This window comes from Pseudomonas sp. RW409, from assembly GCF_003184125.1.
Taxonomy (GTDB): domain Bacteria; phylum Pseudomonadota; class Gammaproteobacteria; order Pseudomonadales; family Pseudomonadaceae; genus Aquipseudomonas; species Aquipseudomonas chlororaphis_I.
In genome coordinates, this window is sequence record NZ_QHHP01000002.1 from 476,272 (window position 1) to 524,053 (window position 47,782).

Consider the following 47,782-nt stretch of genomic DNA (forward strand, 5'->3'; position numbering starts at 1 on the left):
GGCCCAGCGACAGAAGGCGGTCGGCTCCTTGCCATACATCATGTCGTAGCACACCGTCTTGCCCGGCTCGATCAGGCTGGCGGCAATCGGCGGCACGTCGCCGGTGAGGCTGGCCGAGGTAGCGTTGATGATCAGGTCCACCGGCTCGCGCAACCAGTCGAAACCGCTGGCGGACACCGGCCCCAGGTCGCTGAACAGCTCGGCCAGCAGTTCGGCCTTTTCCACCGTGCGGTTGGCGATGATCACCGACGCCGGCTGCTCCGCCAGCAGCGGCTCCAGCGCGCCACGCACCGCGCCACCGGCCCCCAGCAGCAGAATGCGCTTGCCCTTGAGGCTGAAGCCGGCGTTGACCGTCAGGTCGCGCACCAGGCCGGCGCCGTCGGTGTTGTCGCCCAGCAGGCTGCCATCGGCGAGTTTGCTCAAGGTGTTCACCGCGCCGGCGCGCTGGGCGCGGGCGGTCAGGCTGTCGGCCAGGCGGTAGGCGTCTTCCTTGAACGGCACCGTGACGTTGGCGCCACGCCCGTCCACGAAGAACCCGCGGGCACAGCCGGCGAAATCGTCGAGGGGCGCCAGCAGAGTGGTGTAGACCAGCCGCTGCGCCGTCTGCTCGGCGAACAGCCGATGAATCAGCGGCGACTTGCTGTGGCCGATCGGGTTACCAAAAACGACGTACTGATCCATCCAATAAAACCCTCATGCACATCCCTGTAAGGAACCAGCTTGCTGGCGACAGGGACGCTGCGCTGTTCTGTTCAATCGCATTATCGTCCAGCGCCGGCCAGCCGGCTGCAACGCTTTACGCAGAGCCCGCCAGCCAGTCGCGGTCCTGCAGGAAATATTCGGTCAGGCGCGCTTCTTCGCTGCCCGGCTCGGCTTTCCAGTCATAGCCCCAGCGCACCTGCGGCGGCAGGGACATGAGGATCGACTCGGTACGCCCGCCCGATTGCAGGCCGAACAGGGTGCCGCGGTCGTAGACCAGGTTGAACTCGACATAGCGGCCGCGACGGTACTCCTGGAACTCGCGCTGCTTCTCGGTATAGCCCAGGGCCTTGCGGCGCTGGACGATCGGCAGGTAGGCCTCGAGGTAGGCGTCGCCGATGGCGCGCATGAAGGCGAAGCTGGTGTCGAAGTCCCACTCGTTGAGGTCGTCGAAGAACAGGCCGCCGATGCCACGTGGTTCATTGCGATGCTTGATGTGGAAGTAGCTGTCGCACCAGGCCTTGTAGCGCGGGTAGACGTCCGGGCCGAACGGAGCACAGGCCTTTTCGGCGACGCGGTGCCAGTGCACACAGTCCTCTTCGTTGGCGTAGTAGGGGGTCAGGTCGAAACCGCCGCCGAACCACCAGACCGGCTCTTCGCCTGCTTTTTCGGCGATGAAGAACCTTACGTTGGCGTGGGAAGTCGGCACATGGGGGTTGTGCGGGTGGATCACCAGCGACACGCCCAGCGCCTCGAATCCACGGCCGGCCAGTTCGGGCCGGTGGGCGCTGGCGGACGGCGGCAAGCCGCTGCCGAACACGTGGGAAAAGTTGACGCCGCCTTTCTCGATCACCGTACCGTCGGCAATCACCCGGGTGCGCCCGCCACCGCCGGCCGGTCGGGTCCAGGCGTCTTCGACGAAGCGCGTACCGCCGTCTTCGGCTTCCAGGGCAGCGCAAATGCGGTCTTGCAGGTCGAGCAGGTAGGCTTTTACGGCCTCGGTGCGGGTAGTCATGGCATCACCTTGAATCGGGCAAAGCTACGCGGCGCCAGGGATACAGCAGGGGGCCTGCGCAAATGGGCGCGTAGCATAACACTGCGTGGGGGCCGGTCGCAGTTGACGGCGGTCAAGCATAGGAGTCCGATAAGGCACTTTCGCGACACGACCGAGGAGAGAGTGCAGATGGCCAAACGTATCCAGTTCCGGGCCCATGGCGGCCCGGAAGTACTCGAGTATGTGGATTACCAACCCGCAGAACCGGGCCCGCAACAGGTCCGCGTGAGCAACAAGGCCATCGGCCTGAATTTCATCGACACCTACTACCGCAGCGGTCTCTACGCGCCACCGGCCTTGCCATCGGGCCTGGGTGCCGAAGGGGCCGGGGTGGTCGAGGCGGTGGGCAGCGCCGTGACCCGCTTCAAGGTCGGCGATCGCGTGGCTTATGGCAGCGGTCCGCTGGGTGCCTACAGCGAGCTGCATGTACTGCCCGCGGACAATCTGGTGCACCTGCCGGACAGCATCAGCTTCGAACAGGCGGCCGGGGTGATGCTCAAGGGCCTGACCGTGCAGTACCTGCTGCGCCAGACCTACGAGCTCAAGGGCGGTGAAACCGTGCTGTTCCACGCGGCCGCCGGCGGTGTCGGGCTGCTCGCCTGCCAGTGGGCCAAGGCCCTGGGGGTGAAGCTGATCGGTACTGTCAGCTCGCCGGAAAAAGCCGCGCTGGCGAAATCCCTCGGCGCCTGGGAAACCATCGACTACAGCCATGAAGACGTGGCCAAGCGCGTACTGGAGCTGACCGACGGCAAGAAATGCCCGGTGGTCTACGACGGCGTGGGCAAGGACACCTGGCTGACCTCGCTGGACTGCCTGCAGCCACGGGGCCTGATGGTCAGCTTCGGCAACGCCTCGGGCGCGGTGGAGGGGGTCAACCTGGGCATCCTGGCGGCCAAGGGCTCGCTGTATGTCACCCGTCCGACCCTGGGCACCTACGCCAACAATGCCGAGAACCTGCAGGCCATGGCCGACGATCTGTTCGGCATGATTACCAGCGGCAAGCTGAAGATCGAGATCGGCCAGCGTTATCCACTGGCGGACGCGGCGAAGGCGCAGACCGAACTGTCGGCGCGGCGCACCACGGGTTCGACCATTCTGCTGCCTTGAAATGCATCGCGATCCGACTTGCCCGCGATAAACGATGACGCGGTGTCAGGCCGGACGCACGATCTTGCCGGTCACCAGGTCGCGGATCAGGCTCGGGTTCTTGCGCCCGCCCAGGCTGCCGCCCAGGACCATGTCCAGCTGCCCGCGGAAATACTGCTCGACGCGAATCCGCGTGCGGGCGGCCGGGCGCCCCTGGGGATTGGCCGAGGTGGAAATCAGCGGCCCCACCAGCGCACATAACTCGCGCACCAGTGGATGATCGCTGACCCGCAAGGCCACGGTGTCGTGGACCCCGGTGACCCATTCCGGCAACAGATTCTGATGGGGTACCAGCCAGGTGTTCGGGCCTGGCCAGGTGCTGGCCATGCGATCGAGCCATTCCTGGGGGAAATCCTCGAAGAGGAAATCGAACTGGCGGATGTTGTCGGCGATCAGGATCAGGCCCTTGTCCACGGAGCGCGACTTGATGGCCAGCAACCGGTCCACCGCCTCTTCGTTCCACGGGTCGCACCCCAACCCCCAGACTGCTTCGGTTGGGTAGGCAATCACCGCCCCTGCGCGAATTTCTCGTGCGGCTTGTTGCACACGCCAACTGCTGACCATTGCTGACTCTCCGGATTAAGGCTGTGCGCAGTTTACCGATCCTGCTTATAAAGCCTAGCCTTTTGCCCGGGCATACCAGCAGCCTGCTTCACATACCGCATGGCCCTCCAGCTCCAGCTCCGTAAGCGCCGCCAGCACCCTGGACAGGCTCCAGCCACTGGCCTGCACCAGGCCCTCGCTGGTCTGCGGCGCAGCATGCAACAGCGCCAGCAATGGGTGCGTGGGCGCGACTGGTGGCGGGGCTGGGGATAACGACAGCCGTTGCCAGCCACGCAGGGCTTCGAGGATATGTTCGATGGTTTCCACCAGCACCGCGCCATCACGAATCAGCTGATGACAGCCCCGGGCCCCGGGGTGATGGATCGACCCGGGTATCGCATACACCTCGCGGCCTTGTTCGGCGGCGAGCCGGGCGGTGATCAGCGAACCGCTGGCGACGCTGGCCTCCACCACCAGCACGCCAAGGGACAGGCCGCTGATGATCCGGTTGCGCCGGGGAAAGTGGCTGGCGTGGGGTCCGGTCTCCAACGGGAACTCGGAAACCACTGCGCTGCCCTGGGCGATCATGGCGTCGGCCAGGCGTCGATTGCGCTGTGGATAAAATTTTTCCAGGCCGGTGCCGAGCACGCCGACGGTCTGCCCGCCGACCTCCAGGGCAGCCTGGTGCGCCGCGCCATCGATCCCCAGCGCCAGGCCGCTGGTGATGACAAAACCGGCCGCGGCCAGGCTGCGGGAAAAGGCCGCGGCGGTGTCCATTCCAGGCCTCGAAGCGCGACGACTGCCAACCACCGCCAACTGCGGTTTTTCCAGGATCCGCGGATCGCCGGCGACAAACAGCAGCGGCGGCGCATCGGCAATTTCATTCAACAACGGCGGGTAGTCAGGCTGGTCCCACATCAGTAAATGCTGGCCCGGACGCTCCAGCCAGGCCAATGCACGGCTGGCGCCATCACGCACCTCGGCGTTGCGCCGGGCCTCGGCCGCACTCGCCGGCAGGCCCAACGCACGCCAGGCACTGGCCGGCGCGCTGATGGCCTTGGAGGCCGAACCGAAGGCTTCGAGCAACAGCTGAAAACGCTTCGGGCCAAGGTCCGGCAAGCGATGCAAACGCAGACGGGCTTCCAGTTCCGCGGGGGAAACCGGAGCCTGGGCAGGCAGTGACATGGGATCATCCTTGATCGTTATAAGCCCGGCTGAAGCAGGAATAAACTGTGGATAACTCTGTTGGTAACTTGTTGAGGGTTTACGGGTTACGCACCTTGTCCATGATCGCCAGGGAGCGGGAAGCGTTGAGCACCAGGCCGTAGCTGAGCTTGTCGTAGGTGCGGAAAACCATCAGCAGGCCGGCCCGCTCATCCGGCATCTTCACCTGGCCGCCGGCCACCCGATCGCGCACGGTTTCACCGGTTTTCAGCACCGCCAGCACATTGCCTTCAGCCAGGCCATCGCGCCGCCCCTTGTTCAGCGTCACCACGTCCAGCGCACCGATCTGGGTGACGCCCCGTGGCACGTCGATGATCAGGCCCTCGACCGCCCGGCTCGGCGGGCTGGGGACAAAGGTCGAGTTGATGGTCCGCGGCTCGCCGCTGAACAAACGGTCGCCCAGGCGCACTTCCTGGGTGGTGCGCTGCAATTGCAGGGTGGCGATATCGCCCTCGACCGCGACCACCTCGCCGCCGCCGATCTCGTCGGCGTTGATCCCCAGCACTTCGCCGCTCTGCGGGTCGGTGTAGGTCTTGCCCTGGCGGAAGATGCCGTAGGCCGATTGTTCCGGGTCGAAGCGGCCGCGCGCGAAGATCCGGTCGCCGGTGCCGCTGAGCACCCGTTCGGCATCGCCGGCGACTATGTAGGGCGCACTGTCGAAGGTCTCGGCCCGGTCGAGGATGCGGTTGCTCAGCAGAAAGCTGTCGATGGCCTGCAGTGGAATGGTCGGGATCGCCTCGGCCAGCGGCGTGCGGCGCACCTGGGGCGACAGCTTGAGGGTGCCCCGGGAAGCGCCGCGCTCCAGGGTCAGGCGTGGTTCGCCATTGACCTGTACCAGCGCCAGGGAGTCGCCGGGGTAGATCAGGTCGGGGTCGGCGAGGCTGGAATTGGCCTGCCAGAGCGCCGGCCATTGCCAGGGATCGCGCAGAAAGCGGTTGGCGATGCTCCACAAGGTATCGCCCGCCACCACGGTGTAGCGCTGTGGGTAACCCTCCCGGAGCGGCACCTGCGCCTGGCCGAAACCGGCCCAGCCCACGAGCAGCAAGGCGAGTAGTGATTTCCTCATGCGGTGAATCCCTTTATTATGTGTACTCGCGTGAAACGCCAGCGCCTGTGCGCTCCCTGCTCCTGATCGAGCACGTTTTACAACGGTTGCCCTTCCAGAACCCGCAAGGCCTCCGACTCCGAACTTACTTCACACGTGTAGCAATTACGCTTATGGCCATTTTAAACATCCTCGAATTCCCCGACTCGCGCCTGCGCACTATCGCCAAACCAGTGGCCGTAGTGGACGACGAAGTGCGTCAGTTGGTCGACGACATGTTTGAAACAATGTATGAGGCGCCCGGCATCGGCCTGGCCGCTACCCAGGTCAACGTGCACAAGCGCATCGTGGTCATGGACCTGTCCGAAGACCGCAGCGAGCCACGGGTGTTCATCAACCCAGAGTTCGAACCGCTCACCGACGAAATGGGCCAGTATCAGGAAGGCTGCCTGTCGGTACCGGGCTTCTACGAGAACGTCGATCGTCCGCAACGCGTGAAAATCAAGGCCCTGGACCGTGACGGCCAGCCTTACGAACTGATCGCCGAAGGCCTGCTCGCGGTGTGCATCCAGCACGAATGCGACCACCTCAACGGCAAATTGTTCGTCGATTACCTGTCCACGCTCAAACGCGACCGGATCAAGAAGAAGCTGGAAAAGCAGCATCGTCAGCAGGCTTGATCCCCTTCTTCCAAAGGCTTGCAGCGGCAAGCCTTTTTCTTTTCTGCGTATTTATTAGCGAGAATTCCCATGACTGAGCCACTGCGCATCGTCTTTGCCGGTACCCCGGAATTTGCCGCCGAACACCTCAAGGCCCTGCTCGACAGCCCCTACGAGATCGTCGCGGTCTACACCCAGCCGGACCGGCCGGCCGGACGCGGGCAAAAGCTGATGCCGAGCCCGGTCAAGCAACTGGCGCTGGAGCACGATATCCCCGTGCTGCAGCCGCCAACCCTGCGCAACGCGGAGGCCCAGGCCGAACTGGCGGCCCTCGCGCCGGACCTGATGGTGGTGGTCGCCTACGGCCTGATCCTGCCGCAGGCGGTGCTGGATATTCCGCGCCTGGGCTGCATCAACAGCCACGCTTCGCTGCTGCCACGCTGGCGCGGGGCGGCGCCGATCCAGCGCGCCGTGGAAGCCGGTGACGCCGAGAGCGGCGTGACCGTGATGCGCATGGAAGCCGGCCTGGACACCGGGCCGATGCTGCTCAAGGTCCGCACCCCGATCAGCGCCACCGACACCGGCGGCAGCCTGCATGATCGACTCGCCGAAATGGGCCCGCCGGCCGTGGTGCAGGCCATCGCCGGCCTCGCTGCCGGAACCCTGCAAGGCGAAGTGCAGGACGACAGCCTGGCCACCTACGCCCACAAGCTGAACAAGGACGAAGCACGGATCGACTGGAGCCGCCCGGCGCTGGAACTGGAGCGCCTGGTACGGGCCTTCAACCCCTGGCCGATCTGCCACAGCACGCTCAATGGCGAAGCCCTGAAAGTGCTGGCCGCCAGTCTCGCCGAAGGCAAGGGCGCCCCGGGAACCATCCTCGGCGCCAGCAAGGACGGCCTGCTCGTCGCCTGCGGCGAGCAGGCGCTGTGCCTGACTCGCCTGCAATTGCCCGGCGGCAAGGCGCTGAACTTCAGCGACCTGTTCAACAGCCGGCGTGAGAAATTCGCCACCGGCACCGTGCTCGGACAAGCGGTGGACGCCCAATGAACCCGCGTCTGGCCGCCGCCAAGGCCCTGACCTCGGTTCTCAATGGCAAGGCCTCGCTCAACAGCTCGCTGCCAACCCTGCTGGACAAGGTCGAAGTGCGCGATCGCGGCTTCACCCAGGACCTGGCGTTCGGCACCGCGCGCTGGCAGCCACGGCTGGCGGCGCTGGCGGCCAAGCTGTTGCAGAAGCCGTTCAAGGCGGCCGATGCCGATGTCGAGGCGCTGCTGCTGGTGGGCCTTTATCAATTGCTCTACACCCGCGTCCCGGCGCATGCCGCCATCGGCGAAACCGTGGGCTGCGCCGACAAACTGAAAAAGCCCTGGGCCAAGGCGCTGATCAATGCCGTGCTGCGCCGCGCCCAACGTGAGAGCGAAGCGCTGTTCGCCGAGCTGGAGCGCGACCCGGTGGTGCGTACCGCCCATCCGCGCTGGCTGCAAAAATCCCTCAAGGCGTTCTGGCCCGAGCAATGGGAAGCCATCTGCGCCGCCAACAACGCCCATCCGCCGATGATCCTGCGGGTCAACCGTCGCCATCATTCCCGCGCGGCCTACCTCCAGCTGTTGAGCGAGGCCGGCGTCGCCGCCAAGCCTTGCGTCTACAGCCAGGACGGCATCGTCCTCGATGAAGCCGCCGACGTGCGCAGCCTGCCGGGCTTCGCCGAAGGCTGGATCAGCGTGCAGGACGAGGCCGCGCAACTGGCCGCCGAGCTGCTGGAGCTGGCGCCGGGACAACGGGTGCTGGACGCCTGCTGCGCGCCTGGCGGCAAGACCTGCCACATCCTCGAAGTCGAGCCCGCGCTGGCCGGCGTGGTCGCGGTGGACCTGGAAGCCAAGCGCCTGGTGCGTGTCCAGGAGAACCTCGACCGCCTGGGCCTCCACGCCGAGCTGATCGCCGCCGACGGCCGTGACACCGCTGCCTGGTGGGACGGCAAGCCGTTCCAGCGCATCCTGCTGGACGCGCCGTGTTCGGCCACCGGGGTGATCCGTCGCCACCCGGATATCAAGCTCACCCGTCAGGCCGACGACATCGCCGCCCTGGCCACCTTGCAAGGCGAACTGCTGGACACCATGTGGTCGACCCTGGAAGTCGGCGGCATCCTGCTGTACGCCACCTGCTCGACCTTGCCGACCGAAAACACCGAGGTGATCGAGGCGTTCCTGGCCCGGACCCCGGGCGCTCGCGAACTGGACATCGGCGGGCAACTGGGCCAGCCTCCGGCCGGCCTGAAGCAGCCCCACGGTCGCCAGTTGCTGGCGCAAGAGGGCGGCCATGACGGGTTCTACTACGCCAAGCTGATCAAGATTGCCGCCGCGCGCGGTTAAGAAAGGTTCTAAGGGAGTGACTGGATGAAGATCATCATCCTCGGAGCAGGGCAGGTGGGCGGCACGCTGGCAGAGCATCTGGCCAGCGAAGCCAACGACATTACAGTGGTCGACACCGATGGCGAACGCCTGCGCGATCTCGGCGACCGCCTGGACATCCGCACCGTACAGGGCCGCGGTTCGTTCCCGACGGTGCTGCGCCAGGCCGGCGCCGACGATGCCGACATGCTGGTCGCGGTGACCAACAGCGACGAAACCAACATGGTCGCCTGCCAGGTCGCCCATACCCTGTTCCACACCCCGACCAAGATCGCCCGGGTCCGCGAGGCGGCCTACCTGACTCGCGCCGGCCTGTTCGACAACGAGGCGATTCCGGTCGACGTGCTGATCAGCCCGGAACAGGTGGTGACCAACTACATCAAGCGCCTGATCGAACACCCCGGCGCCCTGCAGGTGATCGACTTCGCCGAAGGCAAGGCCCAGCTGGTGGCGGTCAGGGCCTATTACGGCGGGCCGTTGGTGGGGCAGCAACTGCGTCAGCTGCGCGAGCACATGCCCAACGTCGACACCCGCGTCGCGGCGATCTTCCGCCGTGACCGGCCGATCCTGCCCCAGGGCGATACGGTGATCGAAGCCGACGACGAAGTGTTCTTCATCGCCGCCAAGGCCAACATCCGCGCGGTGATGAGCGAGATGCGCCGCCTCGACGAATCCTACAAGCGCATTGTCATCGCCGGCGGCGGGCAGATCGGCGAACGCCTGGCCGAAGCCATCGAGAGCCGTTACCAGGTGAAGATCATCGAGATGAACCCGGCGCGTTGCCGCTACCTCTCGGACAACCTCGACAGCACCGTGGTCCTGCAAGGCAGCGCCTCGGACCGCGACCTGCTGATGGAAGAGAATATCGCCGACGCCGATATCTTCCTGGCCCTGACCAACGACGACGAGGCCAACATCATGTCCTCGCTCCTGGCCAAGCGCCTGGGGGCCAAGAAGGTGATGACCATCATCAACAACCCGGCCTATGTCGACCTGATCCAGGGCGGCGATATCGACATCGCCATCAGCCCGCAGCTGGCCACCATCGGCACCCTGCTGGCCCACGTGCGCCGTGGCGACATCGTCAGCGTGCACTCGCTGCGCCGTGGCGCGGCGGAAGCCATCGAGGCGATTGCCCATGGCGATGCCAAATCGAGCAAGGTGATCGGCCGCGCCATCGAGGACATCGCACTGCCGCCAGGCACCACCATCGGTGCGATCATCCGCGACGAGGAAGTGCTGATCGCCCACGACGACACGGTGATCGAGGCCGGCGACCATGTGATTCTGTTCCTTGTGGATAAAAAACATATCCGCGATGTGGAGAAGCTGTTCCATGTGGGGTTGAGCTTCTTCTGATCCGGGACCTGCGCTGTCAGGACCGGTCAATCGCGAGCAAGCTCGCTCCTACAATGGAAGGCGTACATCCCTGTAGGAGCGAGCTTGCTCGCGATAGCTGTCTCGAATACGCCACCTAACCGTCGAAGGAGCCCTCCCATGCTCGAATCCCTGGAAAAAATGCTCGCCAAGGGTATGGATAACTCGCTGCTGCGCTTCGGCCTGGGCAAGGGTTATCTGGATCTGCACGAATACGCCAAGGCCGCCGAGCACCTGCAACGCTGCGTCGGTTTCGACCCCAAGTATTCGGCGGCGTGGAAGCTGCTGGGCAAGGCCTACCAGGGGCTGGAGGATTATCCGGCGGCGCGCCAGGCCTGGGAGCAGGGCCTGGAAGCGGCCCGCGGTCATGGCGACAAGCAGGCGGAAAAGGAAATGACGGTGTTCCTCAAGAAACTCGAGCGCCAGACCAAAGGCTGACTGTAGCCGCTGCCGAGTGAGCGAGGCTGCGATCGACCGCGAAGCGGTCGTAGAACCAGACGCCGCGATCTGCCAGACACTCCTGCTGCGCAGGTTTAGCGAGGACTGCGTCCTCGTACGCAGCCTCGCAAGCTCGGCAGCGGCTACAGGCGATGTCCGAACGCTTCAGAGATAACGCAGGCCGATGCCCTCGGCGTCCACCAGCACCACTTCCATTTTCACCCGCGGAGCGTTCATCGGCAGGCCTTGCACCTGGCCGTAGACCACCGCGCCCTTGGGTAGCGCCGCCAATGCCGGGTGCTTGACGTAGACCCCGCTGGCAGACAGGTTGAGCGTCTGGCCCAGGCATTCGCCGAAGCTTTCGTGCTGGATCTTGATCCTCAGGGATTTGCGCGAATCGGGCATATGCTGTGCTCTGCTTCAACCTTTGTGGATAACCTTGGGCGAAAGGTTATCCACAGATCGTGCCAGGCGGTCAGTACCAGCGTTCTTCGCCGGCCGGACGTTTCTTGAAACGCTTCATGCTCCACATGTACTGGCTCGGATAAGCCCGCACATAGCGCTCGACCACCTGGCTCATCGCCGCGCAGGAGGTTTCGGTATCGGTGCTGTACATCGCATCCGGCGCGGCTTCGAGGATCACCTTGTAGCCGGAACCGTCGGGCAGGCGCAGCGCATGCAGGAACACCCCGACCGCCTTGCCGCCGGCCAGCATGTTCGGCACGAACTTGCTGGTCAGCGCCTTGGTGGCGAAGAAGGGCACGAAGATCCCGGCGGATTCGGCCGGTTCCGGGTCGGCGGGAATGCCCACCGCACCACCTTTGCGCACTTCCTTGATGACGCTGAGGATGCCTTCCTTGGTGGACGGCGCCACGCGGTTGCCCAGTTGTACCCGCTGTTTCTGCAGCAGGTCGTCCACCGCCTTGAGCTTCGGCGGGCGGTAGAAAATGATCGGTTTGCACTGGCTGCAATAGAAGTGGTTGAGCACTTCCCAGTTGCCCAGGTGGCTGGTGATGCCGACCACACCCTTGCCCGACGCCAGCGCCTCTTGCAGCACCTCGAGGCCCTCGACTTCACGCACCAGGGCGATCGAGCGCTCGGCCGGCCAGATCCAGGCGCAGGCGCTTTCGGTCAGGGATTTGCCGATGTCTTTCAGGCTCTGTCCCACTAAACGCTCGCGCTCGGCGGCGTCCATCTGCGGAAAGCACTTGGCCAGGTTGATCCGCACCACATCGCGGGAACGGTTGGGGGTCTTCCACATGATCCAGCCGATGGCCGAACCGACCGCCTGCACCGCGCGCCAGGGCAGCAGGGCAAACAATCGCAGAGCGCCCACCAGCAGGGCGCCTTTAAACTTATCCACAGGTGACTCCTGATATCCGGGTCATGAACCTTGTCGCAAGCCGGTTATTCTAACCGCCCGTTTGCCAGGATGGCGTAGCGATCGCAGTCGCGGGTGTGATCCATCACCATGCCCGAAGCCTGCATCAGCGCATAACAGATGGTCGGCCCGACAAAGGTGAAGCCGGCCTTTTTCAGACCCTTGCTCATCGCCTCGGCCTCTGGGGTCACCGCCGGGACCTCGCTGCGGTCCTTGAAATGATTGACCCTGGGCACCCCGCCGACGAACGACCAGAGGAATGCCACCGGGTCCTCCAGCGCCATCCAGGCCTGGGCGTTTCGCCGGGCGGCAGCGAGTTTCAGGCGGTTGCGGATGATCCCGGGATCGAGCATCAACTCGTCGATTTGTGCATCGCTCATCTGTGCCACGCGCTGCACATCGAAGCCGAACAGCACCTGGCGATAGCGCTCGCGCTTCTTCAAGACGGTGATCCAGGACAGGCCGGCCTGGAACCCTTCGAGCAATAACAACTCGAACAAACGCTGCGCATCGCGTAGCGGCACGCCCCACTCCTGATCGTGGTACGCCATGTACAGGGGATCTTCGTTGCACCAAAAGCAGCGTGGCATAAGGCTCCAGTGGGCGTGCGCACAACTGAATCGGGTATACTCCCGCTCTTTAAATCGCAGCCCAAGTAACAGGTGAATTTCGTGAGCCAGCCTACGCCAGCCGTGCGTACCTTCCAAGACTTGATCCTCGCCCTCCAGCAATACTGGGCCGAGCAAGGTTGTGTGGTACTTCAGCCCTACGATATGGAAGTAGGCGCCGGCACTTTCCATACCGCCACGTTCCTGCGCGCCATCGGCCCGGAAACCTGGAACGCCGCTTATGTGCAGCCCAGTCGTCGCCCGACTGACGGCCGCTACGGCGAAAACCCGAACCGTCTGCAGCACTACTACCAGTTCCAGGTGGTCTTGAAGCCGAACCCGGAAAACTTCCAGGAGCTGTACCTGGGCTCGCTCAAGCACGTCGGGCTCGACCCGCTGGTGCACGACATCCGTTTCGTCGAAGACAACTGGGAGTCGCCGACCCTCGGCGCCTGGGGCCTGGGCTGGGAAGTCTGGCTCAACGGCATGGAAGTGACTCAGTTCACCTACTTCCAGCAAGCCGGTGGCATCGAGTGCTACCCGGTGACCGGCGAGATCACCTACGGCCTGGAACGCCTGGCCATGTACCTGCAGGGCGTGGATTCGGTCTACGACCTGGTTTGGGCCGACGGCCCGTTCGGCAAGGTGACCTACGGCGACGTGTTCCACCAGAACGAAGTGGAGCAGTCGACCTACAACTTCGAACACGCCAACGTCGAGAAGCTGTTCGAACTGTTCGATTTCTACGAAAGCGAAGCCAAGCGCCTGATCGAGCTGGATCAGCCGCTGCCGCTGCCGAGCTATGAAATGGTCCTCAAGGCCTCGCACACCTTCAACCTGCTGGATGCCCGTCGCGCGATTTCCGTGACCGCGCGTCAGCAGTACATCCTGCGTGTGCGCACCCTGGCGCGTTCCGTCGCGCAAGCCTACCTGCTGGCCCGCGCCAAGCTGGGCTTCCCGATGGCAACCCCGGACCTGCGTGATGAAGTGTTGGCTAAGTTGGAGGCGGCACAATGAGTGCGCAAGATTTTCTGGTTGAACTGGGCACTGAAGAACTGCCACCCAAAGCACTGAACACCCTGGCCGAAGCCTTCCTGGGCGGTATCGAAAAAGGCCTGCAGGCCGCCGGCCTGAACTTCGAGACCAAGCACGTCTACGCCGCACCACGCCGCCTGGCAGTGCTGATCAGCGGCCTGGCCACCCAGCAGCCGGATCGCAGCATCAACCTCGACGGCCCGCCGCGCCAGGCCGCCTTCGACGCCGAAGGCAACCCGACCCAGGCTGCCCTGGGCTTCGCCAAGAAATGTGGCGTGGACCTGAGCGAAATCGACCAGAGCGGGCCGAAGCTGCGCTACAGCCAGAGCATCAAGGGCAAGCCGACCGCCAGCCTGCTGCCGACCATCGTCGAAGACTCGCTGAACGACCTGCCGATTCCAAAACGCATGCGTTGGGCTGCGCGCAAGGAAGAGTTCGTGCGTCCGACCCAATGGCTGGTGATGCTGCTCGGTGACCAGGTCATCGACTGCACCATCCTCGCCCAGAAAGCCGGTCGCGACTCCCGCGGTCACCGCTTCCATCACCCGCAAAGCGTGCGCATCACCTCGCCGGCCAACTATCTGGACGACCTGCGTGCCGCCTATGTGCTGGCCGACGCCAACGAGCGTCGCGAGCTGATCAGCAAGCGCACCGAAGAACTGGCGCGCCTGCAGGAAGGTACTGCCATCGTTCCAGCCGATCTGCTGGACGAAGTGACCGCCCTGGTGGAATGGCCGGTGCCGCTGGTGTGCTCGTTCGAGGAACGTTTCCTCGAAGTGCCGCAGGAAGCCCTGATCACCACCATGCAGGACAACCAGAAGTACTTCTGCCTGCTGGACGTCGACGGCAAGCTGCTGCCGCGCTTCATCACCGTGGCCAACATCGAAAGCAAGGACCCGCGCCAGATCATCGAGGGCAACGAGAAAGTCGTTCGCCCACGCCTGACCGACGCCGAGTTCTTCTTCAAGCAGGATAAGAAACAGAAGCTCGAAGACTTCAACCAGCGCCTGCAGAACGTGGTGTTCCAGGAGAAGCTGGGCAGTGTCTACGACAAGGCCGAGCGCGTCTCGAAACTGGCCGCGTTCATCGCCCCGCGCATCGGCGGCGACGCCCAGCGCGCTGCGCGTGCGGGCCTGCTGTCGAAGTGCGACCTGGCCACCGAAATGGTCGGCGAGTTCCCGGAAATGCAAGGCATCGCCGGTTACTACTACGCCCTCAATGACGGCGAGCCGGAAGATGTCGCCCTGGCGCTGAACGAGCAGTACATGCCGCGTGGCGCCGGCGCCGAGCTGCCAAGCACCGTCACCGGTGCCGCCGTGGCCATCGCCGACAAGCTCGACACCCTGGTCGGCATCTTCGGCATCGGCATGCTGCCAACCGGCAGCAAGGACCCGTACGCGCTGCGTCGTGCCGCGCTGGGCGTGCTGCGCATCCTGATCGACAAGAAGCTCGACCTGGACCTGACCGAAGCAGTGGCGTTCGCCGTCAGCGCGTTCGGCAGCAAGGTCAAGAGCGCCGGCCTGGCCGATCAGGTCCTGGAGTTCATCTTCGACCGTCTGCGTGCCCGTTACGAAGACGAAGGCGTGGATGTCGCCACCTACCTGTCGGTCCGTGCCCTGAAGCCGGGTTCGGCCCTGGACTTCGACCAGCGCGTGCAGGCCGTGCAGGCCTTCCGCAAGCTGCCGGAAGCCGCTGCGTTGGCCGCGGTGAACAAGCGCGTTTCGAACCTGCTGAGCAAGGTCGAAGGCAGCGTGCCGACCACCGTGGAAGCCAAGTACTTCGACAACGCCAACGAGTTCTCCCTGTACTCGGCGATCCAGCAAGCGGACCAGGCCGTGCAGCCAATGGCCGCGGCGCGTCAGTACAGCGAGACCCTGGCCCGCCTGGCCGCCCTGCGCGAGCCGGTCGACGCCTTCTTCGAGAAGGTGATGGTCAACGCCGAAGACGCCAACGTGCGGGCCAACCGCTACGCGCTGCTGGCACGTCTGCGGGGTCTGTTCCTCGGTGTCGCCGACATCTCGTTGCTGGGGTAAGGCGTACGTGAAACTGCTGATTCTCGATCGGGACGGAGTGATCAATCACGACTCCGACGCTTACATCAAATCGGTGGAGGAGTGGATTCCGCTCCCCGGCTCGGTCGAAGCCATCGCGCAGTTGAGCAAGGCCGGCTGGACGGTAGCGGTCGCTACCAACCAGTCGGGCATCGCTCGCGGTTACTACGATGTCGCCACCCTCGACGCCATGCACGAGCGCCTGCGCGCCCTGGTGGCCGAGCAGGGCGGCGAACTCGGCCTCATCGTGTACTGCCCCCATGGCCCGGACGAAGGTTGCGCCTGCCGCAAACCCAAGCCCGGCATGTTGCAGACCATTGCCCGGCACTACGAAGTGGATCTGGCTGGTCTATGGTTTGTGGGCGACAGTCTCGGTGACCTGGAAGCCGCAAAAGCCGTCGACTCTCAGCCAGTTTTGGTAAAGACCGGGAAAGGCGAAAAGACCCTGGGGAAAACCCTACCGGTAGGCACCTTGATTTTTGACGACCTGGCGGCAGTTGCCGCTGAACTTATCCACAATTAGAGAGTTCTTCTGACATCCTGGCCAAGGACTGTTCGGGAGTGCGCTTTTTTAGAGGCGGGCAATGCCCGCAACGGTAAACGCCGCTATGTCGATCCTGCAGGCAATCAGAACCTTCTTCTTTTACCTGCTGCTGGGCACCAGTTCGTTGCTGTGGTGCTCCCTGAGCTTTTTTATCGCGCCCTTCCTGCCGTTCAAGGCGCGCTATCGCTTTATCAACGTCTATTGGTGCCGCTGCGCGTTGTGGCTGACCAAGGTGTTTCTCAAGATCAACGTGGAAGTGAAGGGCGCGGAAAACGTCCCCGAACGTCCTTGCGTGATTGTCTCGAACCACCAGAGCACCTGGGAGACGTTCTTTCTCTCGGCCTATTTCGAACCGCTGAGCCAGGTGCTCAAGCGTGAACTGCTGTACGTGCCGTTCTTCGGCTGGGCCATGGCCATGCTGCGTCCGATCGCCATCGATCGCGACAACCCCAAGGCCGCGCTCAAGCAGGTCGCCAGCAAGGGCGACGAGCTGCTCAAGGACAATGTCTGGGTACTGATCTTCCCGGAAGGCACACGGGTGCCTTACGGCCAGATGGGCAAGTTCTCCCGCAGCGGCAGCGCCCTGGCGGTCAACGCCGACTTGCCGGTGCTGCCGATCGCGCACAATGCCGGCAAATACTGGCCGAAGACCGGCTGGGTCAGGCACCCCGGCACCATCACCGTGGTGATCGGTGCGCCGATGTACGCCGAAGGCTCCGGACCACGGGCCATCGCCGAGCTCAACGACCGGGTCGCAGCCTGGAATGAGCAGGCGCAGCGGGACATGGGTTCGCTGCCTCCGGTAGCCGCGGCGCCGGACAAGATGGCCATCTGAGTTTCTGTGGATAACCTGTGTACCGTTTTATGGATAATCGCTATATAAAATTCGTAAGCATATGATTTATATACATATTTCATAAACCCATAAAACTCCGGAAAACGTGCATAAGTTTTCTGGATACGAAAAAAACCGGCCTTGGGGCCGGTTTTTTTCGCCTGTCGATATTCAGTCCGTGAGCAGGGGTAATTGCAGGCTGAAGGTTGTCCCCTGGCCGACCACGCTACGGCAGACAATCCGCCCTTCATGCCGGTCGACCACCGCCTTGACCATCGACAACCCCAGCCCCAGGCCTTCGCTGCCCTGGGCCGAGGCGAAGCGCTGGTACTGCACGAACAGCTGCGGCAGCTCATCGGCCGCAATGCCTTTGCCCTGGTCGGTGATATCGCAGGTCAGCCAGCCTTCTGTGCAAGCGACTTGCACCCGGACGGTCGAGCCCGACGGGCTGTACTTAATGGCGTTTTCCAGCAGATTGAACAAGGCCCGGGTCAGCAGGGATTGATCGGCCAGCACCATGCCTTCGGCGTCGTCGTCGAGATCATGCACCAGCTGGATGTTTTTCAGCTGGGCGATGGTCATGGCCTGGTCGAATGCATCCAGCACCAGCATGGCGAACATGCTCGGCTGGAACTGATAGGCCTCGGACTCGGCCTTCGCCAGTTGCACAAAGGCTTCGGTGAGCCCCAGGGCGCGACGCACCTGCAGTTCGATCTGGCTGTAGATCCGTGTATCGCCCGAGCCCTGGTGCCGCTGCACATCGAGCAAGGCCAGGATCGCCGAATGGGGCGCGCGCAGGTCATGGGACAGGAAGCGCAACAGGGTGGCCCGCTGCTGCTCGGCATCCCGCTCGAGGCTCAGGTCGGTGAGGCTCAGCAGCCAGCCGATCGGCGTATCGCTGTCGATCGGCAGCAAGGGCGCCAGGTCCACGCGCAGGCTGCGCTGTTCGATATCCCGAAATTCCAATGGCTGCAGTTGCGACAGGGCAGGGCGTTGCCCGTCCTGCAAACCGGGATAACCCAGGCCGGCCAACTGGTGGACCAGGTCCTCGCCGATCAGCGCGTTGCCAAACACTTCACGGGCATTGCGGTTGGCCAGCAACACGCGGCCGTCCGGATCGCTGATCAGGGTGGCCACCGGCAGGTATTCCAGGCCGTCGGCAATGAACCGGCGGGTGTCGCGGGTGCGGCTCAAGGCCTGCTCCAGGGCCACGATCTGCCCCTGCAGCACATCCCCGGCGGGGGTCTGGGTGCGCCGGCGTTCGGGCAGTACCTTGGGTTCGCTGTCCAGGCGCGCCAGCTCCCAGCCAAAGTAGGCCAGGATCACGCTCAGGCGACGCCAGTTCCAGATCAGGTAAGCCAGCAGCATCCCCAGCAGACTGGCCACCGGCGGCCACCACAGTCCCAGGCGCAGCAGCCCGGCCGAACCGAGTAGGGCCGCCGCCATGCAGGCCAGGGTCAACCACAACGCATGCCGCGGCCGTACCAGCAGCAATCCCAGCAGGGCCGCCACCAGCAGCACCGACAGCGCCGCGGCCGGCCATTGCCCCAGGGCAACGATGGTGCGCTGCTGCAACAAGCCATTGAGCAGGTTGGCCTGGATCTCGATGCCTGGGGTGGTGCCGACGCTGGCCGACTGCGGGGTGACGTAACGGTCGCCCAGGCCGGGAGCGGTGGTGCCGATCAGGATCAGCTTGTCACGCAACAACTCCGGTGGGACTTCACCGCGCAATACGCTGACATAGGGAACACTGGGGAACCCGGCCTGGGTGCTGATGAAGGGGATGCGTATTTCGTTGCTGCGCAGCCAGCCCTGGGTGATCTGCGCGGTGTCCGAGCCAGGCATCGACAGGGCAGTGCCCACCGGGTGCGCCTGTTGATAAAGCAGCCAGGCCAATTGTGCCTTCGGCGCCTGCGGTGGGCCTTCGCGCAGATAGACGCTGCGGACCGTGCCGTCGGTATCGGCCTCGGCATTGATATGGCCGACCGCCTTGGCGCACTGACTCAACGGGGCCACAGGTTCGATCTCACCCAGCGGCTGGCCATAGCGGGCCACGCTCTCGCGCAGCAGGGGCAGGAATACCTGGCCTTCGCGGCAGATCGCCTGGGCCAAGTGCTGATCGTTCTCGGGGACGCTGTCGGGTTCGCTGAAGATCACGTCGAACAGCACGCCCTGGACCTTGGCCGCCGTCAGCCGATCCAGCAGGTCGGCGTGCAGGGTGCGCGGCCAGGGCCACTGGCCCAGCTGCTGCAGGCTGTAGTCGTCGATGGTGATCATCAGAAGGCGTGAATCGACCGGCAACGGGCTGAGCCGTCGCAGGTTGTCATACAGCAGGTTATTCAGCGCCAGTCCGTGGCTCAGCGACAACAGGGCGGTCAAGGGCAGCAGGATCAGGCTGACCCATGCCCATTCCCGCACCAGACCGCCAAACAGTCGCTGGGCTTGCGTCGGCTCCCGGCCCTCGGGTCGGCGCCAGCGCCTCACCGACAAACCGCCGCGCACTTACTGAACACGCGTGGTCCTGGGGTAATAGAAGATGTCATAGACCCCCGTCTCTCCTTCGAGTCCGTGCTCATCGAAAGCAGAAAGGCGGACATGATAAAAAAAGGCTTCCAGGCCGCTGAAGTTGACTTCCGGCGTGCTGGAGAACTGTTCCTGCTTGATATTGAGGAAGCTTTTGTCGGTCGCCACCTGGGCCCGGTAACGCTTGGCGCCCGGCAAGGGCTTCATGATCAGCTGCCAGACCGGCAGATCGCCCGTCTGGCCCGCCTGGCCCATCAGCTGCGGCGCAGGTAACAGATCGACTGGCTTCAACGGGCCTTCTTTCTGGATACGCAAACCTTGGCGAGCCATGACCTGCACTTCACCGGGAACCGGCCCGACCGGTTTATCCACAGGGCGTTTCTTGCCCTTGGTCTGTTTCGGCGCTTCGTCGTCTTCGCGGTTGACCGCTACCTGGCCGTTGAGCACTTCCACCAGCGACTGCTGATCGTCGTTACGCACCCGGAAGTGCGTACCGCGTACACCCAGCACGCCGATCGGCGTGACGATCTGGAAACGGTCGTAATCGCTCGGGCGCTTGATGACATAGGATTCGATCTGCCCCTGCTCGAGCGCGACCTGGGGGATCGCATGTTCTTCGTTCAGGTGCAGGGTGATCTGGGAACTGGAGGGCAGCACCACCAGCGAGCCATCGCCCAGGGACAGGCTGACGAATGCCGAAGGCGAGGTCTTTACCCCTTCGAGTTCATCGACGCTCATGCCTTCTTCCAGGGGTACCTGGTTGCCCTTGGCATCCAGCTTCCAGGCTTCGCCCGTGAGATGCTCGACCGTCGCCGGCAGCGGCTGGCCACGGCATTGCTGGTTTTCATCGATATAGGGAGGGCGCTTGGGTGCGGCGACGGCAGCCTGCGGCATGGAAAAGGCCAGTGTGCTGCCGAGCAGAAATGAAACGAGCATGGCCCGGTGGCGGATGTGCAAGGAGGTCATGGGTTCATGGGTCCGTAGTCGCGCTCTTCTGAAGTCCGTGCCATTAGAACTGCATTGTTAGCGTTCTGACCATACCTCTTGAACCAAGGCCGGCCAGGGTCATTCCATTACGGGACAAACAGCACAACCGCTAAAGAGCGGCTGCGCTGTTTGGCTCCATGCCGGCCGGATGCGAATCAGCGCATCCGACCCGCTCAGGTCAGTCCCGCTCGATGGAGATCAACCGATAGGCCAGGGCTCCCAGCCCTGCGCCCAACAGCGGTGCTACCCAGAACAGCCACAGCTGCGAGACTGCCCACTCGCCGGCGAAGAAGGCGACCGCGGTGCTGCGAGCAGGGTTGACCGAGGTATTGGTGACCGGAATGCTGATCAGGTGGATCAGGGTCAGCGTCAGGCCAATGGCAATCGGGGCAAAACCGGCTGGCGCGCGCTTGGCGGTGGCGCCCAGGATGATCAGGAGGAACATCGCGGTGAGCACGACTTCGGTCAACAGCGCAGCGAACATCGAGTAGCCGCCAGGGGAGTGTTCACCGTAACCGTTGGCTGCGAAGCCCGCCGAAGCGTCGAACCCGACCTTGCCGGAGGCGATCAGGAACAGTACGCCACCTGCGGCGAGCCCACCGAGCACCTGGGCGACGATGTAAGGCAGCAGTCGGCTACCCGGGAAGCGCCCGCTCAACCACAGGCCAACCGAGACCGCGGGGTTGAGGTGAGCTCCGGAAATCGGACCCAATGCGTAAGCCATGGTCAGGACGCTCAGGCCAAAGGCCAGGGCTACCCCCAGATAACCGATCCCGAATTGCGGAACGCCAGCCGCCAGCACGGCGCTCCCGCACCCGCCCAGGACCAACCAGAACGTACCGAAAAACTCAGCGCCGAATGTCTTCATCAGAGGCCTTCACAGATAAAAAATGAGGAATTGTTTGTTGGCTGGCGGCGCCGTGGGGCCGCGCGGGAGAGGAGGGATGACACATCCCTGTGTCGGAGCATTACGTCCTGAGGAGGCACTCCCTATATTCCCCTGTACTGCAAACCGAAGACAAGCCCCGGCCTGACGTCCGCCAATCCGGCGGTTGACACTCCCTGTGTCGGAGCACTTCCGATTGCCCCTGTGTGCCACTCAGCGACTACGAATTTACCGGCATGCCGTGGAGGCCGGGCCGGTTTGCAATATTTGTTCAGAATTGTCTGATCTAGAACACCCAACGCTGCTGCTCCTGATAGACCATAGGCTGCGCCGTCTGTGTCTGTGGCGCGCCGATCGGGGCGAAGCCCTGGGAGTCGCTGAACCCGATAGTGGTTACGGACGGGCTGAAATAACGCTGCACCGGCAAGGCATAGTCCGAAGACGGCAGCGCAGGCTGCTCCGCGGTCGACCCCAGGCTCAGGCAAGCCGCGAGCATCAGAGTGGTAAATCGAGCCAGGTCCGCTGCCTGCGCAATGCCTGCGTAGAGCAACCGCCCCTTCCCCAGGATGTTCCCCATAGTTCTTTTCCTTGCACGTTCGAGCCGGTATCGTTCTGCAACGAATGCAGGCCGGATGGACAGTGCTCCTGTCGGCTACCGGCTATATGACATCAGCGTACCGAGCAAAGGTGTGAACCAGAGCAATTCGCCACAATTGTTCAGATTCGTCTGATCAGCCTAAACTCAGCGCCAGGAAAGGCCTCAAATAAAGCCATCAGCATTCTCTCGCGATAAAAGGAACTGCCCCGCATGCGTGTCGCAATACTGGATGACGAGCCCGCCGAACTGGCGCGGGTGGAACAGACACTGCGACAGATCCCCGGCCCCGGGGAACAGCCATGGACGCTGCACAGCTTCGAGCGTGGCGAGGACCTGCTGCGGCAGCTGCGGCGCGAAACCTTCGACCTGCTGATTCTCGACTGGCAGCTGCCGGACCTCAGCGGACTCTCGTTGCTGCGCTGGACCCGCGAGCACATGGAGGCGCCACCGGCGGCCATCATGCTCACCAGCCGCGATGCCGAGAGCGATATCGTCCAGGCCCTGAACACCGGTGCAGACGACTATGTGAGCAAACCTTTCCGCCCCAACGAACTCAAGGCACGGGTGACCGCCGTTCTGCGTCGCCACGGCTTGCAGCGCTCGGCGGCCGTCGAGGTACAGACCTTCAACGACCTGGCCTTCGACGACGCCGAGCTGACCGTGACCCGCGCCGGCAACCCGATCAGCCTCACCGAACGCGAATACCGCCTGGCCCGCTGCCTGTTCGCCAACCTGGGTCGGCCGCTATCCCGGGAATACCTTTATGAGCGTTTCTGGACCCATGAGGAAATCGTCTCCTCCCGCCCCCTGGACACCCACATCTACCGCCTGCGCAACAAGCTGGGGCTGACCGCGGATCGTGGCTGGCAGCTGCTGACCATCTATGGTTATGGCTATCGCCTGGAAAGTGTTTCGGCGGCCGAGTAGGGCCCCTTTTAGCCGGGCAATAAAAAAGGCCAACGCTGAGCGTTGGCCTTTTTCATTTCGGCGATGCAACCCGGATTGTAGGATCACAAAATAGATGACTCAGGAGTCCCAGCAAACGCTGGGAGAAAATCATCTTTTTTGTGAGGCCACCGGCTGAGGTTCACAAAATAAATGAGAAAAGCCTACTCGCCTCACACAATAGTTGGTTCCACGTGGAACATGGGCACGACGTCTCATGGTTACCACGGGCGCTGCCAGCCGATCGGAAAAACTTACGAATAGATCATGTACTCGAAAGACACCAACACCCGGCAGCTCAATGGTTTGAGCTGAAAGCTCCGAATTCTTCTGAGAAAATCAAGTTCTTCAAAATGGGCCGGAGCCTACGCCGAGAAACTGCTCGTGCATGGCCCAACATACCGGCCACCCGGGGTACCTTCCTTCACTGCCGCCCCCCGGATCAAGGTGCTTCGGCCTCCCTCGACCGGTACCACGCAAATCAGCCCCCGCAGCGCGAGGGCTTTATGCGAGCACGACAGATCAGGTGAGGTCGACCACTGGAGCAGTGGGGCCATACGCCTTAACTGCTGCAATACCCCCATCCCGGGATTGAGTAGTGGTATAGGTCTCACTCTTTCCGATTACCTGCCCATTGCTTGCATGAAGGGTGAAGTAGTACTGGCTGTTAACCGACGTCAGCTTTTTGTAGTTACTGTCGTAAGGGGAGTTAACCTTCACGGACTGGATACCATTTTGGCAGTTTGCCTTGGTGGTATAGCCTTCACTGGCAAGGATTTTCTCGCCATTCGGCGCTTTCAGACGGAAATAGTACTGACGATCTGTTCCCAGAAAAATTTCGTATTTCGCACTCATGCTTAGCTCCCCTATTTCTCTTTCCGGACGCCTTTGAAAGGCGTTTTGTCCGAGGTTTTTACGTCCATGAACTGACCGGTCTCGGTGTCACGTTTGACCCAGTGACCAGACGGGGTTTGGGTTTGAGAACGTTGACGGACCGCACCATTACGATGCCCATCACCACTTGGAGGGTTAGTAGCCATATCGATCACCAATCTGCTTTATTGATCCAGTTTAACCAGGGATTATAAAAAACCCTTGGAGTCGGAACAAACCTTACGCCAAGAATCTGATTCTGTAAACCTGTTTAAGCAGAATTTCCGATAGAGAGGTAAACGTACTCAATGCCACCCGATTCGGCCGCCTCCTCAGCCCTAAGGATATACCCCTGATCCTTGAGCTTTTTCAGCTTGGTACTGGCATTAGGGACCGAAATTTTCAGCATTTCAGCTACCTTAGCAGCAGTGACTGACTGCTGTGACAGTACGCACTCCAGCAGCTCTCGGTTGGAAGGGCTAATCTCGGGCCCGATGACGTCACAGCTGTCATCCGCCCAGACGGTCAAAGGGATCTCTTTAGCCTGGGCCGCATAGCTCCAGTTATCGAGCAGATCTCGGCTTTTCACATTTTTAAGGTAGAAGCCACGCTCTCCCTTGAAAAGCTTGGCAACGGCTACGACGCTTTCCCTTGGAAAGGATGCGTCAGTCGCCTCTATGCCGGAAAGAGATACCCCAAATGTGGAAATCTGCGGGTGGGAGTGAACGAAATCGAGTAGCTTCGCAAAAGCAGCCTTGCCCTGGACGTTACCGAAGGGATGGTCGTCTTCAGTGAAGTCGATTAAGTTAACGGTGATAGATTTCTGATTCATTTGCTCAGTTTAACGAGAGAGCCTTAGCTGTCAATCAAGAAGTCAAAACAGATATGAGTTCCCAAGATGGTCGGCATATCCAAGCGCGAGAAGCTACGATTGAGCCGACCATCGCTGTAAACCATTGTCAGTTCGAAGTTTTTTTGCCTCACCGTAACAGTTGCATTGAAACCAGCGGCCACATCGCCACTGCGCTTCAAACCAAGACCACGGCCGTCATCTTCAGAGCTGGAGATTCGGCCCTGCTTAAAGACATGTAACACCAGCTCTGGTCCTGCCTCAGGTTTAGAGAAGTCAAACTGTCGAAATAGTTCATGGTATTTATGCTCCAGCACGGGCTGTAGGCTGCCTACGATGCCAATCCCACTGTCAGAGATCACCGTCTGAATTTTTTTACCTTTCGGGTAGTGCTGGAGCGCTGCAAAGCCCGGAATATCAGACTTTGCATGATCCCTCACGTTTCCGAATAGCTCAGAAATGAACGTAAATGCTGACTGTGAATAGTGCTCACCGGCACAGCTCACCAGACTGTTTTTCAAGCGTTTGGGGATCGACTCATCAGGGATTCGGTGATCAATGGAGGCAAGCTCGACTACCCCTTGATTGTTGCCACGGTAGGCGTCTGCCCCTGAATGGGAAGGACGCTTTGGAATCACGTCCACCGTCCCTGCCAAGTGATCAAAAAATCCCAACCGATTGAAATACGTCAGGGTCGTTCTGCACGCGCTGAAGTCAATCGAGGCAGCCTTACCAAGCATCACAAGCTGGTTACATAGCGCCAGTAGCCTGGCTGCGGCGTCGACCATGATCTTGCAGCCTTTAGGCACGACAAATGCAACCTCAGAACAGTTCTCATCAAGCGGCGACCCGGTAGCTGCGAGCACCTCTTCAAACGAGGCGGCCCCCACCCAGGTCTCTTCTTCGAGGACAACTGTCAGCTTGGTCGGTGCAGTCAATGACCAACACTGTTCATCATCATGGACAAAGGTCAGAGGATTTTTGTAGAGGATGGAGTTAACGTCCCCTTTTTCCAAGCCCAGCTGCCGCGCAATTTCCCTTCCCTTGGCTCCCGGATTTGACCGGAGAAACCGTACGATGTCAGCAATCATCAAGCAAATAACCACCTAGTTTCCTTGGCTAAGCCCAGTTCAACGGGGCGACTCTCGATATCCGTCGTCCAGACCACTGTCTCCGTATAGGCGTCTTTTGCGAAAAGAGCATCCGAAGGGTTTAGCGAGTTAGATGGCAATACCATGGCTTATCCGACCGATTAGATCCAGCACCATGTGCGATTCGATTTCGGTGAGTACGCGACCTCCTGCTTAACTCCCAAAAGGACCGCCGCTTTGCAGACGGTAATCCTGGGAAAATCCGCGGACTTTTGAATGACGCTTGCCATCCACTTTTTCAGGGCATGGCTGTCGGGGGACTGTCGTGTTGGTCCTGACTATTACTCTCCATACTTCACACCATCGGTCGAAAACGATAGAGCTACAAAAGGAACGCCACTGAAACCACTCAATAGCCCCGTTTGCTGACGCCCGCTGAGTTAACCCTCTGCATCAGACTGTTCCGCGAGGCGCGGCAGTGGTCTCAAGAACAGTTGGCTGCGATCTCGGGTTTGAACGTGCGGACAATCCAACGAGTTGAGCAAAGCTTGTCAGCCCCGACGCGCCCTTACATGAGCACTCGAGTTCGCGGACATCGATGTTTTCAACAAGCCTTTCACTATTCCCTCCGAAGAGGAACTCAAGACCACTAAGGAAAAATTCGATCAAGAACACATAACCTTGACGGCTGCTCCACTGACTACAGGAAAGCAACTAGCCAAGCTTGCAGAAACATGCACGATGGATCTCTCAGAACCGGCCTTTGAACTGACCCGCGAAGCAGACGAAACATTTGCAGTATTAGTGGACTACTTCAGGGACTACCGGGATTGCGCCGACGCCTATAGTGAGGTGCAGAAATTCGTGGTACACGACGAAATGCAGTCCCGCATCGACACGCTTAAACAGTTAGGTGTTTCCCTACGCTATGCCGAGCGCGAGGTACAGGTAAAATGGAGCTCAGCCCCAAATAGCAAGCCTATGCCTGCCAAAGTGTTGTACCTGGTTGGCTTCCCACTCGGCAAAGAGCCCCAACAATTTGCAACGCCGAAATCCGCTGGTATCCGCCTGTAGGACAACGTACGACTCCGCGCTGCCAAGCATAGGTGAATGTATGAACGCAGGATAAAAACTCTCAGCTACCACTTTTTTCCTCATCTATCACACTCCACTGCATAACAATCAACTAATCCAAATACAGCGTTAGGCTTTTCCTCAGCAACAACAGGCGCCAGAGCGGCCTACTTTCGTAGGCCGCCTTCTGCAAATCACTCAATCAGGCTGGCTATCATTTCCCATATCCAGCGAATTAACCTGCGACAACATTCGCGGATAAATTCCCAGAATACGATTTTTTTCAGCGAGTCGAGTGGCCCACGACGTGTGTCCATAGGAGATATCCTTTGGATAAGCGTTAGTGTGTGGGCGTTTCAGCCGATTTTATGCGTACCGCTATGAGCTAGTACGGCCGCGCCTAGGTTGTAGAGCCCTAGAGCGTCGAGCATTGATTTATCGCACCTTCACAACCGTCATACCAACCCAACGGTCGCAACAAGGGACTTACTTCAGCCACTACATTCCGTTGCGTGCGCTGAGCTGCTGACCTTCGTACCTCACAAAAGGGCGCGAAGTTGTGCGTGCTGCTTGACCGACTTTATTAGGCTGTTCGAGTCAAATGCACGATGCTGTTGTTACACCCCTAATCAGTCGAAGCGGAGGGATGTAATCATTGCCACTAGTTCTTCATTAAGAAGAACCTGGGCCATTTTTCTGGCGGGCCACACGGGGCAATCCGCTCAGTTCACCAGGCATCGTAGGTGCCGTGGGCGAAATCTAGTTGTGCTCTGCAGCCTGCTATGAAACCTAAGCCGCATCGGGTCCTACGACCCTGAGCTAGCGTAAACGCAATCCATCCATGACTACGCATTACGCTTTTTTGGGGGCGAATCGCATCGTAATACAACCCGCCAAATTCTTTTCCAGGAGCCTTAGACGGTCTTTCCTCTAGGAGCACCTAGTAATTTTTGTGCCTAGCCGCCTCCACAAGAAGGGAAAAGACTGGCCAGCATCACCGCTAAGCGTGATGCAATAGATGGCTTGAAACTACCCGTTATTGAATCTAAAGATTTAGACTCCAAGCAAGCTTATCTGGCACCAGATGCGCTCCGCAAGGGGAAACTCGCTACCAATTGAACGCAGCGAAGTCGAACATGGCCGATACAATAGTGAACGGCGACGACGCTGGAGTTCAGAGCAAAAACCGGCCATGGGCTCGTGAGAGCCTCGAGCTAGAACAGAACGTTCGGTGGCAGCTCGGCAACGGCATCATGCCAAAGATCCGTCCAGACAGGGCCGGTGCAGATATACCGACGCAAAGCTCGGGGGAGATCAGGAGGCTATGAGGCTTGCTGCTCCAACCAAAAAATCGTGGCCTCGATAACCTCAATAACCCTGAGGCGGAGAGTACCTTCGATCGATGCCATATCTTCCTGGTACTTGCCGTACACCTCCATGAGCTTTGCATCCCCACACTGCTCATCAGTCGGTTGGCCGAGATAGTTATTAGTGAATGGGTTCACCGGCCATAGCTCATACTGCTCGGCAAGCAAACGAACCTTGTCAGTCAGCACAAGCCAGCTCAATGCGTGTTCTGGCGAGATAGAGGCTGCCATGGCCAGTGCGTGCTGGAAATCGGGGTATCTAGAATGGCCGGTCTCCATTGCGAATTTCACCTTCAGCAGATCCCTTTTGGTCATCAGCTCGCTCTTGTGAGCTTTGAGTTTTTCGATATCAAGCACGGCCAGTTCGACTGAAGTAATGGGGGTCTCATGCCCAAACACCATGGCGCGCTCGTATGCGTCGATCACTGCAGCCACAATCATGTTTAGGGGCCTCAATGTCAGCTTCTCTCTCCGGTGACGTGGCATGAGCTCGACGATCACATAAAACACATATGCCGAGAATAGACCGACCAAGAGGTCACTGGTTACGCTGCCGGTGGCGTCAGCGCGAAGGAATACAGCAGCTTGACCACCATCCAGCCAAGGCCAGATGGACAGTTTCAGATTGATCAGGACAATGAGGACTAGCACCCCGACAGCGCCTGCCAGTAACCACTTTTCCCTTGCTTCCCGCCAAACCCACATAGCCCAAGCCTCCCTGAAATCTCGCAAGCATACTTACAGGGAAGCGTTTTGATATCACGGACTGAAAATCGATCGAGAGGTGATCGGCGCTGTATTCAGTGCTGAAGTCGTTGTACAGCACGCCTCAACGTTTCAGCTCACTCAGGGACTCGTGCAGGGGATTAGGCGCTCTGCCCTGGCGGGAGCCAATTCGGTCAGCTCTTCGGTGGAGGAATTGATGCCGTAGGTGACTTGGCCAGACGGTTACAATCATCTGCCTCCGGCTGCAAACTTGCCTAATCTACAGCGACACGACGCTCCTTAGCTCTGATTAACTAAGCGACTTGATGGACGTAATGGTGAGTTTAAAAATAGCCGAGGGTATATGTAATCTAATTACTTTGAGGTGATTGGCTTAGGGTCAATAGTTACTCTTGGCTAGGTTTAGTTAATTTAGGCCTGGTCTGCTCGCGTAATATTTAAGTCAACTACATGAAGTGTTTTGGGACGTTGGGCTGCTGAGCGGAAGCGTCCGAAGGACCAAATGCCATCTGGGTTGAATGAGCAGTCGGACATTAAATTAACACAAATTCGATCTACGTTAAGTACCATGCCATCTAAAGATCTATAGGTGCCCTTTAGCCAAAATGGCCGGGTTTTCGGAAAATCTATAAACTCCTTATTGTACTCTGGTTTGAAGTAGCTTATTAAGCTCGCTTCCATGGCTTCAAAAAGGCTATTCATACCTCCGTCTACTAGGTGTGGAATAATTCCCTGTCCCGTTATAACTACTCCTCTATCCGCAATGGCATACATCTGATAGCCAGCATCATAAGCAAATATAAATAGGCTCCTGTTTCCATGCCTTTGTTGAAAATCACCTTGGATTTCCACGATTTTTTCATGTGCTTCTGCACGTTGGAATACTGTTCTACTTCCGTTCTTCCCACACGCAATCCCAATATATTCCACCTTGAAGTCAGTGATCTCTTGATGTCCATCAGGGAATTGTACATAGTGCAGTAGATCTGGGGAAAGCATGAGGCTAACTCCACTTCCATCTTTATGAGTAAACTTCATGCACATGGGGAGGCCACCATGCTCTGGAGACTCAACGGAAACATTTATAATGTCATGTGGGCGAAGAAGTGAAGGAATTTTGTATGGTGAACTTCCATCGAGGACGATTGAAATAGGAATCTCAGTAGGAATTGGGTACGTCTGAAAAATTAGAGTGGTGGAGGCAGTTAGTTTTTTATTATCCCAAATAGCTTTGCTTCCAAATATAGAGGATATTCGTGACGCCAATATATAAATATGGTAATCCCGACTTAGCCCGATAACTTCTACTTTATTTCCGCGGCGATCTTTAAATATTTCGCTATTTCGGCCATCAAGCTTTGCTTTCTTTAACTTAGCTGCTGCGTTCGGAGAAAGTATGGTTGGAAAGCCTGAGTAGAATTCCAGCGTTTGTTTTATCATTTCTTTTGCTTGCCTTGTGTACAGTAGGGGACGACCAGCTTGCTATTTTCGTGGTCAGGGACGTAAGTTTATAACTCTAAAGGAGGGTCTAGAGTTGGAGCTGAATATTATTTTTGTAGTTATACTCGAAGCGGTCGCCGTAGATAGACTTAATGGTCAGGATGAAGTTTATATTTTGTTGAGAAGCATCCTTTAGCTTTAAGGCTGCGAATGCGCACATAGGATGAGCATTAAGGCTGGACTCAATCATTGCTATCTCTTCACCAATTTTAAGTGAGTCATTTGGTCTTGGACCTCCTACGGTAAAGCAGGTTGGGTCAAGATTTAGAGATAATAACGCACTTCCAAATCTTCCATGCTTTCCCTCTGGAACAGACTTTCCATCGACCAGCACCTCTAATTTCTCCACATACGCCGGCCCCATTCCATTGTTGAATACGTAAATACCCCACTGATTTGTTCGGCCATCTACCTTGAAGTAGGCATTTACCCGAGGTTCCAAAGAGATATGATTGTGCATGCGCTGAATATATCCTTGCCATATAGATAAGCCTAGCGCGCAAAGAGCAATAGAGACAGTCGCAATATTTGTAACCTTCTGGTTCATTTTTAGCACTCTACAGATTATTCAATGTGAGAGACACATATCGCTATTTCAACGTCAGATCGCCGTCGCTTATGGAGTTCGTAAGATGTAAATAAATAGTATGGCTAAGTCGGTCAACATCGTTTCATTCTTGGAGGGAAAGGCATTGGTGTGATGCCCTAGTAGGTTCACACTATCTCTATGATTTCCTCTTGAGAAGATAGCCGAGAGTTTTTCAAGCTTCTAAAATTGGAACGTATCAAATGAAAAATCTACACCAAGCAGCAAGATGCTCGTAGCGATGTGTTCGATTAAATCGAGATGTTCTACAACATAAAACATCGCCATGGTTTCAACAATCATCTATCACCGGTAGAGTTTGAAAAAAAGTTACTCCATGAGTTTTCAGAGTCTCTAGAAAGTCCGGGGCGATTTAATATGCGTCGAATGTTTCCCATCTGTAGATATTTTTCACTTATCAAGCGTGAGAGCCCTGTCTGGCCGAATTTCGGCAATTACTCTCTTTACTAAGCGCCGACCATCGTCGTCTAGGCGGCCCAGGTCTTTCTCTATTCTCGAAAGATATTTGTCACCGCCATTCGACTTCACTACGCGCTTGAAAATCCTAACGACGTCATCGCATCGACATGCAGTCAGCGCCAGATCACCGGGCTTCCATGATGAGGACATGAATGCATCAACCAGTTCATGACGAGCGGTTTTGCAACGATCCCAATCAACGAAAGGAACGAACTTCAGGAGATCAGGCACATCGTCGTCTTTCGCAAGCTCTCGATAAATCAAAGGAAATAGAGCCGCAATCATAAGGGAGACAGGCTGGTGGCGGGCACTGAGCAACGATGGCGTGAGCCAGCCAGCTGCATCGATTAGTACTTTGCGCGATGTTTTCTCCGCATCGAACATGAGCTTGGCGCAGGCATTGATGGCCAGTTCGGTCAGATCGATGACGTGTCGCCCCTGTAGAGCTCGTGCAATTTCCGCGACAGCCTCAACAATACGCTTTCGGGCGGCAGGCGGCGCATTCTCGAACGAGATAAGGTTCCGGTCAGCGACCTCAGCGTCGATGCCATGCTCCAATCCCACCCTGGCTACCCATCTGCCATCAAGTCTCTCACCGAGAATGCTGAACAGCATAGACAGCACTGCGGCTTCGTCACCGTCGAACCGATTGCGCAAGCACCTTCCTATCACGCGCTCGGCGATCTCGTATTTTCGAGCATCGTCGACCTTCGGGATCACCGAGAGGATGACACGAATATACGCGTCCATGGAAAGGTCCTGCACCAATGCCCTCGCGAGTATGTCGACAGCGTTGTCCGATAGCCGCGCAACTATGTGCTCGCCGATCGCCCGGTCGGAGAGCAGCGCAGCGAGTTGCTCGTTGTCGGTACGCTGCAGCACGCTTACGAGCAGTGCAGTGGACGTTTTCTCGGATAGGCGCTTCTCGTTTAGAAGCCAAAGTATATCCGCCCCGACAGGTTTGACCGACCGCACGAGCAGCGCGTCCCTTCGGGCCGAAGCGCTCGACGAAATCAAAACGTCGCGAGCGGCTGGCAGCCCCCCCACTTTCCTAGCCCGGTCAATGAGCACGGAACCAAGCCGCTTGCCCTCGAAATCGTTGGTATCCCCGAGCAAACGCAGTTGCGCAACTATCCCTCGGAGATCGAGCCTACCGAAGATTGGCAGAGCGGTGGAAAGCTGCCGATCTTCGACCAAATAGGGGAGCATCATCATGCTGGCCCTGTCCGCGAGCTCTTGGCCAACCTCATTTAGGACGGCTCCCATCCTCCCAAGGAGCCCATCATCCCCAGCGACTCGACTAGCCACAGCGCCGCTTTGCGACACAAGGCGTGCGAGGATGTCTGCCGGTGCCTTTGCAAGCACCTGCACGACGCGCGGCGCCGCTCCGTTGCCAAGACCTATTGCGATGCTGGGGATCAAGTCTTGAATCGCACCCTTGGCATCAGGCTGTTGTAAAAGGGTGACCGCACCATCAGGCGCCCGCTCAGCGAGATAGGTCGCAAGCTGTTCGACTGCAATCCTGCCGGCGGGCATGTCGTGTCCCTGCATTTTTCGCGCGATCGCGCCTACGAAGTCCCAAGCGTCGTTAAGGGGCAGACTGCTCGCCGCGCTACGCGTGGCCTTGACCAGTCGTGGTTCCAGCGACTTCACCGCTGCTGTATTGCTGACCATCCCCGAGTTGGCAATGTCCAGCAGCCCCAAGGCAGCGGTAGGTGTTCGGTCCAGCTTGTCGAGCAACTCGTCCCATAACAGCGTTATGCGCAAGGCGGCCGCATTGTCCACGTCACGATCACCCAGCAGATCGATCTCGCGATCAGACAGCAGTCTTGGCACGGGCTCCTCGAAAACGCGGCGCACGATCGCTTCCGTCCACCTATGACGATTCATCTGCAACGAACGGCCGTCTACACGACGCCCTGGCCAATCAGAGAACTTGGTCTTGGCATTCGACGGGGCAAAGACAAGGTCGAGGTCCCGACCGCCTATCTTTCGAGGCGATAGGGCGAACGTCGAAAGTGCAAATCGCCGCCGAATGTCAGGCCATAGCGCGGAGAGTAGGCGTAAAGCGATCAGCTCGGGATCAGGTGCGTCAAACACCACCACTGGCTTGGCCTCCTCGAGGAAAAGGGCCTCAAGCAACTCGCTCCCGCTGAAATTGGTAGCGGAAGGAAGCCGTTTCTCCAACTGCTCCATCAGCTCGGTACGTACTGCTTCAGTCTCGGTCGGCAGCTCCGCCGAACTGAGCAAATGAAGGATGGCAATGAGCGGCGGCCGGAGGGACCAGATCTGCGCATCGATCAGCACGCTCTTGGTTCGGACGCAGCCCGCCCGAGGAACAGTGAGATCCTGCCATGTCCTTGCGATGACGTAGTGGGTCCCGCTTGGCAACGGATAAACTGATAGGTAAGGCTTGAACTGCTCCTTAGGGCGCAGGGGACCAGCCACATCGGAAAGGCGGTCCACGACTGTCTGATCTTCCTTGGGCAAGACGAAGGAAGACGCCAGAAGTTGATGCCCCTTGCGATAGCCGTGGATCTGGATTTCCGCAGTAATCACAGGTTCAAAGGCCTACCGCCCACGCGATGGGAAGGGTGATATCGGAATCTTTTTTCCACCCATTTCCATCGTATACAGTGACCCATCCATGACCGTCCGGCCCTGCTTCGAGAAAGGCTTGCCGGTAGGCGGGGTCGTACTTCAGGTCACCGCCGACACTGCTGAGACCGAATATCTGGACATTGAGAGCCTCCAGGTCGGTCAGTCTTCCCGCGACAAGAGGGTACTCACGCTGGAGATAAGCCAAGGGGCCCTGCTGAAACATTCCAGCATCAACCAAATCCCATGCGGTGACGACGACGGACAGCCGCGGCCGTTCGCCGTCCTCCCGCTTGGCAAGCGAACACTCAAGGAAGCGGATTAACTCGCACAGCATTACCTGCGTGGGAAGGCCCTGATCCTCCTCGCCACCGAGCTTCTCCAGCATGCGGCGAGACGTCACCCAATCGAGGGGGCGGACATCCTGGTCGGAACCAACCCTTACGAAAAGCAGCGCACCATCGGCCCGCCTCAGTTCACTCTCCCAGTCTGGATCTATCTCGCTGTCGATGACTGCGTTGCGCCAAAGCTCTCCCGAGATGTCAGGAACGACGATCCTAGATCGTGGTCCGTCCTTCGTCGCGGCAACAACGACCTCAAAGTTGCGCCGCGCGTCGCTGTGCTCGGAACGCGGCGCGAATCCCCCAGCGAAAAGGTGGTCGGTAATCTCTAGTACGAAGTTGATATCTTCAGGCTGTTCCGCAGCATGTAACCCCCCCGTCCCCACGTCGAGCGCTCGCCATAGAGGGCCAATGTAGTTGGTTTTTCCTGAGTCAGGACCACCAAGCAACACGATTGATCGGCTCATCGATCCCTCCTGTGGCATATATAAGCGCGATCGCCTTCAGTTGGTTCGGTCGACCGCCAGAAGGTCGGGCGATCAGCCTGCTTCCCAACTGTCAGGTCAATCAGCTTGGCTATGCCGAATCCTGCTGGCACATCGTCAGGGCGATCAGAGAAGGGAGCGACACCCACTATCTCGGCTTCCGCACCACGCCGGGCGAGTTCGACCTGTAGACGGCTGATCACATTGTCGTCGAGGGCATGCAAATCACGATGGGTCACCACGACTAATAATCGTGAAGGACGTCCGTTCAACATAGTGTTCAGACGCCCAGCGAGTTGCCCCACTCTAGCTATAAGTCCATGACGCTTTTCAATGTCTGCAAGCGAGCGGCCATCAAGCACGATCCAAATCGCCTCAGCTGACTTCATGAAATCCAACCTATCCGATCGGGCCGTATTAACGAGTGCCTGTGTCCATTCCCCTGGCATATCGGGAAGCGCTAGGTCGACGCGCCGACCGTCCGAAAGCCTGACGAGCCTGAGATGGAGGAAACCCGGACCATGATCGTCTGCTAACTCTGTATGGACTGTCATCTGTTCCGGTGCGGTGCCATCGTTCCAGTCGCGCGCGCCACGCGCAATTTCCTCGAACGCCGCTAAACTCTTGCTGTCCGCGAATGACCAACCCTCAAGTTTCGCGTGCGAGACGAGAAGGTAAAGACTGGCCAGACATGCGGTCTTACCGGACTCAGGATCGCCGAGGATACCCACGACATTGACGTATCTGGTGCCCATCATGGCGTTCAGCCTATCCAACCCGAGCGTCCGGCTGGAGGGAAGCGCGCTAGCGCGCACGGGTTGATCGAGCACTGGTGCGCCCAGCCGGTCACCAGACAGTGATGCGATTTCTTCATCATCTTTGACATCCGCCGAGGTCGGGGCTGCTGACTCGTTAGTAGCACGGTTTCCACAGGATAATGGGGGGCGTTCGAGCGCACAGAGTCCCGTCTCGTCGACGGTACATCCATCGAAACTGCATGATCCACTCATAGTTTGCTCGCGCCCTGCGACATCATTCTAGCGAACCCGGCTTCCAGCAGAGCCCGCTCGCCCCACTCCGAAACCCGACGCTTCACTGCTGCGCCCAATCCGTCCACTTCACCAGTGGCCAACGCGTGAAGGAGCGGGAAAACCGTCGGGTGGGAAGTGATATTGCCTTGGATAAACGCGGCGGCGAGAGCCGTACGGTCGTCACCGACGGCCGCAAGCATTTCTGCCAGATCAAGTTCTGGATCCTGGTCCAGCGTCCGGAGGACGATCTCGCGATGCACCTCGCAGGGAAGGCGGCGCAGCATCCTGGCCCCCTCGACGCCGGCGGCGACTATACGTGTCGGTTCGTTGATCGCGGAGAGCTGTCTATTGAGCAGTCGGCTGCGTCCCAGTTGCGCCCACCATAGAAAATCAAGTTCCTCGCGATCCAAGGCAGCATTACGACGTAGCGCCTCAATCGTATTGGCCATCGCTTCCTTGAAATTGCTGGTCGCCACATTGTTTTCGTCGATGGTAATACTTACGGTAGAGGGGTCTTGGACATCCATCCGCTCCCTCGCCGTTTCGGCCGTCGTCGCGACCCAGTCGGCAGCCGCATTAAGAACTTCGCGACGGAGATTTTCGCGTCGTTCGGTCTCCAGTACCGGTTGATATGCGAGGGCGGACCAAAGCGCAGTGGCATATACGTCGTTAATCGACCATCCACTGACGCCCGGGCTTACATCTAAGAGAGAAACCATCGCCATACCAGCGCAGACGCTAACGTCTAGCGGACGCTCCTCATAAAGGAACGAGGAAGATTTTTTCTGGATTGCCTTCTGGATTTCATCGCCTAGCGCGGACGGAGGGTTGCCGTCACCACCAAGAGCCTCGGCAATATCCGCTGCCTTGGAGATGATGGTTGAAACAGTTTTCTCCTTTCCCCAGCTGGTCGCGAGGCTAGTCGCCGCCGAGCGCCGGGAATTCACATCGTCGTCGTTTACAGTGACGCCGGAAATCCGCATGTGAACCGCAATATTATCCATTACCGTGCCCCGTCCTTCCGTTCGCCAATTAACTGATCCATCATCTTCTCGACATCACCCAGCTTCCCATTTCGGACAAGCATGTCCAACAACCTGCGTTCCAGCCCTTGGGACATTCGCTCATCGGAAGTATCTGGAAGCGCGTCCAACTCAACAAGGATACGTAAACGTTCCCCTTCTAGCAGGTCGCGGAAGAACCGAAGCCTGGCAGTTTCATAGCCTTCATTGTTCGGTGGCATGGTACGCGGCTCCCCTTCCAAGGATTCCATCGGGACCATTTCGATAGTCGGCACCACTGAGTATGTGCTTTCCTCGACAGCCGGTGCATCTGCTGGTTTAGCCTTAGTAGACGCTTCCGGACGATTCGCCTTGCGAAAAAACGGGCATGCCAACCGGAAGTTTGGTTCCTTCCCGCCCAAGCGCTCGTCATCGGCTTCGAAACATGTGCGCTGCGCATTCCAAGCCCGGGGATGCATCGTCACCGACAAACCGTCGATTTCTTCATCCCAGTCGAACTCTATGATGTTGTAGGTGAAGGTGTAGACGTCATTGGACCTGTAGGGGACAGTAGCGCCGGCTGCGAGCATCATCACATCAGAGCCCGACTCGACGTTGTCGACCGACACCTTTGGGTTGTGCTCATGACCCGAGATGAAAACCCGAGCCCGGCTACGAATGTAATCCCGCACCTGATCCTGATCTTTGTACCAATGCAATGGGTGATGAACGAGGACAATATTTTCCACCCCATTTGTGCGGGGGATCGTGAACTGACGCGCACCTATCATCAATTCCGGGTGCTCATCTCGTTCTCCCCCATGGCAAAGGAGAGAGGAGTTGAACCTGATAAAACGGATTGCCCGACCGGGCGCGAGGCTCACTTCCATTTCCGACGCAAAGGCGCCTTCGTTGTTAAGGGGACAGTTGTAACCGAAGCTAAAGCGGCCATAGTCCTCAAAGCGATCAAAGAGGGCTGCCCGATCTGTCGGGTTGCTCAGAATATCCTCGTACTCCTTAGAGCCGCCTGCACGAATATGGTCGAGAATTTGCTTCCCTGCGAACGATAGTTTTGAACGATCAAGATCGTGATTACCTGGCACCATCTGAACACGATGGATCTCCACACCGATACTCGCTGCGAGTTCGTCTAGCCATGTGCCGGCTTCCTCATACTCCGCCCATTTGCCCGACTGAGTGATGTCGCCTGTCACAAGTATGCCGTGAGCGATCCCACCAGCTAAACTCGAGACGACTTCCCTTGCGTCGGCGATCAGTTGCTGTTTTACATCAGCATGTATGTGAACTCGATCATCCTTTTCCTGACCAAAATGGATATCGGACACATGAATGAAGACTGCCGGCATCCCTTTCCTCCCTAATCTCTGCGGCTTCCCAACACATTGCGGCATTATGATATCAGCAGATGATTTTCTACCATCTTCAGTTGCTTCCTGGGATGGAAACTAGGGCTGGGCAAGAGGCTCAGTGGCCAGAGCAAATGGTCACAAGGCCAACCAGCCGGTTCTTGACCACTCAACTGATCAATCAACGCGCATGCGGGGGCTCTTCCGACATCAAGAGGGTAGCCCTTTTAAAATTAGATTTCTCCCGCTCAAGACGAACCATTCGAGCTTCCAGTTCCTGGACTTTTTGCTGCTCAGGCGTCAGCGCTTTGCTCTACAGAATCACGCCAGCGCGCTCCTACTGGAGCTGATTAACTCAGTGGCGCAATGCAGATTCGACTTTCCGAGCGGGCGACAAATTTCGACCAGTACCTCTCTCTGGTAAACTCAATCGTTTGCTTTCACTTGGAGTATTACTGAGTCAGGCAGCCCGAATCACACCTAGGGGGACGATCCCCCCTCAACTGATTACTCCAGTTTCGGCCATACGACCCAGTGGCTCGAGGTCACGACCTTTTGCCATAGCGACCTGTATAAACCTCCTCTGATTCCTCGAAGGGCAAGGCGCCGCGAGGCGTGCCTCCTGCTCGAATCGTCTTATCAATTCCAATCGAACATTTTTAGCTTTCCGCCGACCTTTCATAAAAGGCCTCCCAAGAAACATCCAGCCACTTCTTTGAAAGTACACAGTCACTAACGTGGTACCAGCGTCTTGCAGCATCCAGCATGGCGAGACCGAGACACCCCATGTCCGCATCATAAACCGGTATTTCTAGCCAGATCAGCGGTCCATAGTGAAAGCGAAAAGGACTTGACCTTTTCCCAGATCCGAAATGGGAAGTGTCCACACTCCATGGAATGTGGACACTTTGAATTCAATCAATTACCCCGTGTCAAGCGTTATCTCAGCCAGATAGAGTTAGAGTGCCGCGATACGAGCAGTGATTTCGGGACTTTTAGATTGAGCATTACAACTATTCACGATATTCAAAACTGCCTGAATATATAAATTCTTTCCCCTTTATAAGGCTTTTTTGCGGTGTACCGGAATATTGGAGCTCGTAAATAAGCACTACTGTATCTGTTGGGGGGATCTTTGTTGGGTTTCTATTTATACTGTCGGAAATTTCTGAGTCATATGAAAAACCCTCAATAGCATCTGGTAATGAGTTGGTTATTTCAACTTTGTCAGCTTCCATAAGATCGTCATCGATAAAATCTAAGGCGAATGCTTTTGTGAAATCGGAACCGAGAAAGTATCCGTCTTCTGAGTATGATGGGGTTGTCACTTGCTGGAGTGTAGGAATGTCCCAACTAGTATGGGCTACCCAAATAGAGACTGTTTTAGTTGAAGTCATTTTTGGTACCTTCAATTTCTTATTCCGGCGTGGCACCACGTACGTTGATCAGGTGATCAAGCGGATCGTAGTGATAACGCAGGTTGCCATTAGCGTCGTAGGTATAGGCGTTGTTGTGCTAGCCGTGTTGTTGCTGGCTGACGCTGTGGGCCTGCAGGCGGCCTTGTTCGTCGTACTGGTACTGGCGCTGCTGTTCGCGGCCAGCGTTGAACTGGTGGCTGGTCAGGCGCGAGCCGTTGAGATCGATGCTGCTGAGCTGGCCACCGGGCAGGCGGCAATGGCTGAGCTGGCCGAGCTTGTCGTACTCGTAGCGCAGCTTGTGGCTAAGAACGGGCGCGCCAGTTGCCAAGCCTGACGCTCAATGCAACCCCGCAGTTTTACACGCTTCGACAAAAGTCGCGCCTTTCTTGTCCATGGCGGTTTTAACTATTTGATTGGCTTTTACCAAGGCAGTGCTTGGTTTTGCCCACTGCTCCGGCGGCAGTGGTTGTGACCAGGTTTGCACTTGTTCCGGCAGGGTAGGACGCCCCTTGCGGTGACTCCATTCAGCCAGCAGATAAGGCATCTTCCAGAAACTCAGCACGCGCCAGATGTACCAGCGCCGTAGCGGCCATGGGGATCGCTTGGAGTAGCCATAGTGCTCTCGCTGTTCCGGAGTCAAGTCTTCTCCGCCATCGTCCAGAGAACCCATGGCGCGAGCGTCTTCGCGTTCTATTTCAAAGGTGTGCAGTCCTTCGTAGGGTTTCAACCTATCCCCGGTCGGAATCAACCCCAATGCCTTGAGCATCGGGTTCGGCGTATCCACTAACTGTCCGTCTTCCATGTAGTTGCGGATCGACGTCCACATCCCCAGTGCGTGTGCATCGCTGGATTGCGGCAGCAGCACAAACTGCACCTTGTCCTGCTCTTCATCTTCCAGGCCCATGCCAAAGGTGTACTGGCGTGTGGCGCCATAGCTGGTGACGCCTTGAGTATTGGAAACCCAGGCGACGACATTTTCCCAGGGGACAATCAAGACTCGATGGGTTTTGCTATCGACGTAACAGACTTCGCGGCGTTGACGGTTGAAACGGACGGGGTAGGTTTTTGCAGCGGCGTAGACGCTGGATAGCATCCCGTAAACGTAGGCGCCAACAGGAAGAATGCCCAAGAGTGCATAACCAGAGAATGTCTGGACAGCCATCTTTAGATCTTTCAATGGAGTAGGGAAGTTCTCAGGGTAGACGAGTACTCCATACATGATGATAAGAATTGGTGCGATAAAAGCAAAAAATAAAAGTAACCATATTCCTGAGGCCAGTATCTTTCCTTGCTCGACCATCCCCCAATTATTTCCACCGAGTTCAAGAAAAGTATCGTTCATCTCCGAAAAGTTACGGCGTGATACTTGTGCCTGACCTGTGTAAACCGGCAGAGGCGAGAGGAACAGGGTCTCGTTCAACCCCTTGGTGCGGATCTCCCCAGCAGATGGGCGCTGGCTGCGGATGTCTGGTGCAGGTTCAGCAGCCGCAGTCTTGTTATAGCGTTTGAACAGGTTTCTAAACATCGACAGTCGCCAAATCTTCTTTTTTGAAAAGTCTGAACGATGACTTGCCTGTACCGACGGGCAAGGAGTCAACAGGCTCGAGTTTATAGGTGCCTTGCGTTTTAATGCGTACACCATAGGAATCGATGATGTGCAGATCACGCAGGAAAAAACAGGTTTGGTGGATTACATCGCGTTCAGCTTCCAATTGATAAGCAATATTGAAAGCCAACGCGAAACCTGGGGTTAGCAAAGAGTCACTGATCGGCAAGTGGAGCGTCAGTGCTTCCTTGCCTTTGCTGACGACAATGAAACGCGTCGCCCAAGTGGCAGTGCATTCCTTCCAGCGCAGAGGGGGCAAGCCAGGGCTGTAAGCTTGAGAAATGGGCTTATCCCGGTCTTTTTGATATGCCTGTAGCTGCAATTTACGGCTGTCCATTTCCTGTGTACTGATACCGGGCAGTATCAGTTTCAGATAGGTTTTTTTCTTGTCATCGTGGATCAGTTCACAAGTCGGTTTCTGCACGACTTTCGCCAGTTCATTCCACTCATCCTGTACGCTGCGATTCTTGGTCTTGTTCCCCCAGACGCTGCTCTCCATCCATTTTTGTAAATCGTCCAGATTGAAATAGTTGTAAAGACCTTCCCCCACCAGCTGCAAGGCGGTGGCAATCAAGCCTATCAGGTTGGCGCGTGCCCCGATGGCCAAAAGTCGTGGGCTGGCCTCGGCCCATGCCAGGGCCCGCAGTTCAGTAGGTGTCTTCATGATGTTCTTGACGATCGAACCGGTATGCTTCGCCGCCCAGGTATTGGTGCCGACCAGTGTTGCGTCGCCACTGATTTGCAGAGTAGTTGCACCTAGTCCCTTGTAATCGCCCTCGGCTAAAGCTTTACCCCATTGCAGAGAGTGTTTGCCCAAGTCGATTGTTGCGGCTATACCGCCAGATACGAATGCCCCAAATCCTGCAATGCCGCTCCAGCGTCCCAGACGGCTCATAGTGTTCAATTTGCCAGCAGCACTTTCCATTTGCTCGATATGAGCTTGGAATATTGTGACCGATAATCCTTGTATCGCTGCAAACCCGGCAGCCGACATACCGATGAGAGATTCCCCAGCAGCGCCCCAATCTGACAAAGAGCGATCAGGCTTCTTGGCGAGATTATTCATCGCCTCAATAAACTTCTGCCCCTGAATCACAAACAACGCAAATGCGATCCCGTCCCCCTTCGATTTCAGGGCCCCCGCCAGCGGCTTGTTAAACGTCCCCGTAGCCCGGAAATCACGCACGGTTTTGCCCATCTCCGCACGCAGCTGTGGGTCCAGACCATCGATCACCGTGCCAATTTTCGCCGGGCTGTCTCCTCCGACAGTCAAGGCATCGCTGAGCTTGTCTTCTAGCGGTACCAATGCGTTTTTCAGCTGGGTAATACGTTGGTTATGGAGCGCTTCGCTCCCCGGTGCTGAAGAGCCTGTAGCTTGCCGCATCAATTCCCGATTGCGCAGCTTGTAGGTTTCCTTCAACTGGCTGCGCAAGTTTAGCGACTGGTCTCGGGTCTGGTTGAATGCCGCAATTTCTGAGGCTGAAGCCGCACGCAAGGTCAGCCCCTGGCGGGAGAATTCGCGAAGCAGTTGCAGGCGCGCGGGAGCTCCGATATTGCGGATGTAACTGTTGGGGTCAATGTTTTGCGCGCGGGTGAAGGCTTGGTGTGCCCTGTCCAACTGGTCGGCCACCTTCAACTGACGTGCTGGGTTGTAGGCCTCGTCCAGCATGCTTTGCAAGCCCATGAACTGAGTGTTCAGCTTGGCGTAGTTCGGCAAGCGTTCGGTCATCAGGCTGTGGAACTGGTTGGTCAGCACGTTGACGTTGGCAAGGTTTTCTTTGGCTGAGATCACATTGATCGTGAAGCTGCTCAGGTCGGCCAGTTTCTTCGCGACGTCGATTTGTGCCGCCAGGGTCAAAGTATCAAGCCCAGGCACCACAGTCAGCAGGTTGGCTTCCATGTACGCAGCCAGTTTTTCAACTGCTTTTTGATCCGCACACATGGCCGCCACGCAGACAAATTCGGTTTCCAGGCGATGTTTGATTTGCGCATCGAGCTTGAAGTCGTAATACCAGGCGGCACGGTGAAAGAGGCCACCGGTAAACATATTGATGCGGTCTTCGCGGATGTTTTGCAGGCGACTGTGCCAATGACTCAGCAGCATTTGCTGCTTGACGAGGAACGCCTCCATCACCGGCCGGTTGACCAAGTCGTCGACACCGCGCTGACCAAGATCCTTGCCATGCAATGCGTACCAGCTTTGCAGGCTCAGTTTATTCAAAGTGCCTTGGTGTTTACGGTAGAGCGGATCGCCCAACGAATCCGTCATGTCCATATAGGCTCGGGCATAGGGATCCGTCTCGGCCATTTTCCGCCAATGTGCCTCGTCGCCATAGATCCCCGGGTCAAAAACATCCCGCCGAACCTTCAGATACTCATAAATTTTCGCCTGCTGCTCTTCGTTGGTGTCGTCTTTCAACGCCTGTACATCCGGGTCCGTTTTACTCAGGGCGTCGAGCCGTGGTCCGTTGACGTCATACAGAGACTGGACATAGGAACCAGTCAGGTACTGGGCCTGGCACTTATCATCCGCACTCCATTGCTCGATCCAGTCAGCCACTTTCAGCTGGGCACTGGCCAGATCGCGCATGACGCCAATATCGTCGCGCAGCACTAGAAACAGGTAATCATCCTTGTACGGACCCTGCACTTTGCTGGTCAGAGTTTCAATCGCGGTATCTTGAAATAGCGGCTTATCTTCCCAGTGATATGCCTTTTCCTCTTCGGGATTGGCTCCCTCGGGCAAGGCTTTGGACGGCGGCAGATTGGTGACGCCCTCTGAGTCCGGTTTTGAAGCGTTTTCCGCTACTTCGGCCAGCCAATTTTCCGCCTGCTGTTTGCTCAACAAATTCTCGCCGCCCTTTTCCGGGCAGACACTCGCCAGTTCGACCAGTTGCATCAAGCGTTTGCGCTCATCCTTGGACATGAGCACTTGCGAGCACTTGAAGGCCGTCCACTGAATTTCCGAGTAACTGGCGTACAAGGTGTGCTTGCGGGTGAACACCAGATGTGGCTCGCCGACCGAGCTGGTTCGCGTGTCGCCCGACACCTCCTGGCTGTTCCACAGCAGTTTGGTGATCTGGCCTTTTTCGACGCGGTATTCGTGCAGGTAACCGGTGGTGCCGTTGACGATGTACAGGTAGCCATCGCGCAGCAATCGGATACCCAATGGCTGGCTCTTTGTTTTGAACGGCATGGGCAGTTCTGAAGCCGGATCGAGGTGCTGGACCAGTCCATAACGCAGCGGCAGCAACTGCACTTTCTTGTTCATCAGTTGACACGTCCCCATGGGGACGCGGGTACCCTTGGCGCTTTTAGCCATGGCTGCGGTGTTTGCGCTGGTTTTTGGCGGTTGTTGAGCAGTCACAGTAGGCTTCCTTGTCGATCAGCGGCACGGCTTTCTGCCAGTTCGGCGGCGCGTTCCACACGCTTCAATGGAGTGTCCGGCGTCGATAACGTCAGCAGTTGAAGGATGTCGGGGTGCTCCGTCACAGGTTGCCCGGCCAGATAGCCGAAAACATTCGCGTAGAGAGTGATTTCCTGTTCAGAGGCAAAGCCTTGCTGATAGGCATCATCCGCGACCTTCTGTGCATACCGACGACGTTCGGGCTCCGCAAAAGTCGCCATGAAGTCCGGGAAGTATGTTTGCAAGTGCTCGCTCAAACTGGAGACGAAGTTGCGAAACTCGACTTCCCCCAGGGCTGTGAGTTCCTGGTCGCTCAGTCGATAGGTCTCTGGTTCAGCAATGGCCGGATCGGGACGCTTGTGTTGCCACCAAGTGGTTTCCACCCCATCAGGTAGGCAAACGTGCGCAAACGGGCCAAACCAGCGGGCACTACTGGCTTGTTCCGCAAGGCCGAACAGTTGATGCATTACCGCCGGGTCGGCAATTCGTGGCATGACCTCCACGTCACTTGGGTGTTTCACGGTGAGCAGATGGCGCCAGTGGTTCCATAGCGTCTGAACATTGGCATTACTGAATAACAGATAGCCCCATTCTTGGGCCGCATTTTCCCGGAAGTACGACAGAAGTGGATCGTTTGCGCCTTTCAGAGCGATCAAATAGGGTGAGATGTCCGAAAGATCCTGCCAGCGCGTGGTCTGGTAAAGGTTGTAGGCCGGGTTATCCCATTTGTGCAGGTGTTTGGCCAGATTGGGAACGCTGACACCGTCCAGCAGCAGATAGGCGGGTAGGTTCCACGGTAGATCAATCGGAAGCGGAGGGAATTCGATCATGTTATTTCTCGCCCTTCTGTGCGGCCAGTTTGGCGGCTTCGCAAATCGCACAAATCGGTTTCTTCTGCATTAGCGCCTGCCGCTGCGCTGATATCAGCAATTGCCCGGCCTTATCCGTATCTGCCTGCTGCAACGGCCCAGGCAGCAGCGGTGCTGCTCCGCTGCCGCTGCCCGGGGCGCCACCGGAGTTGACCTTGACCTGCGGGCCGCTGATGGTCACGCCGCCGGCGTCGAGCTTGATAAAGCTGCCGCCGCCCTTGAGGGTCAGCTCGCTGCCGGCTTCCATCACGACCTTCACCCCGGCATTGAGGTGGATTTCCTGGCCGGCTTCGATGAACTGCCCGGTGCCGATCTTGATGTGCTGGTTGGCGCCGACGGTGAGGTGGTCGCTGGCGCGGGCTTCGACCTTGCGGTCGGCGTGGACAGTGTGGTGTTCCTCGGCCTTGAACTCGCTGTAGCTGTTGGCCTCGACCGTGTCGTGGCGTTCGTTGCCGACGCGGATCTTCTGGTCGTGCTCGACGTTCTCGTCCCAGTCGCGCTGGGCGTGGAGGAAGATCTGTTCCTGGCCCTTCTTGTCCTCGATGCGCAGCTCGTTGTAGCCGCCACCGCCGGGGGAGCTGAGGGTCTTGAAGGTGCTGCGGGTCTTGTTCGCCGGCAGCTCGTAGGGGACGACGTTTTCCTTGTGGTACAGGCAGCCGCTGATCAGCGGCTGGTCGGGGTCGCCCTCGAGGAAGGTCACCAGCACTTCCATGCCGATCCGCGGGATGGCGATGCCACCGTACTGGGCGCCGGCCCAGGCCGAGGACACGCGCAGCCAGCAGCTGGTCTTGTCGTCCGACTGGCCTTCGCGGTCCCAGTGGAACTGCACCTTGACCCGGCCGTACTGGTCGCAGTGGATCTCTTCGCCCTTGGGCCCGGTGACCACCGCGCTCTGGCTGCCGAGGATGCGCGGTTTCGGGTGCAGCAGCGGCGGCCGGTTGGGCACGTCCCAGGGCGTGGCCTGGAAGCGGTTGCGATAGCCCTGATGGAAGTCGTCCTTCAAGGCTGTGGTGTCGCTGGTCACCGACTCTTCCAGCACCTGCGGCTGCTTGCCTTCGTGGACGATTTCGGTGAGCAGCCAGAGGTCGTTCCATTGCGCTTTCGGGTGCTCGCTCAGGGCCAGGAAATGCCCGCTGACCAGCAGCGGTTGGTCGCTTTTGCCCTCGGCCAGCCGGTAGTCGCTGCGGTGGCGTTCCAGGGCGCGCTTGGCCAGGTGCTTGCCGCGTTCGCGGTCGACAAAGCGGCCGGGGTAGTCGTAATCCTCGAGGTCCGGCTTGAACTCGCTCTTGGCGTCGCTCTCCAGGGTCAGGCGCGGTTTCTCGAAGTCGTAGTCGCGGCGCGTGGTGCGGCTGGTGCGGGCCTCCAGGCGCAGGTCGAAGCGCTTGATCACCGGGTCGTTGGCGACCATGCCGGAATCTTGCTGGTAGGCCACGGGCGCCAGTTTCGGGAACACCGTCTGGTCATCGCCGAAGACGATCTTGTGGCTGTCGGCGCTGTGCTGGAAGTGGTAGTGGATACCTTCTTCCTCGCACAGGCGCTGGATGAAATGCAGGTCCGATTCGTCGTACTGCACGCAGTAGTTGCGCTCGGGATAGATCGAACCCAGCTGGAACTGGTAGGCATTGCTTTGGATGCCATGTTCTTCGAGGACCTGGCCGATGATTTTCGGCACCGTGAGGTTCTGGAAGATGCGTTGGTTGATGCGGTGCGCGAGGTAGGCCAGGTGCGGGCGCACGGTCACCGAGTAGCGGGTCAGGCGCTTGCCGGAATCGCCCTGGGCGACGCGGTAGATCTGCCCATGGATGCCGGTGCCATTCTGCGCCAACTGCAGGAAGGCCGGTTTGTGCAGCAGGCTTTCCAGGTCCAGGGTGGCCTGGGCGCTGACCAGCTCGACCTCGAAGGCAAAGGGCTGGCTGATGGCTTCCCGTCCGGTGAAGGACAGGACCTGGAGGTCGTTGGAAAGCCCCTCGATGGTCAGGCTGAAGTGAGTCTGATTGGCCGGCGCGAACATCCCTTGTTCCTCGTGCAGTACTGCCGCGTGGGTCGAGCCCGGGGCCGGGCGCCGACGAACGCAAGAAATCCCTTATGGCGTAAACAACATCGACCAGCAGAGCTGGCCGATGT

Annotated in this window: 41 protein-coding genes and 3 pseudogenes (1 of these 44 cut by a window edge); 14 read left to right on the forward strand and 30 right to left on the reverse strand. The window is 58.6% G+C overall.

From position 1 onward, the window contains the following. On the reverse strand, window positions 1-681 hold the 5' portion of the coding sequence (gene aroE / locus DK261_RS02235; protein WP_009046233.1) for a shikimate dehydrogenase. It extends 141 nt beyond the left edge of the window; the window shows 681 of its 822 coding nt (coding positions 1-681); the start codon lies at window positions 679-681; its stop codon lies off the left edge, out of view. Between the two features lie 115 nt (window positions 682-796). After that, window positions 797-1,714 carry an oxygen-dependent coproporphyrinogen oxidase gene (gene hemF / locus DK261_RS02240; RefSeq protein ID WP_009046232.1) on the reverse strand — a complete coding sequence of 306 codons (918 nt, stop codon included), beginning with the start codon at window positions 1,712-1,714 and terminating at the stop codon, window positions 797-799. A 168-nt stretch (window positions 1,715-1,882) separates the two neighbouring features. On the opposite strand from hemF, the gene DK261_RS02245 reads away from it, so the two are divergent. Then, entirely contained in the window at window positions 1,883-2,860 is a 978-nt protein-coding gene (locus DK261_RS02245; protein ID WP_009046231.1) for an NADPH:quinone reductase, read from the forward strand. A gap of 45 nt (window positions 2,861-2,905) precedes the next feature. On the opposite strand, the gene DK261_RS02250 is transcribed toward DK261_RS02245, so the two are convergent. The 3 genes from DK261_RS02250 to DK261_RS02260 all read right to left on the reverse strand — a co-directional run bounded on the left by DK261_RS02250 (window position 2,906) and on the right by DK261_RS02260 (window position 5,732). Further along, on the reverse strand, window positions 2,906-3,463 hold the full coding sequence (locus tag DK261_RS02250) for an L-threonylcarbamoyladenylate synthase (RefSeq protein WP_007926207.1): 558 nt from the start codon (window positions 3,461-3,463) through the stop codon (window positions 2,906-2,908). Window positions 3,464-3,517: 54 nt separating this feature from the next. Continuing rightward, window positions 3,518-4,627: a DNA-processing protein DprA gene (gene dprA, locus DK261_RS02255; protein WP_110175228.1), complete on the reverse strand. Its 1,110-nt coding sequence runs from the start codon at window positions 4,625-4,627 to the stop codon at window positions 3,518-3,520. A 79-nt stretch (window positions 4,628-4,706) separates the two neighbouring features. Then, the gene (locus DK261_RS02260; RefSeq protein WP_110175229.1) at window positions 4,707-5,732 is read right to left on the reverse strand and encodes a LysM peptidoglycan-binding domain-containing protein; all 1,026 of its coding nucleotides are present in this window, start codon (window positions 5,730-5,732) and stop codon (window positions 4,707-4,709) included. A gap of 152 nt (window positions 5,733-5,884) precedes the next feature. Between DK261_RS02260 and def the strand changes: the two genes are divergently transcribed. The 5 genes from def to DK261_RS02285 all read left to right on the forward strand — a co-directional run bounded on the left by def (window position 5,885) and on the right by DK261_RS02285 (window position 10,596). After that, window positions 5,885-6,391, forward strand: a complete 507-nt coding sequence (gene def, locus DK261_RS02265) for a peptide deformylase (protein ID WP_009046227.1) — start codon at window positions 5,885-5,887, stop codon at window positions 6,389-6,391. Window positions 6,392-6,460: 69 nt separating this feature from the next. Then, a complete protein-coding gene (gene fmt, locus DK261_RS02270; protein ID WP_016703938.1) occupies window positions 6,461-7,420 on the forward strand; it encodes a methionyl-tRNA formyltransferase in 960 nt (319 codons plus the stop codon). Further along, window positions 7,417-8,742: a 16S rRNA (cytosine(967)-C(5))-methyltransferase RsmB gene (gene rsmB / locus DK261_RS02275; RefSeq protein ID WP_009046225.1), complete on the forward strand. Its 1,326-nt coding sequence runs from the start codon at window positions 7,417-7,419 to the stop codon at window positions 8,740-8,742. Before fmt ends, rsmB begins: the two co-directional genes overlap by 4 nt. 24 nt (window positions 8,743-8,766) lie before the next feature. Beyond that, a complete protein-coding gene (trkA, locus tag DK261_RS02280) occupies window positions 8,767-10,140 on the forward strand; it encodes a Trk system potassium transporter TrkA (protein WP_007932603.1) in 1,374 nt (457 codons plus the stop codon). A 138-nt stretch (window positions 10,141-10,278) separates the two neighbouring features. Further along, the gene (locus DK261_RS02285) at window positions 10,279-10,596 is read left to right on the forward strand and encodes a tetratricopeptide repeat protein (protein WP_009046223.1); all 318 of its coding nucleotides are present in this window, start codon (window positions 10,279-10,281) and stop codon (window positions 10,594-10,596) included. Between the two features lie 165 nt (window positions 10,597-10,761). Here the strand turns inward: DK261_RS02285 and DK261_RS02290 are convergent, their stop codons facing one another. The 3 genes from DK261_RS02290 to DK261_RS02300 all read right to left on the reverse strand — a co-directional run bounded on the left by DK261_RS02290 (window position 10,762) and on the right by DK261_RS02300 (window position 12,567). Continuing rightward, the gene (locus DK261_RS02290; protein WP_103330786.1) at window positions 10,762-11,001 is read right to left on the reverse strand and encodes a pilus assembly protein PilZ; all 240 of its coding nucleotides are present in this window, start codon (window positions 10,999-11,001) and stop codon (window positions 10,762-10,764) included. Between the two features lie 70 nt (window positions 11,002-11,071). Further along, window positions 11,072-11,959, reverse strand: coding sequence for a lysophospholipid acyltransferase (locus DK261_RS02295; protein WP_023967681.1), 888 nt, complete (start codon window positions 11,957-11,959; stop codon window positions 11,072-11,074). A 44-nt stretch (window positions 11,960-12,003) separates the two neighbouring features. Next, window positions 12,004-12,567 carry a DNA-3-methyladenine glycosylase I gene (locus DK261_RS02300; RefSeq protein ID WP_009046221.1) on the reverse strand — a complete coding sequence of 188 codons (564 nt, stop codon included), beginning with the start codon at window positions 12,565-12,567 and terminating at the stop codon, window positions 12,004-12,006. A gap of 81 nt (window positions 12,568-12,648) precedes the next feature. Between DK261_RS02300 and glyQ the strand changes: the two genes are divergently transcribed. The 4 genes from glyQ to DK261_RS02320 all read left to right on the forward strand — a co-directional run bounded on the left by glyQ (window position 12,649) and on the right by DK261_RS02320 (window position 17,050). After that, window positions 12,649-13,602, forward strand: a complete 954-nt coding sequence (gene glyQ / locus DK261_RS02305; RefSeq protein WP_003177094.1) for a glycine--tRNA ligase subunit alpha — start codon at window positions 12,649-12,651, stop codon at window positions 13,600-13,602. Further along, a complete protein-coding gene (gene glyS, locus DK261_RS02310) occupies window positions 13,599-15,653 on the forward strand; it encodes a glycine--tRNA ligase subunit beta (RefSeq protein WP_007921024.1) in 2,055 nt (684 codons plus the stop codon). The genes glyQ and glyS overlap by 4 nt, the downstream gene beginning before the upstream one ends. 7 nt (window positions 15,654-15,660) lie before the next feature. After that, window positions 15,661-16,194: a D-glycero-beta-D-manno-heptose 1,7-bisphosphate 7-phosphatase gene (gmhB, locus tag DK261_RS02315; protein ID WP_009046220.1), complete on the forward strand. Its 534-nt coding sequence runs from the start codon at window positions 15,661-15,663 to the stop codon at window positions 16,192-16,194. 85 nt (window positions 16,195-16,279) lie between these two features. Continuing rightward, the gene (locus DK261_RS02320) at window positions 16,280-17,050 is read left to right on the forward strand and encodes a 1-acyl-sn-glycerol-3-phosphate acyltransferase (protein ID WP_009046219.1); all 771 of its coding nucleotides are present in this window, start codon (window positions 16,280-16,282) and stop codon (window positions 17,048-17,050) included. Window positions 17,051-17,221: 171 nt separating this feature from the next. Here DK261_RS02320 and DK261_RS02325 read toward each other — a convergent pair whose 3' ends face one another. The 4 genes from DK261_RS02325 to DK261_RS02340 form a co-directional block, all read right to left on the reverse strand. Further along, window positions 17,222-19,540: a CHASE2 domain-containing protein gene (locus DK261_RS02325; RefSeq protein WP_036985504.1), complete on the reverse strand. Its 2,319-nt coding sequence runs from the start codon at window positions 19,538-19,540 to the stop codon at window positions 17,222-17,224. A gap of 12 nt (window positions 19,541-19,552) precedes the next feature. Continuing rightward, on the reverse strand, window positions 19,553-20,539 hold the full coding sequence (locus tag DK261_RS02330; RefSeq protein ID WP_028683592.1) for a FecR domain-containing protein: 987 nt from the start codon (window positions 20,537-20,539) through the stop codon (window positions 19,553-19,555). A gap of 199 nt (window positions 20,540-20,738) precedes the next feature. After that, a complete protein-coding gene (gene aqpZ, locus DK261_RS02335) occupies window positions 20,739-21,428 on the reverse strand; it encodes an aquaporin Z (protein ID WP_007921032.1) in 690 nt (229 codons plus the stop codon). A gap of 304 nt (window positions 21,429-21,732) precedes the next feature. Beyond that, complete coding sequence (locus tag DK261_RS02340; RefSeq protein ID WP_009046216.1) at window positions 21,733-22,023, reverse strand: hypothetical protein; 291 nt, start codon at window positions 22,021-22,023, stop codon at window positions 21,733-21,735. Between the two features lie 231 nt (window positions 22,024-22,254). On the opposite strand from DK261_RS02340, the gene DK261_RS02345 reads away from it, so the two are divergent. Further along, the gene (locus tag DK261_RS02345; RefSeq protein WP_009041468.1) at window positions 22,255-22,971 is read left to right on the forward strand and encodes a response regulator transcription factor; all 717 of its coding nucleotides are present in this window, start codon (window positions 22,255-22,257) and stop codon (window positions 22,969-22,971) included. Window positions 22,972-23,511: 540 nt separating this feature from the next. On the opposite strand, the gene DK261_RS02350 is transcribed toward DK261_RS02345, so the two are convergent. From DK261_RS02350 to DK261_RS02365, 3 genes are all read right to left on the reverse strand, one after another. Then, window positions 23,512-23,844 carry a YegP family protein gene (locus tag DK261_RS02350; protein WP_110175230.1) on the reverse strand — a complete coding sequence of 111 codons (333 nt, stop codon included), beginning with the start codon at window positions 23,842-23,844 and terminating at the stop codon, window positions 23,512-23,514. Window positions 23,845-24,133: 289 nt separating this feature from the next. Beyond that, window positions 24,134-24,694, reverse strand: a complete 561-nt coding sequence (locus DK261_RS02360; protein ID WP_110175232.1) for a winged helix-turn-helix transcriptional regulator — start codon at window positions 24,692-24,694, stop codon at window positions 24,134-24,136. A gap of 23 nt (window positions 24,695-24,717) precedes the next feature. Further along, window positions 24,718-25,803, reverse strand: a complete 1,086-nt coding sequence (locus DK261_RS02365) for an ATP-binding protein (protein ID WP_110175233.1) — start codon at window positions 25,801-25,803, stop codon at window positions 24,718-24,720. A gap of 494 nt (window positions 25,804-26,297) precedes the next feature. Here DK261_RS02365 and DK261_RS33290 point away from each other — a divergent pair, with 494 nt between their 5' ends. After that, entirely contained in the window at window positions 26,298-26,456 is a 159-nt protein-coding gene (locus tag DK261_RS33290) for a hypothetical protein (protein WP_256597541.1), read from the forward strand. Between the two features lie 88 nt (window positions 26,457-26,544). Further along, entirely contained in the window at window positions 26,545-26,877 is a 333-nt protein-coding gene (locus DK261_RS33295) for a hypothetical protein (RefSeq protein WP_218278163.1), read from the forward strand. A 1,322-nt stretch (window positions 26,878-28,199) separates the two neighbouring features. Here DK261_RS33295 and DK261_RS02380 read toward each other — a convergent pair. The 3 genes from DK261_RS02380 to DK261_RS02390 form a co-directional block, all read right to left on the reverse strand. Beyond that, the gene (locus DK261_RS02380) at window positions 28,200-28,949 is read right to left on the reverse strand and encodes a hypothetical protein (RefSeq protein WP_110175235.1); all 750 of its coding nucleotides are present in this window, start codon (window positions 28,947-28,949) and stop codon (window positions 28,200-28,202) included. Between the two features lie 432 nt (window positions 28,950-29,381). Next, complete coding sequence (locus tag DK261_RS32775) at window positions 29,382-30,410, reverse strand: hypothetical protein (RefSeq protein ID WP_146218501.1); 1,029 nt, start codon at window positions 30,408-30,410, stop codon at window positions 29,382-29,384. Window positions 30,411-30,498: 88 nt separating this feature from the next. Further along, window positions 30,499-31,017 (reverse strand): hypothetical protein, encoded by a 519-nt coding sequence (locus DK261_RS02390; RefSeq protein ID WP_110175237.1) that lies wholly within the window; start codon window positions 31,015-31,017, stop codon window positions 30,499-30,501. 201 nt (window positions 31,018-31,218) lie between these two features. Here DK261_RS02390 and DK261_RS02395 point away from each other — a divergent pair. Next, window positions 31,219-31,414: pseudogene (locus tag DK261_RS02395) on the forward strand (IS3 family transposase); the annotation flags it as partial. Window positions 31,415-31,467: 53 nt separating this feature from the next. Here DK261_RS02395 and DK261_RS02400 read toward each other — a convergent pair. From DK261_RS02400 to tssI, 12 genes and pseudogenes are all read right to left on the reverse strand, one after another. After that, window positions 31,468-34,095: a hypothetical protein gene (locus DK261_RS02400; RefSeq protein WP_110175238.1), complete on the reverse strand. Its 2,628-nt coding sequence runs from the start codon at window positions 34,093-34,095 to the stop codon at window positions 31,468-31,470. A 4-nt stretch (window positions 34,096-34,099) separates the two neighbouring features. Beyond that, entirely contained in the window at window positions 34,100-34,942 is an 843-nt protein-coding gene (locus DK261_RS02405; RefSeq protein ID WP_110175239.1) for a hypothetical protein, read from the reverse strand. After that, window positions 34,939-35,718 (reverse strand): hypothetical protein, encoded by a 780-nt coding sequence (locus DK261_RS02410; RefSeq protein ID WP_256597539.1) that lies wholly within the window; start codon window positions 35,716-35,718, stop codon window positions 34,939-34,941. Before DK261_RS02410 ends, DK261_RS02405 begins: the two co-directional genes overlap by 4 nt. A 248-nt stretch (window positions 35,719-35,966) precedes the next feature. Next, window positions 35,967-36,995, reverse strand: a complete 1,029-nt coding sequence (locus DK261_RS02415) for a GTPase-associated system all-helical protein GASH (protein WP_110175241.1) — start codon at window positions 36,993-36,995, stop codon at window positions 35,967-35,969. Continuing rightward, entirely contained in the window at window positions 36,995-38,359 is a 1,365-nt protein-coding gene (locus tag DK261_RS02420) for a metallophosphoesterase (RefSeq protein WP_110175242.1), read from the reverse strand. The genes DK261_RS02415 and DK261_RS02420 overlap by 1 nt, the downstream gene beginning before the upstream one ends. Window positions 38,360-38,499: 140 nt before the next feature. Beyond that, window positions 38,500-38,672 (reverse strand): annotated as a pseudogene (locus DK261_RS02425) (IS3 family transposase); the annotation flags it as partial. 700 nt (window positions 38,673-39,372) lie between these two features. Further along, window positions 39,373-39,756, reverse strand: a complete 384-nt coding sequence (locus tag DK261_RS02435) for an immunity 22 family protein (protein WP_110175243.1) — start codon at window positions 39,754-39,756, stop codon at window positions 39,373-39,375. Window positions 39,757-39,778: 22 nt separating this feature from the next. Further along, window positions 39,779-40,072: pseudogene (locus DK261_RS02440) on the reverse strand (hypothetical protein); the annotation flags it as partial. Between the two features lie 42 nt (window positions 40,073-40,114). Next, a complete protein-coding gene (locus tag DK261_RS02445; protein WP_231999304.1) occupies window positions 40,115-41,302 on the reverse strand; it encodes a DUF6708 domain-containing protein in 1,188 nt (395 codons plus the stop codon). Next, entirely contained in the window at window positions 41,295-44,750 is a 3,456-nt protein-coding gene (locus DK261_RS02450) for a toxin VasX (protein ID WP_110175244.1), read from the reverse strand. The genes DK261_RS02445 and DK261_RS02450 overlap by 8 nt, the downstream gene beginning before the upstream one ends. Further along, the gene (locus tag DK261_RS02455; protein ID WP_110175245.1) at window positions 44,747-45,619 is read right to left on the reverse strand and encodes a DUF4123 domain-containing protein; all 873 of its coding nucleotides are present in this window, start codon (window positions 45,617-45,619) and stop codon (window positions 44,747-44,749) included. The genes DK261_RS02450 and DK261_RS02455 overlap by 4 nt, the downstream gene beginning before the upstream one ends. Window position 45,620: 1 nt before the next feature. Then, on the reverse strand, window positions 45,621-47,669 hold the full coding sequence (tssI, locus tag DK261_RS02460; protein ID WP_110175246.1) for a type VI secretion system tip protein TssI/VgrG: 2,049 nt from the start codon (window positions 47,667-47,669) through the stop codon (window positions 45,621-45,623). Window positions 47,670-47,782 lie beyond the last annotated feature (113 nt).

Coding starts and splice junctions, on each gene's coding strand:
- DK261_RS02415 (WP_110175241.1), bottom strand. CDS start 36,995: ATGGATAATATTGCGGTTCACATGCGGATTTCCGGCGTCACTGTAAAC.
- DK261_RS02350 (WP_110175230.1), bottom strand. CDS start 23,844: ATGAGTGCGAAATACGAAATTTTTCTGGGAACAGATCGTCAGTACTAT.
- glyS (WP_007921024.1), top strand. CDS start 13,599: ATGAGTGCGCAAGATTTTCTGGTTGAACTGGGCACTGAAGAACTGCCA.
- DK261_RS02300 (WP_009046221.1), bottom strand. CDS start 12,567: ATGCCACGCTGCTTTTGGTGCAACGAAGATCCCCTGTACATGGCGTAC.
- DK261_RS02260 (WP_110175229.1), bottom strand. CDS start 5,732: ATGAGGAAATCACTACTCGCCTTGCTGCTCGTGGGCTGGGCCGGTTTC.
- DK261_RS02455 (WP_110175245.1), bottom strand. CDS start 45,619: ATGATCGAATTCCCTCCGCTTCCGATTGATCTACCGTGGAACCTACCC.
- DK261_RS33295 (WP_218278163.1), top strand. CDS start 26,545: ATGGATCTCTCAGAACCGGCCTTTGAACTGACCCGCGAAGCAGACGAA.
- DK261_RS02410 (WP_256597539.1), bottom strand. CDS start 35,718: ATGATGGGCACCAGATACGTCAATGTCGTGGGTATCCTCGGCGATCCT.
- DK261_RS02420 (WP_110175242.1), bottom strand. CDS start 38,359: ATGCCGGCAGTCTTCATTCATGTGTCCGATATCCATTTTGGTCAGGAA.
- tssI (WP_110175246.1), bottom strand. CDS start 47,669: ATGTTCGCGCCGGCCAATCAGACTCACTTCAGCCTGACCATCGAGGGG.
- DK261_RS02380 (WP_110175235.1), bottom strand. CDS start 28,949: ATGTGGGTTTGGCGGGAAGCAAGGGAAAAGTGGTTACTGGCAGGCGCT.
- DK261_RS02360 (WP_110175232.1), bottom strand. CDS start 24,694: ATGAATCAGAAATCTATCACCGTTAACTTAATCGACTTCACTGAAGAC.
- DK261_RS02435 (WP_110175243.1), bottom strand. CDS start 39,756: ATGACTTCAACTAAAACAGTCTCTATTTGGGTAGCCCATACTAGTTGG.
- DK261_RS02245 (WP_009046231.1), top strand. CDS start 1,883: ATGGCCAAACGTATCCAGTTCCGGGCCCATGGCGGCCCGGAAGTACTC.
- DK261_RS02285 (WP_009046223.1), top strand. CDS start 10,279: ATGCTCGAATCCCTGGAAAAAATGCTCGCCAAGGGTATGGATAACTCG.
- rsmB (WP_009046225.1), top strand. CDS start 7,417: ATGAACCCGCGTCTGGCCGCCGCCAAGGCCCTGACCTCGGTTCTCAAT.
- DK261_RS02445 (WP_231999304.1), bottom strand. CDS start 41,302: ATGTTTAGAAACCTGTTCAAACGCTATAACAAGACTGCGGCTGCTGAA.
- DK261_RS02345 (WP_009041468.1), top strand. CDS start 22,255: ATGCGTGTCGCAATACTGGATGACGAGCCCGCCGAACTGGCGCGGGTG.
- DK261_RS02365 (WP_110175233.1), bottom strand. CDS start 25,803: ATGATTGCTGACATCGTACGGTTTCTCCGGTCAAATCCGGGAGCCAAG.
- DK261_RS32775 (WP_146218501.1), bottom strand. CDS start 30,410: ATGATAAAACAAACGCTGGAATTCTACTCAGGCTTTCCAACCATACTT.
- DK261_RS02320 (WP_009046219.1), top strand. CDS start 16,280: ATGTCGATCCTGCAGGCAATCAGAACCTTCTTCTTTTACCTGCTGCTG.
- aqpZ (WP_007921032.1), bottom strand. CDS start 21,428: ATGAAGACATTCGGCGCTGAGTTTTTCGGTACGTTCTGGTTGGTCCTG.
- DK261_RS02390 (WP_110175237.1), bottom strand. CDS start 31,017: ATGAACCAGAAGGTTACAAATATTGCGACTGTCTCTATTGCTCTTTGC.
- trkA (WP_007932603.1), top strand. CDS start 8,767: ATGAAGATCATCATCCTCGGAGCAGGGCAGGTGGGCGGCACGCTGGCA.
- DK261_RS02340 (WP_009046216.1), bottom strand. CDS start 22,023: ATGGGGAACATCCTGGGGAAGGGGCGGTTGCTCTACGCAGGCATTGCG.
- DK261_RS02290 (WP_103330786.1), bottom strand. CDS start 11,001: ATGCCCGATTCGCGCAAATCCCTGAGGATCAAGATCCAGCACGAAAGC.
- def (WP_009046227.1), top strand. CDS start 5,885: ATGGCCATTTTAAACATCCTCGAATTCCCCGACTCGCGCCTGCGCACT.
- DK261_RS02330 (WP_028683592.1), bottom strand. CDS start 20,539: ATGACCTCCTTGCACATCCGCCACCGGGCCATGCTCGTTTCATTTCTG.
- DK261_RS02250 (WP_007926207.1), bottom strand. CDS start 3,463: ATGGTCAGCAGTTGGCGTGTGCAACAAGCCGCACGAGAAATTCGCGCA.
- fmt (WP_016703938.1), top strand. CDS start 6,461: ATGACTGAGCCACTGCGCATCGTCTTTGCCGGTACCCCGGAATTTGCC.
- dprA (WP_110175228.1), bottom strand. CDS start 4,627: ATGTCACTGCCTGCCCAGGCTCCGGTTTCCCCCGCGGAACTGGAAGCC.
- hemF (WP_009046232.1), bottom strand. CDS start 1,714: ATGACTACCCGCACCGAGGCCGTAAAAGCCTACCTGCTCGACCTGCAA.
- DK261_RS02405 (WP_110175239.1), bottom strand. CDS start 34,942: ATGAGCCGATCAATCGTGTTGCTTGGTGGTCCTGACTCAGGAAAAACC.